This window comes from Lentzea sp. NPDC006480, assembly GCF_040611995.1.
Classification (GTDB): Bacteria; Actinomycetota; Actinomycetes; order Mycobacteriales; family Pseudonocardiaceae; genus Lentzea.
The window spans coordinates 1-47,157 of record NZ_JBEXPJ010000054.1 but is presented as its reverse complement, the minus strand read 5'-3'; the positions used below and the strand labels follow the sequence as shown (position 1 = coordinate 47,157).

At 68.5% G+C, this 47,157-nt stretch carries 53 protein-coding genes, 1 tRNA gene and 1 pseudogene; 21 read left to right on the top strand and 34 right to left on the bottom strand.

Annotated features, from left to right (window positions below; translation table 11 throughout):
* Positions 1–42: 42 nt before the first annotated feature.
* Positions 43–888, bottom strand: a complete 846-nt coding sequence (rsmI, locus tag ABZX92_RS22190; protein ID WP_355562368.1) for a 16S rRNA (cytidine(1402)-2'-O)-methyltransferase — start codon at positions 886–888, stop codon at positions 43–45.
* Between rsmI and ABZX92_RS22185 the strand changes: the two genes are divergently transcribed.
* Positions 889–2,451, top strand: coding sequence for a phospholipid carrier-dependent glycosyltransferase (locus ABZX92_RS22185; protein WP_355562365.1), 1,563 nt, complete (start codon positions 889–891; stop codon positions 2,449–2,451). It begins immediately after the preceding gene.
* Between the two features lie 119 nt (positions 2,452–2,570).
* Positions 2,571–4,688: an acyltransferase family protein gene (locus tag ABZX92_RS22180; RefSeq protein ID WP_355562362.1), complete on the top strand. Its 2,118-nt coding sequence runs from the start codon at positions 2,571–2,573 to the stop codon at positions 4,686–4,688.
* Here the strand turns inward: ABZX92_RS22180 and ABZX92_RS22175 are convergent.
* Together ABZX92_RS22175 and ABZX92_RS22170 are read right to left on the bottom strand one after the other, a co-directional pair.
* A complete protein-coding gene (locus ABZX92_RS22175; RefSeq protein ID WP_355562360.1) occupies positions 4,685–5,344 on the bottom strand; it encodes a hypothetical protein in 660 nt (219 codons plus the stop codon). The genes ABZX92_RS22180 and ABZX92_RS22175 overlap by 4 nt on opposite strands.
* Positions 5,334–5,855, bottom strand: a complete 522-nt coding sequence (locus tag ABZX92_RS22170) for an RNA polymerase sigma factor (protein WP_355562357.1) — start codon at positions 5,853–5,855, stop codon at positions 5,334–5,336. Before ABZX92_RS22170 ends, ABZX92_RS22175 begins: the two co-directional genes overlap by 11 nt.
* A gap of 100 nt (positions 5,856–5,955) precedes the next feature.
* Between ABZX92_RS22170 and ABZX92_RS22165 the strand changes: the two genes are divergently transcribed.
* Positions 5,956–6,510 (top strand): hypothetical protein, encoded by a 555-nt coding sequence (locus ABZX92_RS22165; protein WP_355562354.1) that lies wholly within the window; start codon positions 5,956–5,958, stop codon positions 6,508–6,510.
* Between the two features lie 142 nt (positions 6,511–6,652).
* Here the strand turns inward: ABZX92_RS22165 and ABZX92_RS22160 are convergent, their stop codons facing one another.
* A complete protein-coding gene (locus tag ABZX92_RS22160; protein ID WP_355562351.1) occupies positions 6,653–8,632 on the bottom strand; it encodes a protein kinase in 1,980 nt (659 codons plus the stop codon).
* Between the two features lie 245 nt (positions 8,633–8,877).
* Here ABZX92_RS22160 and ABZX92_RS22155 point away from each other — a divergent pair, with 245 nt between their 5' ends.
* The 3 genes from ABZX92_RS22155 (at position 8,878) to ABZX92_RS22145 (ending at position 12,348) form a co-directional block, all read left to right on the top strand.
* Positions 8,878–9,537 carry a Crp/Fnr family transcriptional regulator gene (locus ABZX92_RS22155; RefSeq protein ID WP_355562349.1) on the top strand — a complete coding sequence of 220 codons (660 nt, stop codon included), beginning with the start codon at positions 8,878–8,880 and terminating at the stop codon, positions 9,535–9,537.
* An 82-nt stretch (positions 9,538–9,619) separates the two neighbouring features.
* Positions 9,620–10,342, top strand: a complete 723-nt coding sequence (locus ABZX92_RS22150) for a hypothetical protein (protein WP_355562346.1) — start codon at positions 9,620–9,622, stop codon at positions 10,340–10,342.
* Positions 10,339–12,348: a hypothetical protein gene (locus ABZX92_RS22145; protein ID WP_355562343.1), complete on the top strand. Its 2,010-nt coding sequence runs from the start codon at positions 10,339–10,341 to the stop codon at positions 12,346–12,348. The genes ABZX92_RS22150 and ABZX92_RS22145 overlap by 4 nt, the downstream gene beginning before the upstream one ends.
* Here ABZX92_RS22145 and ABZX92_RS22140 read toward each other — a convergent pair.
* The 9 genes from ABZX92_RS22140 to ABZX92_RS22100 form a co-directional block, all read right to left on the bottom strand.
* Positions 12,336–12,860 carry a hypothetical protein gene (locus ABZX92_RS22140; protein ID WP_355562340.1) on the bottom strand — a complete coding sequence of 175 codons (525 nt, stop codon included), beginning with the start codon at positions 12,858–12,860 and terminating at the stop codon, positions 12,336–12,338. The genes ABZX92_RS22145 and ABZX92_RS22140 overlap by 13 nt on opposite strands.
* A 72-nt stretch (positions 12,861–12,932) precedes the next feature.
* The gene (locus tag ABZX92_RS22135; RefSeq protein ID WP_355562337.1) at positions 12,933–14,714 is read right to left on the bottom strand and encodes a peroxidase family protein; all 1,782 of its coding nucleotides are present in this window, start codon (positions 14,712–14,714) and stop codon (positions 12,933–12,935) included.
* A gap of 187 nt (positions 14,715–14,901) precedes the next feature.
* Positions 14,902–15,282 carry a cupin domain-containing protein gene (locus ABZX92_RS22130; RefSeq protein WP_355562334.1) on the bottom strand — a complete coding sequence of 127 codons (381 nt, stop codon included), beginning with the start codon at positions 15,280–15,282 and terminating at the stop codon, positions 14,902–14,904.
* A 64-nt stretch (positions 15,283–15,346) separates the two neighbouring features.
* Positions 15,347–16,333: a hypothetical protein gene (locus ABZX92_RS22125; protein ID WP_355562331.1), complete on the bottom strand. Its 987-nt coding sequence runs from the start codon at positions 16,331–16,333 to the stop codon at positions 15,347–15,349.
* Between the two features lie 211 nt (positions 16,334–16,544).
* A tRNA-Ala gene (locus ABZX92_RS22120) sits at positions 16,545–16,617 on the bottom strand.
* Positions 16,618–16,674: 57 nt separating this feature from the next.
* A complete protein-coding gene (glpR, locus tag ABZX92_RS22115) occupies positions 16,675–17,391 on the bottom strand; it encodes a gephyrin-like molybdotransferase receptor GlpR (RefSeq protein ID WP_355562328.1) in 717 nt (238 codons plus the stop codon).
* Between the two features lie 156 nt (positions 17,392–17,547).
* Positions 17,548–18,201 carry a GNAT family protein gene (locus ABZX92_RS22110; protein ID WP_355562325.1) on the bottom strand — a complete coding sequence of 218 codons (654 nt, stop codon included), beginning with the start codon at positions 18,199–18,201 and terminating at the stop codon, positions 17,548–17,550.
* Positions 18,198–19,421, bottom strand: a complete 1,224-nt coding sequence (glp, locus tag ABZX92_RS22105; RefSeq protein ID WP_355562322.1) for a gephyrin-like molybdotransferase Glp — start codon at positions 19,419–19,421, stop codon at positions 18,198–18,200. Before glp ends, ABZX92_RS22110 begins: the two co-directional genes overlap by 4 nt.
* Before the next feature lie 17 nt (positions 19,422–19,438).
* Positions 19,439–20,323 (bottom strand): UTP--glucose-1-phosphate uridylyltransferase, encoded by an 885-nt coding sequence (locus tag ABZX92_RS22100; RefSeq protein ID WP_355562320.1) that lies wholly within the window; start codon positions 20,321–20,323, stop codon positions 19,439–19,441.
* Positions 20,324–20,361: 38 nt separating this feature from the next.
* Between ABZX92_RS22100 and ABZX92_RS22095 the strand changes: the two genes are divergently transcribed.
* From ABZX92_RS22095 to mscL, 4 genes are all read left to right on the top strand, one after another.
* Positions 20,362–20,922: a 5-formyltetrahydrofolate cyclo-ligase gene (locus ABZX92_RS22095; protein WP_355562317.1), complete on the top strand. Its 561-nt coding sequence runs from the start codon at positions 20,362–20,364 to the stop codon at positions 20,920–20,922.
* A 94-nt stretch (positions 20,923–21,016) separates the two neighbouring features.
* Positions 21,017–21,322, top strand: a complete 306-nt coding sequence (locus tag ABZX92_RS22090; protein WP_355562315.1) for an FmdB family zinc ribbon protein — start codon at positions 21,017–21,019, stop codon at positions 21,320–21,322.
* Between the two features lie 71 nt (positions 21,323–21,393).
* Positions 21,394–21,948 (top strand): SAF domain-containing protein, encoded by a 555-nt coding sequence (locus tag ABZX92_RS22085; protein ID WP_355562312.1) that lies wholly within the window; start codon positions 21,394–21,396, stop codon positions 21,946–21,948.
* On the top strand, positions 21,948–22,397 hold the full coding sequence (gene mscL, locus ABZX92_RS22080) for a large-conductance mechanosensitive channel protein MscL (protein WP_355562310.1): 450 nt from the start codon (positions 21,948–21,950) through the stop codon (positions 22,395–22,397). Before ABZX92_RS22085 ends, mscL begins: the two co-directional genes overlap by 1 nt.
* Before the next feature lie 28 nt (positions 22,398–22,425).
* Here mscL and ABZX92_RS22075 read toward each other — a convergent pair whose 3' ends face one another.
* From ABZX92_RS22075 to ABZX92_RS22035, 9 genes are all read right to left on the bottom strand, one after another.
* A complete protein-coding gene (locus tag ABZX92_RS22075; protein ID WP_355562307.1) occupies positions 22,426–23,040 on the bottom strand; it encodes a hypothetical protein in 615 nt (204 codons plus the stop codon).
* A gap of 9 nt (positions 23,041–23,049) precedes the next feature.
* A complete protein-coding gene (locus tag ABZX92_RS22070) occupies positions 23,050–23,232 on the bottom strand; it encodes a hypothetical protein (protein WP_355562377.1) in 183 nt (60 codons plus the stop codon).
* The gene (locus ABZX92_RS22065; RefSeq protein WP_045311897.1) at positions 23,219–23,719 is read right to left on the bottom strand and encodes a molybdenum cofactor biosynthesis protein B; all 501 of its coding nucleotides are present in this window, start codon (positions 23,717–23,719) and stop codon (positions 23,219–23,221) included. The genes ABZX92_RS22070 and ABZX92_RS22065 overlap by 14 nt, the downstream gene beginning before the upstream one ends.
* A 5-nt stretch (positions 23,720–23,724) precedes the next feature.
* Positions 23,725–24,585, bottom strand: coding sequence for a HAMP domain-containing sensor histidine kinase (locus tag ABZX92_RS22060; protein WP_355562374.1), 861 nt, complete (start codon positions 24,583–24,585; stop codon positions 23,725–23,727).
* 41 nt (positions 24,586–24,626) lie between these two features.
* Positions 24,627–25,307 (bottom strand): response regulator transcription factor, encoded by a 681-nt coding sequence (locus tag ABZX92_RS22055; RefSeq protein WP_355562304.1) that lies wholly within the window; start codon positions 25,305–25,307, stop codon positions 24,627–24,629.
* 165 nt (positions 25,308–25,472) lie between these two features.
* On the bottom strand, positions 25,473–27,038 hold the full coding sequence (locus ABZX92_RS22050) for a trypsin-like peptidase domain-containing protein (protein WP_355562301.1): 1,566 nt from the start codon (positions 27,036–27,038) through the stop codon (positions 25,473–25,475).
* 77 nt (positions 27,039–27,115) lie between these two features.
* Positions 27,116–28,198 (bottom strand): galactose-1-phosphate uridylyltransferase, encoded by a 1,083-nt coding sequence (galT, locus tag ABZX92_RS22045; RefSeq protein WP_355562298.1) that lies wholly within the window; start codon positions 28,196–28,198, stop codon positions 27,116–27,118.
* Positions 28,195–28,992: a DeoR/GlpR family DNA-binding transcription regulator gene (locus ABZX92_RS22040; protein ID WP_355562295.1), complete on the bottom strand. Its 798-nt coding sequence runs from the start codon at positions 28,990–28,992 to the stop codon at positions 28,195–28,197. Before ABZX92_RS22040 ends, galT begins: the two co-directional genes overlap by 4 nt.
* Position 28,993: 1 nt before the next feature.
* Complete coding sequence (locus tag ABZX92_RS22035) at positions 28,994–30,976, bottom strand: beta-galactosidase (protein WP_355562293.1); 1,983 nt, start codon at positions 30,974–30,976, stop codon at positions 28,994–28,996.
* A gap of 241 nt (positions 30,977–31,217) precedes the next feature.
* Between ABZX92_RS22035 and ABZX92_RS22030 the strand changes: the two genes are divergently transcribed.
* Genes ABZX92_RS22030 through ABZX92_RS22010 form a run of 5 tightly spaced genes read left to right on the top strand, consistent with a single transcriptional unit; the run spans position 31,218 to position 36,192 of the window.
* Positions 31,218–32,525, top strand: coding sequence for an ABC transporter substrate-binding protein (locus tag ABZX92_RS22030; RefSeq protein ID WP_355562290.1), 1,308 nt, complete (start codon positions 31,218–31,220; stop codon positions 32,523–32,525).
* On the top strand, positions 32,522–33,478 hold the full coding sequence (locus tag ABZX92_RS22025; RefSeq protein WP_355562287.1) for a sugar ABC transporter permease: 957 nt from the start codon (positions 32,522–32,524) through the stop codon (positions 33,476–33,478). The genes ABZX92_RS22030 and ABZX92_RS22025 overlap by 4 nt, the downstream gene beginning before the upstream one ends.
* The gene (locus ABZX92_RS22020; RefSeq protein ID WP_355562284.1) at positions 33,475–34,377 is read left to right on the top strand and encodes a carbohydrate ABC transporter permease; all 903 of its coding nucleotides are present in this window, start codon (positions 33,475–33,477) and stop codon (positions 34,375–34,377) included. The genes ABZX92_RS22025 and ABZX92_RS22020 overlap by 4 nt, the downstream gene beginning before the upstream one ends.
* A gap of 4 nt (positions 34,378–34,381) precedes the next feature.
* Complete coding sequence (locus ABZX92_RS22015; protein WP_355562281.1) at positions 34,382–35,710, top strand: glycoside hydrolase family 36 protein; 1,329 nt, start codon at positions 34,382–34,384, stop codon at positions 35,708–35,710.
* Positions 35,707–36,192 (top strand): GNAT family N-acetyltransferase, encoded by a 486-nt coding sequence (locus ABZX92_RS22010; RefSeq protein ID WP_355562278.1) that lies wholly within the window; start codon positions 35,707–35,709, stop codon positions 36,190–36,192. The genes ABZX92_RS22015 and ABZX92_RS22010 overlap by 4 nt, the downstream gene beginning before the upstream one ends.
* Positions 36,193–36,196: 4 nt before the next feature.
* Here ABZX92_RS22010 and lepB read toward each other — a convergent pair whose 3' ends face one another.
* The 9 genes from lepB to ABZX92_RS21965 all read right to left on the bottom strand — a co-directional run bounded on the left by lepB (position 36,197) and on the right by ABZX92_RS21965 (position 43,983).
* On the bottom strand, positions 36,197–37,054 hold the full coding sequence (gene lepB / locus ABZX92_RS22005) for a signal peptidase I (RefSeq protein WP_355562276.1): 858 nt from the start codon (positions 37,052–37,054) through the stop codon (positions 36,197–36,199).
* Between the two features lie 10 nt (positions 37,055–37,064).
* Positions 37,065–38,456: a HAMP domain-containing sensor histidine kinase gene (locus ABZX92_RS22000; protein WP_355562371.1), complete on the bottom strand. Its 1,392-nt coding sequence runs from the start codon at positions 38,454–38,456 to the stop codon at positions 37,065–37,067.
* Positions 38,456–39,151, bottom strand: coding sequence for a response regulator transcription factor (locus ABZX92_RS21995; RefSeq protein ID WP_355562273.1), 696 nt, complete (start codon positions 39,149–39,151; stop codon positions 38,456–38,458). Before ABZX92_RS21995 ends, ABZX92_RS22000 begins: the two co-directional genes overlap by 1 nt.
* Before the next feature lie 79 nt (positions 39,152–39,230).
* Entirely contained in the window at positions 39,231–39,842 is a 612-nt protein-coding gene (locus ABZX92_RS21990; protein ID WP_355562271.1) for a trimeric intracellular cation channel family protein, read from the bottom strand.
* A 19-nt stretch (positions 39,843–39,861) separates the two neighbouring features.
* Positions 39,862–40,842: a nucleotidyltransferase domain-containing protein gene (locus ABZX92_RS21985; RefSeq protein ID WP_355562268.1), complete on the bottom strand. Its 981-nt coding sequence runs from the start codon at positions 40,840–40,842 to the stop codon at positions 39,862–39,864.
* A 37-nt stretch (positions 40,843–40,879) separates the two neighbouring features.
* Complete coding sequence (locus ABZX92_RS21980; protein WP_355562266.1) at positions 40,880–41,665, bottom strand: class I SAM-dependent methyltransferase; 786 nt, start codon at positions 41,663–41,665, stop codon at positions 40,880–40,882.
* Positions 41,665–42,828, bottom strand: a complete 1,164-nt coding sequence (locus ABZX92_RS21975; protein WP_355562264.1) for a GNAT family N-acetyltransferase — start codon at positions 42,826–42,828, stop codon at positions 41,665–41,667. The genes ABZX92_RS21980 and ABZX92_RS21975 overlap by 1 nt, the downstream gene beginning before the upstream one ends.
* Before the next feature lie 10 nt (positions 42,829–42,838).
* Positions 42,839–43,654 carry a 3-hydroxyacyl-CoA dehydrogenase family protein gene (locus ABZX92_RS21970; protein WP_355562261.1) on the bottom strand — a complete coding sequence of 272 codons (816 nt, stop codon included), beginning with the start codon at positions 43,652–43,654 and terminating at the stop codon, positions 42,839–42,841.
* Positions 43,651–43,983: an EthD family reductase gene (locus ABZX92_RS21965; RefSeq protein WP_355562259.1), complete on the bottom strand. Its 333-nt coding sequence runs from the start codon at positions 43,981–43,983 to the stop codon at positions 43,651–43,653. Before ABZX92_RS21965 ends, ABZX92_RS21970 begins: the two co-directional genes overlap by 4 nt.
* A 74-nt stretch (positions 43,984–44,057) precedes the next feature.
* Between ABZX92_RS21965 and ABZX92_RS21960 the strand changes: the two genes are divergently transcribed.
* On the top strand, positions 44,058–44,702 hold the full coding sequence (locus ABZX92_RS21960; RefSeq protein ID WP_355562256.1) for a histidine phosphatase family protein: 645 nt from the start codon (positions 44,058–44,060) through the stop codon (positions 44,700–44,702).
* On the opposite strand, the gene rpmF is transcribed toward ABZX92_RS21960, so the two are convergent.
* The 3 genes from rpmF to ABZX92_RS21945 are packed head-to-tail and all read right to left on the bottom strand — an operon-like array spanning position 44,699 to position 45,992.
* Positions 44,699–44,860: a 50S ribosomal protein L32 gene (rpmF, locus tag ABZX92_RS21955; RefSeq protein ID WP_355562254.1), complete on the bottom strand. Its 162-nt coding sequence runs from the start codon at positions 44,858–44,860 to the stop codon at positions 44,699–44,701. The genes ABZX92_RS21960 and rpmF overlap by 4 nt on opposite strands.
* Positions 44,860–45,111 carry a type B 50S ribosomal protein L31 gene (locus ABZX92_RS21950; RefSeq protein WP_355562251.1) on the bottom strand — a complete coding sequence of 84 codons (252 nt, stop codon included), beginning with the start codon at positions 45,109–45,111 and terminating at the stop codon, positions 44,860–44,862. The genes rpmF and ABZX92_RS21950 overlap by 1 nt, the downstream gene beginning before the upstream one ends.
* On the bottom strand, positions 45,108–45,992 hold the full coding sequence (locus ABZX92_RS21945) for a GTP-binding protein (protein WP_355562248.1): 885 nt from the start codon (positions 45,990–45,992) through the stop codon (positions 45,108–45,110). The genes ABZX92_RS21950 and ABZX92_RS21945 overlap by 4 nt, the downstream gene beginning before the upstream one ends.
* A 61-nt stretch (positions 45,993–46,053) precedes the next feature.
* Here ABZX92_RS21945 and rpmB point away from each other — a divergent pair, with 61 nt between their 5' ends.
* From rpmB to ABZX92_RS21920, 5 genes and pseudogenes are all read left to right on the top strand, one after another.
* Entirely contained in the window at positions 46,054–46,284 is a 231-nt protein-coding gene (gene rpmB / locus ABZX92_RS21940; protein ID WP_355562246.1) for a 50S ribosomal protein L28, read from the top strand.
* Entirely contained in the window at positions 46,284–46,451 is a 168-nt protein-coding gene (gene rpmG / locus ABZX92_RS21935; protein ID WP_355562243.1) for a 50S ribosomal protein L33, read from the top strand. Before rpmB ends, rpmG begins: the two co-directional genes overlap by 1 nt.
* Positions 46,451–46,744, top strand: a complete 294-nt coding sequence (rpsN, locus tag ABZX92_RS21930; protein ID WP_355562240.1) for a 30S ribosomal protein S14 — start codon at positions 46,451–46,453, stop codon at positions 46,742–46,744. The genes rpmG and rpsN overlap by 1 nt, the downstream gene beginning before the upstream one ends.
* Entirely contained in the window at positions 46,744–46,974 is a 231-nt protein-coding gene (gene rpsR / locus ABZX92_RS21925) for a 30S ribosomal protein S18 (protein ID WP_045311870.1), read from the top strand. The genes rpsN and rpsR overlap by 1 nt, the downstream gene beginning before the upstream one ends.
* Positions 46,971–47,157, top strand: a pseudogene (locus ABZX92_RS21920) (hypothetical protein); the annotation flags it as partial. The gene rpsR and the pseudogene ABZX92_RS21920, both read left to right, overlap by 4 nt.

Genomic DNA, 47,157 nt, shown 5'->3' with positions numbered 1-47,157 from the left:
GAGGGGAACGCGGGGCCCCCGCGTTCCCCTCCAACAGGGCGGTCAGGAGGATTTGATCGCGGCGTCGTAGAGGGTTTTTTTGCTGATGCCGGCCGCCTCCGCCACCTCGGCGGCGGCCGACTTCATCCGCTCCCCGTCGGCGACGCGCTGCCTGACCTCGGCGACCAGGGTCTCCAGGTCGGGCTTGTCCTCGGCGGGGGCCGGGCCGAGCACCACGGTGATCTCGCCGCGTGCGCCTTCCACGGCCCACGCGGCTAGTTCGGCGAGAGTTCCCCGCACGACCTCTTCGTACTTCTTCGTCAGCTCGCGGCACACGGCGGCGGAACGGTCCGGCCCGAGCACCTCGACGGCGTCCGCGAGCGTGTCCGCGAGCCGATGGGGTGCCTCGAAGAAGACGACGGTGCGTTGTTCGGTGGCGAGCGGCGCGAACCAGCGCTTGCGCTCACCGGACTTGCGCGGCGGGAAGCCGTCGAACGCGAACCGGTCGCTGGGCAGGCCGGACACGGCGAGCGCGGTCGTCACGGCGGACGGCCCCGGCAGGCAGGTGACCTTGAGATCCTGCTCGACACACGCGGCGACCAACCGGTAACCGGGATCGGACACGGACGGCATTCCGGCGTCGGTCACGAGCAGCACGGTCTCACCGTTGTGCAGCGACTCCAGCAGCCCGGGCAGCCGCGACGTCTCGACCTGGTCGTAGAAGCTGATCACCCGTCCGGACGGTTTGACCTGCAACGCGGCCGCGAGACTGTGCAGCCGCCGGGTGTCCTCCGCGGCGATCACATCTGCTGTCTCCAGCGCCTCGACCAGGCGTGGTGAAGCGTCGCGGATGTCGCCGAGCGGGGTGGCGGCCAGGACCAGACGGCCTGAACCGGATACAGGACTCACATGCTGCACCCTACGATCGGCGGCGTGACAGTCCTCGTGCAGCCAGGAGAGGCGCCCGTCGTCGTCGAGGAGCCACGCACGGATCGTGCGGCGGCACTCGACCCGCCTCCCTTCGGAGACCGCATGCGCGGGTGGCTCATGACGATCGTCGTGACGCTGATCGGCGCCGTCGTCCGGTTCTGGAACCTCGGGTATCCGACGGACAAGGGCACGCCGATCTTCGACGAGAAGCACTACGTGCCGCAGACGGCACAGGTGCTGCGCAACGGCGGCTACGAGGACAATCCGGGCTACGAGCTGATCGTGCACCCGCCGCTCGCCAAGCAGCTGATGGCGATCGGCCAGGAGCTCTTCGGCTACGACGGCATCGGCTGGCGGTTCGCCTCGGCGCTCGCGGGCGCGATCACGATCTTGATGATCGTCCGCATCGCCCGCCGCCTGACCCGCTCGGACCTGCTGGGCGCGCTGGCCGGCGTGCTGCTCATCGCGGACGGCGTCTCGCACGTCCAGTCGCGGATGGGCATGCTCGACATCTTCCTGGCGCTGTTCGTCGTCGCCGCGTTCGGCTGTCTGGTCGTGGACCGCGAACAGGTCCGTGAACGACTGGCTGTCGCCGTGCGCGAGGGGTTCGTCAACAACTCGGCGTTCGGGCCCTGGCTGGGCTTCCGCTGGTGGCGCTTCGGTGCGGGGGTCTCGCTCGGCCTCGCGTGCGGCGTGAAGTGGTCGGGCATCTGGTACATCGGCGCGTTCGGGCTGCTGACGGTCGTCTGGACCGCCCTGGCGCGCCGGGCCGCCGGTGTCGAGGAGCCGTGGCTGGGCACGATCGCGAAGGACGTGCTGCCGTCGCTGGGCGGCCTCGTCGCGATCCCGGTGCTGGTCTACGTCGCGACGTGGTTCCCGTGGATGGCCAGCGAGACCGGCATCGACCGGCACGTGGTCGGCGGCAAGGTCAAGGACATCTCGTACATCCCGGATGTCCTGCAAGGGCTCTGGTACAACGCCAAGACCGTCTACAACTTCCACGTCGGGCTGGTCACCTCGGCGACCAACCACCACCCGTGGGAGTCGAAGCCGTGGACGTGGCCGATGGGCCTGCGTCCGATGCTCTACTACTACGAGGGCAGCGTGACGGGCTGCGGCGCGGCGTCGTGCGTCGGCGCGATCATGCTGATCGGCACGCCCGCGATGTGGTGGCTCGCGTTCCCGGTGATCGGCTGGGCGCTCTTCCGCACCATCGGCCGGATGGACTGGCGCTACGCCGGCGTCCTCGTCGCGTACATGGCCGGGCTGCTGCCGTGGTTCCTCAACCTCGACCGGCAGATGTACTTCTTCTACACCACCCCGATGGCGCCGTTCCTGGTGCTGCTGATCGTGCTGGCGCTGGGCGAGATCCTGGGTCGTCGTACGGCCGGTTCCGAACGGCGCGGCACCGGTCTGCTCGTGGTGGCGCTGTACGTCGGCATCGTGGTGGCGAACTTCGTGTGGCTGTGGCCGATCTTGAACGGCGTGCCGATCACGCCGGAGATGTGGCAGCAGGAGCTGTGGTTGCCAAGCTGGCGCTGATCTTCAGTGGTGGTGGGTTAGCATTGCTGGTCAGCCACGCCCTGACCTGGTGACCGGTGGAGACTTAGCACGTCACCGCGCGTCCTCACGACGGGCGGACTCCGGGGGGATTCAGTCGCGTGAGCGCCACAGTCGAGATCGGCCGAGAACAGCGCAGATGGAGCGTCGGCAGCGGCAGACCGAAGAAGGTCGGCTTCCGCACCGACGTCCAGGCCCTGCGCGCGATCGCCGTGCTGGCCGTGGTGGTGAACCACTTCTGGCCTGACGGGCTGACCGGCGGCTACGTCGGCGTCGACGTCTTCTTCGTCATCTCGGGTTTCCTGATCACTTCCCACCTCGACCGCGAGATCGTCCGCACCAGCCGGGTGCGGTTCGGCAGGTTCTACGCGCGGCGGGTCAGGCGGCTGCTGCCCGCGGCGTTCCTGGTCCTCGCCGTCAGCGTCGTCCTGGCCTACTTCCTGCTGCCCTACCCGCGCTGGGCGGCCAGCGCCAGGGAGGCCTTCGCCGCTGCCTACTACGTGGAGAACTGGCTGCTCGCCGCGGAGTCGGTGAACTACTCGGCGCAGGGCCAGGCCGCGAGTCTGGTCCAGCACTACTGGTCGCTCTCGGTCGAGGAGCAGTTCTACCTGTTCTGGCCGCTGCTGCTGATCGGCCTGTTCAAACTGGGCGGACGTCGCTGGGTGACGAACGGCGTCGTGGCGCTCGGCGCGCTGTCGCTCGGCCTGAGCGTCTACTACACGACCGTCTCCCCGAGCGCGGCGTATTTCATCACTCCGGTCCGGGTGTGGGAGTTCGCGCTCGGCGCCGGTGTGGCGATGGCCTCCGCACACCTGGTGCTGCCTCGCGTGGCCGCCGAGATCGCGGCGTTGTCAGGGCTGGCGATGATCATCGGAGCGGCGTTCGCGTACGACCGCCACACGCCGTTCCCCGGCTGGCTCGCCCTGATCCCGGCGGTCGGTGCCGGCATGGTCATCATCTCCGGCCTGCGCCCCGGCAAGCAGTGGCACACTCCGCTGACCGCCTCGCGACCGGTGCAGTTCGTGGGCGACATCAGCTACTCGCTCTACCTCTGGCACTGGCCGCTCGTGCTGCTCGCACCGTTCGCGCTGAGCGATCAGCTGGAAGGCGGCACCCTCGGCACGCCTTGGCTCCTGGGCCTGCTCGCATTGTGCCTGGTGCTCGCCTGGGCGACGAAGGTGCTGGTCGAGGACCGCGGCATGTCGTGGGGCCCGCTGGTGCGCAGCACCACACTGACGTTCACCGGCATGGCGGCGGGTCTCGCGGTCGTCGCCGTGCTCGCCACCCAGCTCCAGCTGACTTACGACCGGCATGTCGCGCAGGCGGAGCGGGACCCGGTCGCAGAGCGGAACAACCCGTGCTACGCCGCCAATGCCATGATCGCCACCACCGGCTGCGCCGAGCCGTTCGGCCCGGCCAGACAGCCCGTGATGGGCCCGGCCAACGAGTACTTTCGGAAGGCACCCGAATGCGGGCCGGAGGAGTGGATCACCCTCGGCAAGTACAGGTACAACATGGCGACCTGCGACTTCTCCGGCGGTTCCGCGACCGCGCAGAAGGTGTGGCTGGTGGGCGACTCGCACGCCCAGCACTGGCAGCCGGCGATCTTCGAAGTCGCCCGCGAACGCAAGTGGGTGCTCAAGTTCAGCTACCTCGGCGCGTGCCCGGTCGCGAACGTCCGGGTCACGGAGTTCATCGGCGCGCCCGTCACCGCCGAGCAGGCCGACCAATGTGCCACCTGGAGCACGCAGCTGAGCGACATGATCGCCAACGAGAAACCGGCGCTGGTCGTGACGTCGTTCTTCGCCCGCGAGGAGACCGTCGACGACGGGAGCGGCCGCAGCCAGGCCGAGCAGTACCGCGAGGGCGTGCAACCGCTGTGGCGGAAGTGGACGGACGCGGGTGCCCGCGTGATCGTGCTCGCCGATCCGCCGTACAACACGGCGGACCGCACGGCCGACTGCGTGGCCCTGCACCCGAAGAAACCCGAGGCTTGCGCCGCCGCGCGCGAGCAGGCCAACTCCTTCGACGCGATGGCGGAGGCCGCTCGCACGGCGGACAACCCCGGTGTGTCGCTGATCGACCTGACCGACTACTTCTGCGACCAGAAGAAGTGCTACGCCGTGATCGGGAACGTGGCGGTCTACTACGACTACAACCACCTCAACAGCGAGTTCAGCCGCAGTCTGGCGCCGATGATCGCGAAGGCCATCGGTTAGCTCTCGCTGATCTCCAGGGCTTTCTCCTCGGTCAGGTCGCCTTCGAGTCGCATGGTGACCTGGCCTCGTTGCCAGAGCAGGGTTTTCCCGGTTCCCCGCGGTTCTTCGTCGTGCCACTGGCCGTTGCGGTCGATGTAGAAGAAGACGTGCGGGTACGGGATCCAGATCTTGTCGCCGATCTGCTCGACACCCTCGTTGTAGATCAGCTTGCCGGCGGTCGAGCTGATCGTGCCGTCGAACTGGTCCAGCCTGATGTTCCCGTAGTGCAGCGTGACGAACCGTCCTTCGTGGACGGTGATCCGGTCGGGCGTGCCGAGTTCGGCCGGCAGGTAGATCTCGAACGGCATCTGCTTCCTGGCCTCGTCGAGCGAAACCTCCTGGCTGGGCAACGGGGGTGCGACCGTCGGCGGCGGCTCGGTGCGGAACTCGACGCCGGCGAACTCCAGGAGGTGCTGGACGCCCGCGCGCACGGCCGGGGACACCGCGAACGCGATCGCGAACGCCGTCACGGCCGCGACAAGTGCGGCGAGCCAACGGTTTCGGCGTCTTGGTGTGTTGATGTTCGCGAGGACCTGCGCCGTGACGTTCGGAGGTTCCGGCACGTGGATGTTCTGACTGAGGTCGCGGAGGGCGGCCTCGACGTCGCTATCGCTCATGGGCCACCTCCTCCAGCATCGGGCGCAGCTTGGCCAGCGCGCGGGACAGCCGTGACTTCACGGTTCCCTTGGCCAGGTTGAGGGTCTGCGCTGTCTCGGCCTCGCTCAGGTCCAGCAGGTAGCGGCACGTGACGACCTGGCGGTCGTGCTCGTTCAGGCTCTGCACGGCTTTCAGGAGCTTGGCGCGGGAGTCGTCGACCAGCGTGCCGGGGTCGTCGTGGTCGACGGTCTCCGTGATGGTGGCCATCTTCAGCTCCATCAGGTTGCGGCGCCGTCTGCCGCGATGCAGGTTCTTGGTCTCGTTGGCGACGATCTTCAGCAGCCACGGCTTGAAGTCGGCTTCGGGTCTGAAGGTGCCGAGCTTCCGGTACGCCTTCACGAACGCCTCCTGCACCACGTCGCCGGCGTCCGCACCCGCCCCGAGCAGGTACGCCGTCCGGTGCGCGAGCGCGGTGTACCGGGTGACCAGCTCGCCGTAGGCCGCCTGGTCACCTGCGATCGCCCGTGCCACCGCGTCGTCCGTGATGCCCTTCCTACACCGGGAACCCCTGCTTGGTTCCCGGTGTAACTCCCGCATGAGGATTCTCGCGTTGATGTGCGCATTCCTACTGGTGAGCGCACCTTCTGCGGTTGCGGGCGGCTGGGCGGTCACGTACCTGGACCCGGCGCCGTCGATCCAACCGTCGGTGACCCACACCGTCGGCTACTGGGTGCTGCAGCACGGCACCCATCCGTTTTCCGGCGATCTCGGCAAGACGGGGCTGCGCTTTGCCGCCGGTGCGGACTCCCGGGAGTTCGTGGGCGTCGCGCTGGGCCAGCCCGCGCACTACGCCGTGACGTTTGTGTTGCCCGCGGGCACGTACGAGGTCTTCGGCGTGCAGGGGATGTTCCAGGACCATCCGCTCGGGACGCTGACCGTGCCGGGCGCCTTCCAGATGAAGCCGCCGGACCCGCAGCTGGTGATGCCGGGCTCGACCGAACCGTGGCCGTGGCAGGAGATCGCGCCGCCGCTCACCAAGCCCGCGGTCGCGCCGGCCGCGGCGGTGTCTGCACCTGGATCTGAGCCCTCGCCCGCGCCGGTGTGGCTCGTCGGGCTCGTGGTGGTGGCCGCCGCAGGGTTGTTCGTGTTGCTGCGCAAGAGATTGCGTCCGGTGCCACGGAGGTGAAGTGGAGAGGCGATCGGCGGAAACCGCCTCTCCACTCCTCGCGAGGCATCCCTGCGATGCCGAGGCTTCCGGGTGAACCACGACCTAGGTCGTTGAACGATGAACCACCGTTACGGACCGGTACGACGTTCACCCGGTTCGCCTACATCGGCATGTGCTTCGTGGGCGGCGGGCTCGGCTTGCTGATGACCCGCGTGATCGGGCCTTCCTTGCTCATGCCCTGCTGGTCGAGGAACCCGGACAGCTGTCCACGCACCTGCGCCAGCGTCGGACGGCGGCCCGGTTCCGGGTCCATCGCCGCGAGCAGAAGCCTGGCGTGCGCGCTGTTCTGCGGCAGCTTGGTGATCGGTTCGCCCTGGGCGGCGGCCATCAGCGAGGAGATCGGGTTCTCGCGGGAGCCGCGCGGTGGGTGGCCGGTCAGGGCGTAGGAGACGGTCGCCGCGAGCTGCCAGGAGTCCGAGGCCGGGGACGCCGTCTCGCCGCGCGCCGTTTCCGGGGCGAGGAAGTCCGGGGTGCCGACCATCATGCCGGTGGCGGTGAGGGTGCTGTCGCCCTTGGAACGGGCGATGCCGAAGTCGATCAGGTGCGCCGTGCCCTGGCCGTCGACGATCACGTTGGACGGCTTCACGTCGCGGTGCAGAACGCCTCGGTCGTGGGCGGCGGCCAGCGCGTCGGCCATGTTCAGCCACAGGCGGGCGGCCAGCTTGTCGTCGATCAGGCCGTTCTTCAGGACGGTCTCGGACAGCGAGGCGCCCTCGATGTACTCCATGACCAGGGCGAGGCCGTCCGGGTCCTGGACGATGTCGAACACCCGCACGCAGTTGGGGTGCCGGACCGCGGCCAGCGCGCGGGCCTCGCGGAGCATGCGCGCCTCGGTCTCGTTGTCCGGAGCGTGCGCGAGTTTCACGGCGACGGTGCGGTCGAGCTGCTCGTCGACGGCCAGCCAGACCGTGCCGAACCCGCCGGAGCCGAGCTGGCGGACGCGGCGGAACCTGCCGTTGCCGGGGTTCCAGACCTTGCCCGACTTCTGCACCGGCGCGGGTGCGTCGGCATTCGCGGCTCCAGGACCGAACGGCAGCGGGCCCGGCGTGTCGGCGAGGACGGCGGGCTGGGACGGCTGCGGGGGCTTGGGCTGCGGCAGCACCTCGGCGACGCGGGTCGGCGGGTACTGGCCAGGAGGCGGCTGGACCGGGCGCATCGGCCGGTTCATCGGCGCGGGCTGGTACTTCGGCACCTGCGCCGGCTGGTACGGCGGCGGGTTCTGCCCGTGCTGCGAGGGCTGATGCGGGGGCGGCTGGTGCTGCGCGGCCGTGATCGGCTTGGTCGGCGCCTTCGGCTGGCCCTGCGGCAACTGGTTGTTCTGGGGCTGCGGCGTGCGCGCCACCGGCTGCGGTGGCGGGTTCTGCGAGTTCCGGTCCTGAGACCGGTCGCGGCCGGGGCGGTTCAGCATGGCGGTAGTCAACCCGAAAATCCGCACGACGATTGAGCCGATTACCGCAATCGGCAGAAAGCCCAGCAGCACATGGCCCACCAGGGTCACCGGAAACGCGGACGTCGTCACCAGCAGTACCAGGAACATCGGCCAGAACACCCGGCGCGGCCAGTTCGGCCCGAGCCGGAACGCCGACCCCGACTGCAGCATCACGAACAACAGGCACAGCAACGCCAGCGCCACGGTGATCACGGCGGCGATCATGAACACGACCTGACCGGGCCGCTGCACCACGCCGATGATCGACGGAGCGCCGTCGACCAGATAGCTGCCCTGCGAGAACTGCCCGAAGCAGGTGGCCTCGTCGAGCGAGCCCGACCCGCTGATGGCCCGCCTGGACAGCCCCTGCACGGTGCCGCGCATGATCAGCCACGGCAGCACCAGGCAACTGGAGACGCCGAGCACGGTGAAGATGGCACCCGTCAACGGCCCGTAGGAGTTGCCGACGACCCGGCGCACCGCGATGGACAGCAGCGCCCCGACCGTGGGGAACAACCCGAGAACCGCGCCGAGCGCTGTGGTGGTCCACACCCAGTCACCGGGGCAGACACTCGCGCCCACGAAGCCGTGCAGCCACGTGAGCAAGGACTCCGCGAGCCCCACGACCCACACCACCCCTTCCGCGATCACCCCCAGCCTAGGCGTCCCGACAGCCTACGGTGCGTAATTGGTCTGCGGTTGACGCCACAGCAACCTGTTGCATGATCACTGCGTTGTACCTCCGTCTCAAACGGTTCTGCCAGGGTGTTGGTTCATGAGAATCGCTGCCCTGTCGACCACTACAACGCTCTTGTGTCCGGTCCTGTTGACCGCCGCCACCGTTGATGTCGGCCGGCGGAGTGGAAGCGTCACGTGCGGCGGCGCGGTCCGCACGAATGGATGACTCGTCTGCCGACCGAGGACGTGCCGCCCTGCGGACCGGCAGGAGGCCGCGCTCCTTTCGTCGCGGCGAGCACCTGATCACCGCCGGCACGTCGAGCGACGAGGTCCTGCTGATCGAGTCGGGCCTGGTCAAGGTCGTCCTGCCGACCTCGGACGCCCGCGAACCGATCACCGGCCTCTACGGCCCCGGCGACCTGCTCGGCGAGATCGGCGTGACCACCGGCGCTCCCCGCAGCGCACACGTGATCGCGCTGGTCCCGGGCACGGCGCTGCACATCGCGGGCAGCCACTTCCTGGCGCTGCGTGACGACGACCCGGACATCCGGCGGCTGATCGACGAGACCTGGCGCAAACGGCAGCGCAACGCCGACGAGAACCAGCTCCGGCAGATGCGCAACGGCGCCCCGCGGGTCGCGATGTGCCTGCTGTCATGGGCCCGCGAGTTCGGCGTCCTGGTCGGATCCGGCCTGGAGTTGCGCGGTGTGAGCCAGCAGGACCTCGCGCACGCCGTCGCGATGTCCGTGAAGACCGTCGAGCCGTTGCTGCACGAATTGCGCGAGCACGGCCTGCTCGTCACCGGCAGGCTCTGGTACCGACTGCCCGCACCTGACCGGCTTGGCCATTTCATTGCCACCGCGGGTGGCATGAACTGACCACGAGTTGCCCCTGTTTTCCGGGGGAGCGCGCCTGCCGCAACCACCACACTCGCTGTCTTCCCAGAGATGGAGGCAGCGAGTGAATCCCGTTCCGCAGCACCGCGCGTTGCTCGGCGTCGACGTCATCGGCTCGGCGCAGCTGCCCGGCTACCTGATGAACGCCATCCCCGCCACGGTCGCGACCCTGGTCGAAACCGCACTGACGAAGAGCGGAATCACCGAGGACGACATGCTCTCCCTGGAGTCACCGGGCGACGGCGTGCTCATGGTGCTGCCGAGCAGCCGGCTGGGTGCGGTCCTCGACGCCGCGGTCCTCCTCGACCAGCTCACCACCGACCACAACCGCTGGCAGAAACCGGAAGTGCGCCTGCGCACCGCCGTTCACGTCGGTCCCGTCGGTGAGAACGGCTTCCACCGGGCCCGCGTCGTCCACTCACGGTTGCTGGACGCGCCGGAGTTCAAGGACCTCCTCAGGCGCTGCCACGAGGAAGGCTCCGAGGACACCGCGAACGCCGCGGTGATCGTTTCCTCGGAGGCCCTCGACACGGCGTTCAGCGGGGACCACACGCGGGTGGCGCGGCGCAGCGACTTCGCCTCACTCCCCGTGGCGCACAAGGAGTACCGGCACGAGGCGTGGGTTCGCGTGCCCGGTTTCGACTCGCGCACCCTGGCCGGATTCGCCGACCCCGCGCCTGCTCCGGAACCTGCCGCGCGTTACCAGAACATCGCGCACGGCGAAGTGAACACCCAGATCAGCACCGTCAGCGGCGGCCTCACCATCTACGGAGGTCAGCGGCGATGAGCGACGACCAGCAGCACGACCAGGCGGAGACCTCCGAGCAGAGGTTGTCGCCGAACGAGCCCGCGTACCTGCCGGAGGTCGGCAACATCGCGAACGGCTCGGTGGCTGCGCAGGTCAGCGCGGTGAACGGCAACATGAACGTCTACGCCCAGGTCGCCTCGGAGAAAGCCGGCCTGATCGTTCGCTACGCGGCGCCGCAGGACATCGAGGACGTGCGGAGCGAGTTCGTCCTCCCAGGAGGGTTCGCGACGGCGGCCGGCATTCTGGGACGGGAAAGCGTGGTCGTGCTGTGCGGTGAGGGAACTGGCCGCACGTTCAGCGCCCGCCGGATGCTCGTTCGCGAGCTCGGGATGACGAAGATCGCCGACATGAACCGGTCCCGCTCGCTCGGCAGCATCCGCGAGCACGAGCTGGAGCCGGGCACAGCCCTCGTCCTCGACCTGCGCGGCACCCGCGACCGGCCGTTCACCGACCTGGACTTCACCCAGTGCCTGCGCGTGGTGAAGGACGCCGGCTGCCGGCTCGTGATCCTGCTCGACCACCTCTTCCAGACCCCTGGCAGCGCCTCGAAGCACGCTGTCGCGCTGACCGCACCGCCGGCGGTCGACGTCGCCCTCGCCACATTGCGCCGCCGTGGTCCTTTGGACGGGCGCGTGGAGCTCACGATCAAGGAAGACCTCGCGCCCGCGCTGGAGGGCGCGTCACCGGACAAGGCCGTGCGCGCCGCGGACCTCGCCGTGCAGGTGCACGAGGAAGGGCTCGACGTCGCCGAGGCGATCTCGGAGTTGAAGGAAGAGGTCACCGACGCCGTCGCGCGCTGGTTCGAGGACCTCGACGTCCGTGGGCACGCCTACTCGTTCGCGGTCGCCGTGCTGGAGAACCAGCCGGTCGAGTACGTCTGGCAGCGGGCGCTGGCGTTGGTCCAGAACATCAGGAAGGCCCGCCTGCCGGAGGACGGCAAGTTGCGGCCGCTGTGCGTGCTGATCCAGCCGGAAGACCAGACGCTGCGCGAGATCCGGGCGAAGATCGAGGTGCGCGCCCACCCGAAGCACAAGGACTTCCAGGAGCGGACCATCCGGTTCGAGCGGCACGACTGGGCCCGCGGCGTGTTCATGCACATGTGGCGCCAGTACCCGGCGGCGCAGGAGATCCTGCGCGACTGGATGTGCGAGGAGGCCACGGCCATCAGCTTCCAGGAGGAGAGCGTCAAGGCGGTGTGCGACGTCGTCCGGAACGTCCCGGCGCACGAGCCCCTGGCGATCATCTGGAACCTGGCTTCCCAGCGCCTGTACGGCCGGCGTGCGCTGGCCGCGCGTGCGGTGGAGGTGTTGATGGATGACGACGTCGTGCGTCCGCTCCTCGAGAAGACCATCGAGAGATGGACGAAGTACGGCAACGCGTACGAGGAATGGACGGTCGCGCGGGTCTACTCGTCCGAGTACGGCCGGCGGGACCTGACGGCGTCGCTGGCGAAGCTCACCGAGATCGGCAAGTCCGACAAGTACACGCCGCAGAACGCGGTGGTGTTCGGGGTGCTGTCGATGCTCGCCACCGAGGAGATCCGCGGAATCGCCCTCGACACCGTCGTGTCGTGGACCGGCGCGAAGTACCGCCGCACCGGCCTGCAGCCCATCACGCTCGCGCTGGGGCTGTGGGTGATCGGGTTCTACAAGCACAGCCGGGACTACTTCACCGAGTTCGCCAAGGTGTTCCCGAAGCAGGTCAAGGAGCTGTTCAAGCACGTGCTGGCCGATCCCGAGTACGGCGAGCTGCTGCTGGAGCATCTGGGCCAGTTGGCCGTGCACGCCCGGTGGGACAACGCGAAAGCGGCTGAGCTCGTCCGGCTGACCAGGCTGATCGCACCGGACCTGGCGTGGTGGCGGCGCCGGGGTCCGGTGGAGGCCGTGGGCTTCCAGCACCCCACCAAGCGGTCGGAAATCCACCGGATCTTCCGCACCGCGCGGAAAGTGCAGAAGAAAGCCCGGAAAACAGCTCAGCCGTCGTAGACCTGGTGGTCCGCCTGCACCCGCGAGCCGCCCTCTCCCGCCGACCCGCTCGACGACCTCACCGCCGGATCCGCCGCCACCGGCAGCTCACCCAGGCCCGCGAGGTACTCGACGGTCCACAGGTGGTGCGCGGACGGGTTCGGCTCGTGGAAGGTGTCGCCGAAGCCGTACCTGGCGACGGGGGTTGCCTGGGGGCCGTCCATCTCCACGGTGACCTGTGAGCCGAGCAGGCCCTTCTCGCCGGGAGCGCAGGCCAGTTCCAGGCGGGCGCGGATCCACTGGGGGACGGGGGCCGGGTCGGCTTCGAGCTCGGAGGAGATCGCGGTGCACGAGGTGCCGTGGACGCGGGCCACGAAGGCGGCTCGGAACACGACGAGCTCACCGGCCGTGCAGCCGGTGAGAACGCGCGCTTCTACTGCTGTCTCGGTCGAGGTCACTACGGGACGGGCGGCCGCGCACCTCGCGGTCGGGGCGGCGGTCGAGGCCGCTGCTCCGCCGGAGGTGACGGCCACGAGTAATAACGCGGCGGCCACTGATCTCACGCAGAGGAAGTTATTGGTGGCCGCCGCTTTCCTCACCGAACTTCACCCCACGGATGGGTGAGCGCGGAACACGTTGTACGCCAGGTCAGCGCGGTGGACGTCGGTGTTGGCGGCGATGACGTCGCCGAGGGTGCGGCGGTAGTCGACGCCGTAACGGGTCTTGATCACGCGCAGCGCCGGGTCGTTGCCGTAGAAGAACCTGTCGCCGTCGCGGAGGGCCTCGAACTGCTTCTTCCAGATGGCGTGCTGGAGCTCGCCGAACTCGCTGCCGGGCAGGCGCGGCTCGGCCATCATGCCGACGACCGCGTCGAGCCCGGAAACGTCGCCGTAGACGGCCTTCAACCGAGCCGCCGTGGTCGTGCGCCGGACGCCGGGGCGCACGTAGTCGAGGCTGTCCGGGTCGTTGATCTCGTCGCCCGGCGTCAGCTCGGGGTCGGCCGGGAACGTCTCGGTGGCCTCGCCGGAGATCGCGCGGAACGAGGGCTTCGGCGCGAGTCCGTAGGCACGGCGCAGGTCGTTGTAGGCGGCGATGCCGTGGTCGCGGCCGCGTTCGACGTCGAGCGCGGACACGTCGATCACCGCGGTGAGGCAGCGCGGCACGCAGCCCGGGATGAGGAAGACGATGCTGCGCAACGTGTCCTCGTCCACGACCTCGTCGTTGCGGTTCTCGGACTGCAGGCCGAAGCTCTGCAGCAGCGGGCCGATCTGCACCTCGTCGACCAGGTCCGGGTTGAACGGCAGCAGGCGCGGCAGAATCCCGATCTCGACCTGTGAGCCGGTGATCGTGACACTCATTCCCTTGGCGCGCAACGCATCCAGCTGCTCAGCGGGGTAACGCGAGGCTTGAGTCACGATCTTGAAGTCACCGCGCACCATGCTGTGCGAGCGGTAGCCGACGGTCGCGAACTCGTTGGCGAGGCTGGTCCGCACGTCCGGCCGGTAGCCGCGGTACGGCGCGAGCCGCACGCCCATCGCGGGAAGGAACTCGTTGTACGTGATCCACTGCTGCTCGGCGGTCACGACCTTGCGCGCGATCTGGAACTTCTCCTCGTCGGCCAGGTGCGAGGGCAGCCTGTCGACGATCCTGTTGTGCTCACGGGCGAACAGCGTCTGCACCGCGGTGATCGTGGCGTTCTCGTTGGCCCGCATGTCCCCCGCGACGACACCGGTGCCGGTGTTGATCGCGCCGAACGGCCCGGTCATGACCGGCGCGTCCGTCCCGTCGCCGCCACGTGCCTGGCGTCGCGGCAGCATGTTGCCGGGCAGCAACAGCTTCGCGCCGTCCCGCAGCCAGTTCAGCCGCTCCTGCGTGCCGCCGTAGATCGCCCAGCCGTCGAGGTACGAGCTGACGATGTTCTTCTGCTCGCGCACAGCGCCATCTACAACTCCGCTGCGTCGCATGGGAATCGAGCCGAGGTCGTTGCGCACGTGCTCCATCGGCGCGTCGTTGTCCCACGGGATCGAGGCGTCCGCCGCGGTGTCCTCGCGCAGGCCGAACGTGTGGTCCATGAACTGCGCCCACACCTGCGCCCACTGACTGACATCGCGGTCGGACAGGAAGTCCTGCCGGCCGTCCGCGAAGATCCGGTTGCTGACGTACCGCGCGTTCGGACCGGCCACCGGCTGCCCGACACCGTCCGCATATCTCGTGGGAGCGAGACGGGAGTACGCCTCGCCCACGGTCCCCCAGTCGGGATGGGCGAGGTTGTTGCCGCGCCCGTCGAGACTCTGGATTTCGAACCAACCCGCATCTGCTTGCGCCGCCCCACTTCCGAGCAACGCTCCGATCGCCATCACTGCCACTGACTTACGCAAAAACCGCATGACACTCGATGATGGCGAGAACCAGCTCACCTTTCGTGCGCTGTTTTTCACACGGCGACAGCACCCGGCCAGAGACCGGGCCGGGCGCTCCCAGCCTTCCACGGGTGAACTGGGGTTTCCCCTGGAATTCAGGCCGCTACCCCGAACGGGTTGTCATCGCGACACCTGTCGGGCCCGCGAAAGAAGCTCAGTGGTCGTGGTGATCGTGGTCGTGCTCGGGCGCGAACGGCTGGTAGATGTAGAACATCGTGACGGGCTCGTCACCGGCAACGGTCTCGTGATCGACACCGGGCGGCACGAACGCGTACGAACCCGCACTCGCCTCGACACCGCCGATGCTGACCGTGCCGTCGACGACCCACGTGTGCTGCGTCGCCGACGGGTGGTTGTGGCCGACGTCGCGCGCACCCGGTGCCATCTGGATGAGCCCGACGATGGTGTCGCCGTTGGGAGACTTCCACAGCAACTTGTTCAGCAGCCGTTCGTCGCCGTGCAGCGGGAACGACTTCAACTGGGCAAGGGCCTCGGCGGACAGGACGGTGACCTTGTCCTGCGGCGCGTCGCTCATGGGCACAGCCTTTCGGGAGCCGAACGGGCTTACGGCCGGTATATAGGCGACAAGGCCGCCCCCATTACTTCGCCGTGGCGCCGAAGTTGTTCGTCTCGTGCGTCACGTTGACCGCCGCCGAGTCGCCGAACATCAGGCTCTTGGAGATCTGGATCGTCACGATGAACTTGCCGACGTAGGCCGAGTGCTCCTTGCCGTCGAGGTTCTTCTCGACGTAGGCCTTGATGTCCTTCAGGTCGTCGCTCACCTCGAACGCGGGCTTGACCATGGTCTTGAGCGCCGCCATGTTCTGCTCGGTCGTCTTGCCCTGCCACGCCTTGAGGGTGATGGCGCTCAGCCCGTTGCCCGCGTCGGTCAGCGACGCGGTGCGGGAGATCGACTCGAACTCGCCGCCGAACAGGTTGCAGTCGAGGCTGGTCTGCTGCGTCGAGCCGATGGGCGCCTTGAACTCGCACTTGAAGCCACCGGCCTGCATCTTCGGCAGGGCCTGCTCCTTGGTGGTGTTGAAGCTGATCGGGTTGAGCACGTCCGAAGCCGTTTCGCCGCCCTTGACGACGAGGTGCATCGTGTCCTGCTGCTCCTTCATCGTGCCCCAGGTGAGCGTCTGACCGCTCGCCTGCACCACGGCCACGTCCTGCTCGGGCAGCAACGCCTTGAGCGCCTCGCCCCGCATCTTGCCTTCCTTGTCGGCGCCGTCGATCGCGGCGCGCACGACAGTTCCCTTGCCGTCGGCGAGGAACTTCATCCGGATGCTGGAGCCCGCCTTCTCCTCGCTGGGCGCCGGCACGGACTTCACGCACATGCGCAGGTCCACGTAGTCCATGGCGGCGCGGGAGCAGTCGAAGCCCGCCTTCGACAGCGTCTCCTGGATCTTGTCCGACTGGCCCGCGCTCTCCTTCCAGTCGCCGACGAGGACGTTCTTCGGCGTGTCCGCGGCCGACGACGAGGTCTCGGTCGGCTGGTTCTCGGCGGCGGGCTTGTTCTCCTGACCGGAACCGCCGCAGCCGGCGGCGAGCAGGGCGAGGGTGATCACGGCGAGCGAGATGCGCATGGAACGGCTTTCTGCAGCGGGCGAACAGGTCTGCGACCGTGCCATGTGGACTCGGCGCATCGATGAGAGGGAAATGGACTGGGTCTGGTTCCCTCAGACAACCGACTTCTTCGTTCGCGCGCCTGGCAACCGCGCACACATCACCGGTTCGAGTGGAGTGCGCGAAACGCAAAAGGCGAGTGCTCATTACGAGCACCCGCCTTGCGTTACGTGGAGCTGAGGGGAATCGAACCCCTGACCTTCTCGATGCGAACGAGACGCGCTACCAACTGTGCTACAGCCCCTTGCGGTGTTACGAGAGAACTATAGCAGTCAGCCGAGAGGCGTTTCACCACCCCCCACTACGCCCCGACAGCACCCCGGTACCGCAGCGACTCCAGTCCCTCTAACTCGACGAACACCGGGTCCTCGTCGTCGGAGTCGACCGGAATCGTGCCCGGACGCACCTGGTACTCGAAGCGCGGCAACGGCGGCAGCGCCGGCTTCTCGTCGACGATCTCGACCTGCGTGGTCTCGATCTCCTCGACGGCCGGAGCGGACGCGGGTGCCGGAATCTCGTCGGCCTGCTGCACCTGCGGGCCCGTCGCGCGGCGGCGGCGCACCTGCTGCAGGCGGGCGAGCCGGCGTGCGCGGATCTCCTCTTCGATCCGCACCTGCCGGCGCAGGTAGGTCAGGTAGCCCACGAGCAGGAGGTCGACTCCCGCGTGGCCGTACCAGAGCACCGGGTAGAACACGCCCGCCACGACGCCGGAAGCGATGGCGGCGAACAGCAGGAACGCGACGACTCGGCGCCGGAACGCGTACTTGGCCTGCGCCACCAGGGCGGCGGTCTCGGGGTCGTAGCCACCGCGGCCGCGCCGGAACGGGCGCTCGACGTACTCCTCCTCGTCGAAGTAGTCGTCGTCGATGTCGTGGATGTCGTCGTACTCGGCGTCTGGCATGGCTTCGTACTCCTCCCCCACGCTGCGCGCACTCTCCTGGCGCTTGCGGGCCATCATGGGGACGAGGACCACCAGCCATGCGACGACCAGCGCAACGATGATCAGCGAACTCGGCATTCCCCGTTCACCTCCCCCGGCCCAACGCGTGGTGCTGTCACCACGCTAGTCACAACAGTCACACCTGTGTCGGAGGCTCGCCGAACTCGGTGCGTACCAAAGTGTGGTGTATCACCCACTTTTGGGTGAAGCGATTAGAACAAATGGACGCAAACGTCAGGGAAGACGGGCCTCTCCGCGTGCGACCAAACGGCGCACTAGGCCATCCGGGACCTCTTCGGAGGTGAGCGCGAAGCAGAGGTGGTCGCGCCACTGGCCGGCCACATCCAGATAACGCTTGAAGAGGCCTTCCTCGCGGTAGCCGGATTTCGCGAGCACGCGAAGTGAGGCGGCGTTCTCGGGACGGACCGTTGCTTCGAGCCGGTGCAGACCAGCGTCGCGGAAAGCGTGATCCGTGAGCAACGCCACGGCCGCCGTTGCGACGCCACCGCCCGCCCGATCAGCGGCTACCCAGTAGCCGATCCAGGCCGAGAGCAGCGAGCCGCGCACGATGTTGCCGACGGTGATCTGGCCGGCGACCTCGCCGTTCACCAGGATCATGAACGGCAGCGTGGAGCCTCGCCGGGCCATCGCGCGCAGCGACGACCACTGGGCGGGCCAGGAGAGCGTCGCGTTGCGCTCCTCCCAGCCCTCGGGGGCCGTGGGCTCCCATTGTTCGAGGTAGTCGCGGTCACGGATGCGCTGGCGCGACCACTTCGAGCCGTCGAAGAGCCGGGGACCGCGCAGCTCGACGGTTCCCGCGCGCACCTGGAGAGGCCCCAGCCGGGCGGGCCAGCCGGGGTGCCTGCCGAGATCCGCGAAAACGCTCATCCACGCTGCGCCAGGAAACTGACCAGCACCTCTTCGCCGACCGAGACCTCCGTGACGTCCTCGTCGACCATGATCAGGCAGTTGGCCTCGGCCAGTGACGCGAGCAGGTGCGCGCCGGACGTGCCGAGGGGCTGCACCAGGTACTCGCCGTTGTCCGCGTCGCGCAGCAGCTGGCCGCGCAGGAACCCGCGGCGGCCCTTCGTCGACTGCAGCGGCGACAGCAGCCGGGCGCTCACGGCCCGGCGGTACGGGTTCTTCTTGCCCAGTGCGGCCCTGATCAGCGGCCTGACCAGCACCTCGAACACGACCAGGGCGCTCATCGGGTTCGCCGGCAGCAGGAACGTCGGCACGGCGTCCGGGCCGAGCCGCCCGAAGCCCTGCGCGGAACCGGGGTGCATGGCGATGCGGGTGACGTCCATGTCGCCGAGGTCGGCCAGCGCGGCCTTGACCTCGTCGCCGATCGCGCCGCCCACGCCACCGGCGATGACGACGATCTCGGAGAGCAGCAGCCGGCCTTCGACGACCTCCCGCAGCCGGCGCGGGTCGGCCGACATGATGCCGACCCGGCTGACCTCGGCGCCCGCGTCCCGTGCCGCGGCGGACAGCGCGTACGAGTTGACGTCGTAGACCTGGCCCTGGCCGGGCGTGCGGTCGACGTCGACGAGCTCCTCGCCGAGCGAGATCACGGAGACTCGCGGGCGCGGGTGGACGAGCACCTTGTTGCGGCCGACAGCGGCCAGCAGACCCACCTGAGCAGCGCCGATGGACGCGCCACGACGCACGGCGACGTCGCCGGTCTGCACGTCCTCGCCGGTGCGGCGGACGAACCCGGCGGACGGCACGCTGCGGTTGACCGTCACCTTGGCGTGGTGGCCGTCGGTGTAGCCGATCGGCACGACCGCGTCGGCCAGCGTGGGCAGCGGCGCGCCGGTCGCGACCCGCACGGCCTGGCCGGGCTGCAGGCGGCGCGGCTGCCGGGAGCCGGCCGGGATCTCGCCCACGACCGGCAGCTGCACGGGGCTCGCGTTCGCGCCGGACACGTCGACGCTGCGCACCGCGTAACCGTCCACGGCGGCCTGGTCGAAGCCGGGCAACGCGCGTTCCGCCACGACCTCCTCGGCGCAGAGCAGGCCCTGCGACTCCGAGATCGCCACCCGCACGGGTGCGGGCCGCACCGCGGCCGCGATCACCCGAGCGAGCTGCTCGTCCACTGACCTCATGTGATTGGTCCTAGCGCTCAGGAGTTGTCGAGGCGTTCCCGCAACCACTCGCGCAGATCGGGTCCGTACTCCGGGGTCTTGAGTGCGAAGTCAACCGCAGCCCGCAGGAATCCGGCGGGATTGCCGAGATCGTGTCGCTCGCCGCGGTGGACGACGACGTGCACGGGGTGACCCTCCGCGATCAGCAGCGCGATGGCGTCGGTGAGCTGCAGCTCACCGCCCGCACCAGGGGTGATGCGCTTGAGGGCGTCGAAGATGGCCCGGTCGAGCAGGTAGCGCCCGGCGGCGGCGAACGTCGACGGCGCGTCCTCCGGCTTGGGCTTCTCGACCATGCCGACGACCTGCTTCACGTCGTCGTTGCCGGTGTCGCGGACGTCGAACACGCCGTACGCGGAGATCTGCTCGCGCGGGATGTCGAACGCCAGCAGGACGCTGCCGCCCTTCTCCTCGCGGACCTTCGCCATCTTCTTGAGGGCGTCGGTGGGCAGGATGATGTCGTCCGGCAGCAGCACCGCGACGGCCTCGTCGTCGCCGGTCAGGTTGCCTTCAGCGCAACCGACGGCGTGCCCGAGGCCCAGCGCCTGCTCCTGGATGGCGGTCTCGGCCTTGATCAGCTTCGGGGCGCGCTGGATCTTCTCGACCAGGTCGTTCTTGCCCTTGTCGGTCAGCGACTGCTCGAGCTCGGGGCTCTCGTCGAAGTAGTTCGCGACCGACGCCTTGGTCGGCGAGGTCACGATGACCAGCTTCGTCGCGCCTGCCTCGGCGGCTTCCCTGGCCACGTACTCGATGGCCGGGGTGTCGACCAGCGGCAGCAACTCCTTCGGCACGGCCTTGGTCGTGGGGAGGAAACGGGTGCCCAAGCCGGCCGCGGGCACGATAGCGGTGTGGAAGGCGCTGCTCATGGGCAGCGATGCTAACGACATACCGGGAGTTACCCACCATGACGTCCGATCTTCGTGATCGTAAGGCCACGCTGCGTTCACGACTGCTGGCCGCGCGGCGCGCGGTTTCCGCCGAGGACCGCGCCGTGGAGGCGGCGGCGCTGGCGGCGCACGTGGCCGCGCTCGACGTTCGTCCTGATCAGACGGTGTGCGCGTTCCTGCCGGTCGGATCGGAGCCCGGCGACGCGTCGTGGCTCGACGGGCTGCGCTGCCGGGTGCTGCTACCGATCGTGACGGGGGACGCGCCGCTCGACTGGGCCGTCCACACCGGGGCCCTCGCCCAGGCCGGTCTGGGACTGCTCGAACCGACCGGACCGCGGCTCGGGGCCTCGGCGATCGCTCGAGCGTCGCTGGTGCTGGTGCCCGCGCTGGCGGTGTCGGTGGCCGGGGTGCGGCTCGGGAAGGGCAAGGGGCACTACGACCGGTCGTTGCCGCTGGTCAAAGCCCCGCTGGTGGCTGTCGTGCGGGACGCGGAGGTGCTCGCCGAAGTGCCCGCGGAACCTCACGACGTGCTGATGAACGGCGTGTTGACCCCCTCGGTGGGCCTGCGGTGGCTGTGACTTTGACCTGGGGTGTTTGCGCTCCGGGAAGGGTCTGAGCGAAAATCGTGTTGGCACTCACAAAGGTCGAGTGCCAGATCTAGGAGCGAACCCAGTGCCTACGTACCAGTACGCCTGCACCGCGTGTGAGCACCGGTTCGAGGCTGTGCAGTCGTTCAGCGACGCCTCCCTCACCGAGTGCCCCGAGTGCTCGGGCAAGCTGCGCAAGCTCTTCGGCGCCGTCGGTGTCGTCTTCAAGGGCAGCGGTTTCTACCGCACGGACAGCCGGTCGTCGTCCAAGAGCACGGCGTCGACCACGTCGTCCACGCCCGCGGCGTCGGACACGAAGTCGTCGGAGAAGAAGTCGTCCTCCTCGGACTCGAAGTCTTCGGCGAGCGCGCCGGCGGCAGCCGCGTCCTGAAGATCGCGAGTTGTCCACAACTTGCGACTGAGCCCCTTTGACCTGCCCTCGACGGCCCTACCGTCGAGGGCATGAGTCTTTCCAGCACTCCGTTCGACCGGGTCCGCGTTCTGCTCCGCCGTCGTCCTTCTGTTGCGTGGCGCCGGTTTCTGGCTCTCGGCCTGGTTCTGCTAGCCGGGATCGGAGCCTTCTGGCCCGACGTGGGGCATCCGGCCGTGGTCGCCGCACGTGATCTGCCGGCCGGCGTCGCGCTGTCGGCGTCCGACGTCCGGCTGGTGTCTTTTCCGGCCCCTGTCACGGGTTCCTTCTCCGCCGCGGACCTGGTCGTGGGCAGAACCCTGAGCAGCGCGGCACGTTCCGGCGTCCCGCTGACGGACTTCGATCTCGCGTCAGCTTCCGACGACCTGGTTTCCGTCGCCGTGCGGGTGGCTGACCAGGGCCTGGCCGGTGTGGTGCGGATGGGCGACCGGGTCGACGTGGTGTCGCCGGCGGCCGAAGTGCTGGCGGAGAACGCATCCGTGCGTGAGACACGAGGACAAGTCGTTGTGCTCACGTTGCCGAGACTTAATGCAACTCGCGTGGCCGCGATGTCACTGGATCATTCGCTAGCCGTTACTCTCCGCTGATGCTGAAGGGTTTCAAGGACTTTTTGATGCGCGGAAACGTCGTCGACCTGGCTGTGGCCGTGGTCATCGGCACGGCGTTCACCGCGATCGTCACCGCGTTCACCACGAGCATCATCAAGCCGCTGATCAACACCATGGGCGGCGCCGAGACCAAGGGCCTCGGCTTCTCGATCAGGACCGGAACGCCGGAGCTCACCGAGAAGACGTTCATCGACCTCAGCACGCTGATCAACGCCGTCATCAACTTCGTGATCGTGGCGGCGGTCGTGTACTTCGTGCTGGTGCTGCCGATCAAGAAGATCCAGGAGCGCCGCAAGCGGGGTGAGGAGGCCGGTCCGTCCGAGCCCACCGAGGTCGAGGTGCTCAAGGAGATCCGCGACCTGCTCACGTCTCAGCAGAACCACCAGACCGTGGTGCAGTCGCAGGACGTGCGCGGCCCGAAGATCTGATCGAACGAGCAGGACAGGGCGCGCGTCGCTAGATGACGGCCCCGCGCGCCCTGTCCTGGCTCGGCGGGTGCAGCCGCCACTTCGGGTCCAGGTCGTTCAGGCAGAGCTCGCCGTCCCGAGCCGCCGCGAGAGCGTGGTGCCCGACGCGGTGGCTGGGCGAGATCTGCTCCTGGCCGGTGCCCTCGATCCACCGCACCAGGTAGTTGCTCGTGTGCCGCAGGACCGCGCGCCAGATCGAGCTCGTCAGCGCGATCATCCGCGGATCCATGTCCGGCCACACCACGGCGAGGAACATCCCGCTGGCGAGGACGCCGTCCGTGCACAGGCTTCTGCGCCACTGCACGACTTTGCCCGCCTGCGGAGAGCGCACCGCGAGACCGCTGAACCGGGGCTGCGGCAGTCGCGGATGAATCGCCGGATCCCACAGCAACGCCCGCTGTGAGACGTCCAGCACCGAATCGCGCACCGGTGGCTTGGACGTCGTCTGACCGCGCCACTCCCCGTGCGCGTCGATGATCCGCACACCAGGGCAGGCCTCGAAGATGGCCGCCTGCAGCGCTGCCTCGTCCTCCGGCAGCAGCAGGATCGTTGCTGACTGAGCCTTGCGCTTCGGCTTGGGGTTCGGGGTCCACGCCCTGCGCATGACGGCTCCCTATCCGCCGTGGTGCGGCGGCCGGTTCTCGCGGTACCAAGCTTCGCGGTCGCCCTCGGGGGTTCCACCCCGCTCGTCCGACGTCGTCTCCGGGAGCACGTCGCCGAACACCTCCGCCAACCGGCGACGGCGCTTCAGAGCAGCGTCGTCGTCGGCCGGCTCGGGCGAATCACTCTTCGTCAAGACCACTCAACTGCTCGATGACGTAGGGCACCAACGCCGACAGCGTCGCCATGCCGTCGCGAACGGCGGACCGGGAGCCCGCGAGGTTCACGACCAGCGTGCTGCCGGAGACGCCCACGAGGCCGCGCGAGATGCCCGCGTCGACCGCGCCCGCGGCGAGACCGGAGGCGCGGAGGGCCTCGGCGATGCCGTGGATCGGACGGTCGAGCACGCCCTGCGTGGCGTCGGGGGTGACGTCGCGCGGGGACACGCCGGTTCCACCGACGGTGACCACGAGGTCGACGCCACCGATGACGGCCGTGTTGAGCGCGGCCCGGATGTCGACCACCTCACCCTCGACCGCGACGGTGCCGTCGACGATGAAGCCCGCTTCTTCGAGCAGTTCGGTGACGAGGGGACCGGAGTTGTCGTCCTGCTCGCCGTGCGCCACCCGGTCGTCCACGATCACGACCAAAGCGCGGCCAAGGCGCTGCGCGCTGCGTTCCATACCGATCACCGTAGCGGGAGTCGGACTTCGAAGCGGCAGCCAGGACCGTGGTTCTGGACGCCGATGCGTCCGTCGTGCGCGTCGACCAGGCCCCGCGCGATCGCGAGCCCCAGTCCGGCGCCGGACGGATTGCGTGCCGGAGAACCGCGGAACCCCACGTCGAACACGTGTGGCAGCACGTCAGCGGGTATGCCACCGCACGCGTCGTCCACCCGCACCACCGCTTCGGCACCGTCCACATCGACCTGGACGGCCACCGTGCCGCCCTCCGGTGTGTGGCGGATGGCGTTCGACACAAGGTTGCGCACGACACGCATCAGTTCCGGATCTGACCCGCGCACGACCGGCCACTCGCGAGCGTCCGCGCGCAACTCCACACCCCGAAGCTGAGCCACCGGCCGCGACGCCGCCACCACGTCGCTGACCACATCGGCCAGCGCCACGTCGTGCAGCGCCAGCTTCAACGCTCCCGCGGTGATCCGCGACAGCTCGAACAGGTCGTCCACCAGCTTCGACAGGTGGTCGGCCTCCTGCGCGATCTGCTTCGCGTAGACGGCCACCTCACCCGGCTCGGAGACGACCCCGTCCTCCAGCGCCTCGGTCATCGCCCGGATGCCGGCCAGCGGCGTCCGCAGGTCGTGACTGATCCACGCCACCAGCTGCCGCCGCGCCGCCTCGGCCTCGCGCTCCCACATGGTCCGCCGCGCGATCGCCCGGCCCAGCATGATCGAGAACGGCACCGTGACCACCGCGACCACCGCGCACGCCGTGATCGCGGCGTTGAGCATCGGCGTGAACATGAACCCGCCGACCACGAGCACGCCGCCGATGGTCGCGATCACCGGCACGATCACCATGACGGTCATCACGGTGGTCAGCGACACCCGGCTGAGCCGGTCGAAGATCTTCACAGCGAACTTCTGTCGTACCGGTAGCCCACGCCCCACACGGTGCTGAGCCGCCGCGGCTTCGCGGGATCCTTCTCGATCTTCTCCCGCAACCGTCGCACGTGGACGGTCACGGTCGACTGGTCGCCGAACTGCCAGCCCCACACCCGTTCCAGCAGCTCCGCGCGCCCGAACGCCTTGCCCGCGTTGCCGATGAAGAACGCCAGCAGGTCGAACTCACGGGTCGTCAGCTGCAACGGCATGCCGTCCAGCGTCGCGGTGTGCGCGGCCACGTCCAGTTCGAGGTCACCGTCGCGCACCACCCGCGGCTCGTAGGACCGGCTGGCCCGGCGCAGCACCGACGACACCCGCAACGCCAGCTCACGCGGGCTGAACGGCTTGGTGACGTAGTCGTCCGCGCCGATCTGCAGTCCGGCGATGCGGTCCTCCTCCTCGCCCAGCGCCGTCAGCATCACCACCGGCGTGCTGCCGCGCTGCCGGATCCGCCGGCACACCTCGATCCCGTCGATCCCGGGCAGCATCAGGTCCAGCACGACGATGTCCGGCTCGTGCGCGGCCATCAGCTTCAGCGCCGTCTCCCCGTCGCCGGCGAGCTCTACCTCGTACCCGGCGTGTTCGAGGTAGCGGCGCACCACGTCCCGCACCGTCGTGTCGTCGTCGACGACCAACACCCGTTCCACCACGTCACCACGCTAAGCCACGACAGCCCGCCCGGCTCAGATCCGTAATAAAACGAAAAGAGACCGGCCCTGCGCGCGGGGCAGGTGCGCACAGGGCCGGTCTCCGGGTTGTCACGCACGGCTCTGGCGGGCGGCGGATGCCAGAGCCGTGCGTCTCCCCCCGACCTATCCCACCTCGACACCGTCGAGGGTGGCTTCCACGGTCCTGTTGTCGGACAACGTGATCGTGACCTTGTCGCCGGGCGCCTTGGACCGCACCGCGGCCACCAGCGTGTCCGACTCGTCGATCCGCCGGTCGCCGAACTTGGTGATCACGTCACCGGCCTTCAGCCCGGCCTTCTCAGCCGCGCCACCAGGCGTGATCTCGGAGATCTTGGCGCCCTGCTCGGTCGACTCGACCTTCACGCCGAGCACGGTCTGCTTGGCCTTGCCGGACTTCACGATCTCGTCGACCGTGCGGCGGGCCTGGTCCATCGGGATCGCGAAGCCGATGCCGACGGAACCGGCCTGGCCCTGTCCCTGGCTGGGGCTGTAGATCGCCGAGTTGATGCCGATGACCTGGCCCTGCATGTTCACCAGCGGCCCACCCGAGTTGCCGGGGTTGATCGCCGCGTCGGTCTGGATGGCGTTCAGCACGGTGGCCTGCGAGTTGCGGCTCTCACCGCCGGCCGAGACCGGGCGGTCGAGCGAGGACACGATGCCGGACGTGACGGTGCCGGACAGGTCGAACGGCGAGCCGATCGCCACGACGCCCTGACCGATCTTCATGTCGCCGGAGTTGCCCAACGTGACGACGGGCAGGTTGGAGACACCGTCGGCCTGGATGACGGCGATGTCCGAGCTCGGGTCGCGGCCCAGGATCTTGGCGCTGGCGGACTTGCCGTCCTGGAAGACGACCTGGAGCGTGCCTCCGGTGGCGGCACCTTCGACGACGTGGTTGTTCGTCACGATCTGGCCGTTGCTGGAGATGATGAAGCCCGAGCCCTCGCCGGAGCCGGCCCGCGACTCGAACTTGATCTGCACGACGGACGGCAGCAGCTTGTTCGCGACCTCCTCGACCGAGCCCGCCGGGACGTTGCTGGTCTGCGAGGCCGGGCGCGGCGTGTCGAGCGAGCTGACGGACGACGACTCGTTCGCGAAGGTGTAGCCCAGGTAGCCGCCCAGACCGCCGGAGAGGCCTCCGACGAGCAGCACGAGGGCCGCGACACCCGCCACGACCTTGCCTCGGCCCTTGGGGCGCGCAGGGACGGGCGGAGGCTGATAGCCGGGCGGGAGGTAGTACTGGCCCGCGGTAGGAGGACCGGCGGGCGGTTCAGCACCGAACTGGGCGGTGGTGGACCCCAGGCCGAGGGGGTGACCGGGGGGAAGTTGGCCGGACCCGGATGGAGGTAGCTGCTGGCCGGGTCCGGACCCGCCGAGCTGCGCCTGGCCCGCGTCAGGTGCGTGCACCTGCGGCTGGGCCGAAGAATGGGAAGCGGGCACGTCGCCCAGGCCCGCACCAGGTGAGGAGACCTGCGGCTGGGCCGGAGCGAAGGAGGCGGGCACGTCACCCAAGCCCGCCGGGGTCCCGTGAGCCCCAGCCTGGCCGGATCCCCCCTGCAAAGGATCCGGCTGGCCGGGTTCCGGCTGCGACGGGCCCTGCTCCCGCGCGCCGGAGTCGCTCTGACCGGCGGTCGGCGGCACGGAGTGGGGCTGGTCCGGCTGCTGCGCTGGCTGGTTGCTCTCGGTCATGGCCATAGTCTCTCGGCCCGTCCTGAGAGAACCCTTAGACCAGCCTTGGAGGTCTGTGAGGAGTTCTGCCGAGCGGTTCAGACCGTCCGGAGGCGCTCGGCGATCTGTTCCGGCGTCACGTCGTTGATCCACACGGCTTCACCCGACTCGGAGCCCGCGAGGTACTTCAGCTTGTCCGCGGTCCGCAGCACCGAGAACACCTGCAGGTGCAGCCACAGCTCGTCACGACCGACGTTCACCGGCGCCTGGTGCCACGCCGCGATGTAGGGCAACGGCCGGTTGTACAAGGCATCCAGCCGGTGCAACACCTTCAGGTACAACGACGCGAAGTCGTCACGCTCCACAGTGGACAGACCAGCGAGGTCCGCGACCTGGCGACGCGGCGCCAGCACGACCTCGACGGGCCAGCGCGCGGCGGCCGGCACGAACGCCACCCAGTGCGGAGACTCCTCCACCACACGCGCGCCCGCGCGCAGCTCGGCCTCCAGCACATCACCGAACAACGGACGCCCGTGCGCCGCGTAGTACTCCAACGCGGCTTCCAGCATCCGTTCGGTACGAGGCGTCACGAACGGGTACGCGTAGATCTGCCCGTGCGGGTGCGAGAGCGTCACACCGATCTCTTCACCGCGGTTCTCGAACGGGAAGACCTGCTCGACACCGGGCAACGACGACAGGTACTCGACCCGGTCGGCCCACGCGTCCACCACAGTCCGCACGCGCGACGGCGAGAGCTCGCCGAACGACTTGTTGTGGTCGGAGGTGAAGCACACGACCTCACACCGCCCACGCCCCGGCGCGCGCACGAACAGCGACTCACCATCCACAGTGGACGGGACATCGGGAACGTTCTGCGCCAGCGAGGGAAACCGGTTCTCGAAGACGACGACGTCGTAGTCGGCCTCGGGAATCTCCGTGGGCCGGCCCGGCGTCGACGGGCACAACGGGCACAGGTCCGCCGGCGGCTTGTACGTCCGCGTCTGGCGATGAGCGGCGAGAGCCACCCACTCGCGGGTCAACGGGTCCAGCCGCACTTCGGACATCGGCTGCGTCGCGGGGAGGTCCCGCGTGTCCACCGCGACTCTCGGTGGCGCCTCAGCAGTGTCGTCGAAGTAGATGATCTCCCGGCCGTCCGCCAGCTTCCCCGCGGTACGCCTCACGCCAACTCCTCGCCACTTCCTGGTACATGTGCCAGAACCAACTCACCGACCTGCTCGGTGAGGGCCGCGCGTGCGTCGTCCGGCAGACCTTCGTCGGTCACCAGCACGTGCGCCTCGTCGAGGTCGGCGATCGTGGAAATGCCCACGGTGCCCCACTTCGTGTGGTCCGCGACCACGACCACCCGCCCGGCGGCGTCGACGAGCGCGCGGTCCGTTTCACTCTCGTTGAGGTTCGGGGTGGTGAAGCCGGAGCGCTCGGCCATGCCGTGCACGCCCAGGAACACCACGTCCAGGTGCAGCGACCGCAACGCCTGCACGGCCACGGGACCCACCAGCGCGTCGGACGGCGTGCGCACGCCACCGGTCAGCACCACCGTGCGGTCGGTGCGCCCGCTCTGCTGCAGCACGTCCGCCACGCGGATCGAGTTCGTCACGACGGTCAGGTCCGGGATGTCGTCCAGGAACCGGGCCAGCGTCCACGTCGTCGTGCCCGCGGACAGCCCGATGGCCGTCCCGGGACGCACGAGTCCGGCCGCCAGCGCCGCGATCGCTTCCTTCTCGGGCAGCTGCCGCACCGACTTGGCCTCGAACCCGGGCTCGTCGGTCGAGCGTCCGACGACGGACGTCGCGCCGCCGTAGACCTTCTCCACCAGTCCGCGCGAGGCGAGCACGTCGAGGTCGCGGCGCACGGTCATGTCGGAGACGCCGAGCCGGACGACCAGGTCGCTCACGCGCACCGCGCCAGTCCGCTTGACCTCTTCCAGGATCACCGCTTGCCGTTGACGTGCCAGCACCTCACACCTCTTCCCTGAGGACGACGACGTCCCCGGCTCGCACGGTGAGGCGTCCGGAGACCTGCGCGCCGGACAACACGTCGACACCGGACGCCTCGATCTGCGCGTCGGTGTCGGTGTGGTTGACGGCGAAGAGCCACGATACGTCGCCCTTCCGCCTCACCAGCTCGATCCCGGCAGGCGACACCGTCACGCCCGCACCGGAAAGCGCGTTTTCCACCGTTCGGCGGAGACCGCTCCCATCAAGATCGCACGCCACGTACCACGCGACACCGTTGCCAAATGCGTTTCGTGTCACCGCGGGCACGCCGGGCAACGGCCCGTCGACATAAGAGGCAACGATGTCAGCGGTCCTGACGTGCAGGTGTTCCGTCCACAGCGAGGCTGTTGAGCCGTCGGTCAACGACGCGGCTTCGCCTTGCCGCAGCGGGAAGAACTCCTCCGACCACACGCCCAGCACGTCGCGGAACGCGCCGGGGTAGCCACCCAGTCGAACCCGGAGATGTTCGTCGGCAACTCCGGACAAGTACGTGACCACGACATGACCGCCGCCTGCCACGTAGTCGGCGACCACAGCGGCGTGCGCGTCGGACACCGCGTGGAACGCCGGCACGACGACCATCGAGTACGCCGAGAGGTTCGCACCCGGCGCCACGAAGTCGACCGTCACCCCGGCTTCCCAGAGCGCCTGGTAGTAGCCGAAGACGTGCTTGAAGTAGTCGAAGTCCGCGGTCGGGTTCGCGCTCTGCCCCAACGCCCACTGCGACTGCCAGTCGAAGAGGACCGCGACGGAAGCGTCCACTGTGGATCCGGCAACATCGGGCAACTGCCCGAGCTCGGCACCGACCTGGCACACCTCGCGGTACACCTTCGTGTCGGTTCCGGCGTGCGGCACCATCGCCGAGTGGTAGCGCTCGCTGCCACCGCGCGACTGCCGCCACTGGAAGAACAGGGCTCCGTCCGCGCCTCGGGCGATGTGCTGGAACGAGTGCCGCCGCATCTCACCGGGCAGCTTCGCGATGTTGCGCGGCTGCCAGTTCACCGCGGACGTCGAGTGCTCCATCAGCAACCACGGCTTGCCGCCCGCGAGGCCGCGCACCAGGTCCGCGGACATCGCGAGCTCCACGTGCCGGTCGGGCGACTGGGACTCGGTGTAGTGGTCGTTGGAGACGAAGTCGACCTCGCGCGCCCACTTCCAGTAGTCCAGCGCGCCGAAGGTCCAGTTGACCATGAAGTTGGTGGTGACCGGCACGTCCGGCGTGATCATCTTCAGCACGTCGCGCTCGGCCTTGTAGAGCTCCAGGATCGCGTCGTTCTGGAACCGGTCGTAGTCGAGCACGTGGCCCGGGTTCGAGAACGTCGGCGTCACGCGCGGCGGCAGGATCTGCGACCAGTCCGTGTAGCCCTGGCTCCAGAACGCCGTCGACCACGCATCGTTCAGCTGATCGAGCGTGTACCGCGATGACAACCAGTCACGGAACGAGGCCGCGCACGTGTCGCAGTAGCAGCGCCTCACGTGGCACGCGTACTCGTTGCCGACGTGCCAGGCGGCCAGCGCGGGGTGGTCGCGGTAGTGCGAGGCCATTTCGGCGGCGAGCGCAGTTGCACGGTCGCGGTAGATGGGCGATGACGGGCAGTACGCCTGCCGCGAGCCGTGTGATAACCGCACACCGTCCGCGCGCACGGGCAGCATCTCGGGGTACTCGGTGGTGAGCCACGGCGGGGGCGCGGCGGTGGCCGTCGCGAGGTCGACGCGGATGCCGCCGGCGTGCAGCAGGTCGAGCACCCGGTCGAGCCAGTCGAACCGGTACTCGCCCTTGCTGACCTCGATCTTCGCCCAGCTGAAGATCCCCACGCTGACCAGGTTCACCCCCGCCCCGCGCATGAGTTCGACGTCCTCGGCCCACACGTGCTCGGGCCACTGCTCGGGGTTGTAGTCAGCACCCCAGCCGAGTCCGGGCATGTCAGTTGGCCAAGTCGTCACGGCGGCAAGAGTGGACGACAAACACCCCAACGTCAACACAAGCAAACACAAGTTCACGTTTGGGTCTGTTCGGCGGTTGACCGGTACAAGTACCGGGATCGTGCTAGAAACCGGCTGTGCACGGGTTTAACAGCTGAGTAACGAGACTTGACAGGATGTGTGCCTGGGACCACATTGTGCGCAACTTTGTTGGAGTCCTGTTCGGTTCGCACACGAGCGAGTGTCACCTGTAGGAGCGAAGATGGTCCGGTACGCGTCAGGTTCCTCTCCGTTACCGCAACTCGACAGGCGCACCCTGTTGCGGATCATGCTGGCCGGCGCCGGCGTGGCCGCGACCGGTGGCCTCGCGGCGTGCGGCGGCGGTTCGGGCTCCGGTGGTGACTCGAAGGTCGTCACCTTCGGCAACAACCTCTCCGACCAGGTGCCGAAGGACGCGATCACGGCGGCGGTCAAGGCGTTCGAGAAGAACTCCGGCGGCACGACCGTCACGATCAACACCAAGCAGCACGAGCAGTACCAGGAGCAGATCAACAACTACCTGCAGGGCAAGCCGGACGACGTGCTCGCCTGGTTCGCGGGCTACCGCATGCGGTTCTTCGCCGACCAGGGCCTCACCGGCGACCTGAGCGACCTGTGGGGCAAGGTCGGTGGCAACTACTCCGACGCGCTCAAGCAGGCGTCCACGGGCAGCGACAAGAAGCAGTACTTCATCCCGTTCACGCAGTACCCGTGGGGCATGTTCTACCGCAAGAGCGTTTGGCAGGAAAAGGGATACGCGATCCCGAAGACGCTCGACGAGCTCGTCGCGCTCGCCACGAAGATGAAGACCGACGGCCTGATCCCGATCGCCTTCGCGCAGAAGCAGGGCTGGCCGGGCATGGGCACGTTCGACCAGCTCAACTTCCGCATCAACGGGTACCAGTTCCACGTGGACCTGCTGGCGGGCAAGGAGAACTGGCAGGACAAGAAGGTCAAGGACGTGTTCGACACCTGGAAGCGGCTGCTGCCGTTCCACCAGGAGAACGCGCTCGGCCGCGAGTGGCAGGAAGCCGCGCAGACGTTGCAGCAGAAGAAGTCCGGCATGTACCTGCTGGGTGCGTTCGTGGGGCAGCAGTTCCCGGACGCCGAGAAGGACGACCTGGACTTCTTCCCGTTCCCGGAGATCAACCCGGAGCACGGCACCGACACGGTCGAGGCGCCGATCGACGGTTACATGATGGCGAAGAAGCCCGCCAACAAGGACGGTGCCCTCGCGCTGCTCGAGTACCTGTCGTCGCCGGAACCGCAGCTCGCCTACCTCAAGGCCGACCCGACCGCGGTCGCGACCAACCAGAAGGCGGACACGTCCGGCTACAACTCGCTGCAGAAGAAGTCGGCAGAGGTCATCAAGAACGCCAAGCACATCACGCAGTTCCTCGACCGCGACACCGACCCCGGTTTCGCGAGCGAGGCGGCGACCAACGGCCTCATCGCGTTCATCAAGAACCCCGACGACATCGACACCGTGCTCAAGGGCATGGCCGACCAGGCGAAGAACATCTTCAAGTGACCGCATTGCAGGAGAAGCCGAAGGCGGTGGCCCCCGAGGGGCCGCCGCCTCGTCGGCGTGGAAAGCGTGCCACCGCCCTCGCGGGCACGGACAAACTGGTGCTGGGGCTCATGCTCGGCATCCCCACGGTCGTGCACCTGCTGTTCGTGTGGATCCCGACGCTGGGTTCCATCGCGTTGTCGTTCAGCAGGTGGAACGGCATCGGCGGGTTCGAGGACATCGAGTGGATCGGCGTCGACAACTACGTCGAGATCTTCACCGAGTACCCCCGGTTCTGGCCCGCCGTGCAGCACAACCTGATCTGGCTCGCGTTCCTGCTGATCGTGCCGACGTGCGCCGGTCTGCTGCTGGCCGTGCTGCTGGACCGGGAGATCAAGGGCAGCCGGATCTACCAGAGCGCGCTGTACATGCCGATGGTGCTCTCGCTCGCGCTGATCGGGTTCATCTGGCAGCTGATCTACACGCCCGACGGCGGTCTGCTGAACTCGTTGCTGGGGCTGAGCGACAAGCCCGTCGACTGGATCGGCGACTCGGACATCAACCTCTACGCCGTGCTCGTCGCGGCGGCGTGGCGGCACACCGGCTACATCATGCTGCTGTACTTGGCGGGCCTGAAGTCGGTGGACCCGGCGCTGAAGGAAGCCGCCGCACTGGACGGCGCCTCGGCGACCCAGACGTTCTTCCGCGTCACGTTCCCCGTGATGAAGCCGGTGAACATCGTCGTCGCGGTCGTGACGGTGATCGAGGCGCTGCGCGCGTTCGACATCGTGTACGTCATCAACAAGGGGCGCAACGGACTCGAACTGCTGTCGGTGCTGGTGACCGACAACATCATCGGTGAGGCCTCGCGCATCGGCCGGGGTTCCGCGGTGGCGGTGATCCTGCTGACGATCTCGCTCGGCGTGATCATCCCCTACCTGTACCAGACGTTCAGCAAGGAGAACCGGACGTGACGGCCACGCTGGAACGGCCCTCGGTGCCGGCAGTCAAGAAGCGCACGGTGACCCCCGCGCGGGTCGCGTTGCACACCTTCCTGATCCTGACGTGCCTCATGACGCTGGCGCCCCTGCTGTGGGCGGTCTACGCGTCGCTGCGCACGTACGAGGACACGTCGGTCAACGGGTACTTCTCCGTCGCGAAGTCGCTCACGCTCGAGAACTTCGCGAAGGCGTGGGACGTCGGCAACCTGCCGCACTTCTACTGGAACACGTTCCTGATCACCGTTCCGGCGCTGATCATCACGCTGCTGCTCAGCTCGATGGTGGCGTTCGGCGTGTCCCGGTTCAGCTTCAAGTTCAACCTGCTGCTGCTCATGATCTTCACCGCGGGCAACCTGTTGCCGCAGCAGGTGATCGTGACGCCGCTGTGGCGCCTGTACCGCCTGATCGAGGTGCCGGAGTGGATCAGCGACAGCGGTTCGCTGATCGACTCGCCGGTCGGGGTCGTGCTGATCCACATCGCCTTCCAGTCCGGCTTCTGCACGTTCGTGCTGTCGAACTACATGAAGACGATCCCGTACGAGCTGACCGAGGCCGCCCGGGTGGACGGCGCGTCGGTGTTCCGGCAGTACTGGCAACTGACGCTGCCGCTGTGCCGGCCGGTGCTCGCCGCGCTGGCGACGCTGGAGTTCACCTGGATCTACAACGACTTCCTGTGGGCGTTGGTGCTGATCCAGGACGGCGACAAGATGCCGGTCACCTCGGCGTTGCAGAACCTCAAGGGCACGTTCTTCACCGACAACAACCTCATCGCGGCGGGGTCGCTGCTGGTGGCGTTGCCGACGCTGGTGGTGTTCTTCGTGCTGCAGCGGCAGTTCGTCGGCGGCCTCACCCTCGGCTCCACGAAGGGCTGATTGCATGCGCGTTGTCGCCGAGATCCCTGTGTCAGAGCAGGGTTCGGTGCACGAGCAGGGCTGGCAGTCGTGGTCTCCGTCGACCCGCTACGGGTTGACGGAGCAGCCGCACCGGTGGGTCGACGCGCCGCAGCGGGTCGTCTCGTACCGCTCGGAGAACTCCGCCGGGCGTGACGTGTTCTGGGGCGAGGGTCTCCTGGCCGTCGACCCCGGTGACGGTGCCGCCGTGACCCTGATCGCGGCCGTCTCCCCCACCCGTTCCGTTCCGTCGATTCGAGCGGTCGTACGAGGTTCGGTCGTCGAGGTCGCCGCCGACGGCGATGTCGAGGTGCGAGTTGAGCAGTCCACCGTGGACACGGCGTTCGCGCGCTGGGCGGACTCGGTGGCGGACAAGCTGGAACTGACCGCTCCTCGCCCCGCTCCCACGACGTGGTGCTCGTGGTACCAGTACTTCACCGAGGTCGCCGAGTCCGATGTGGACCGGAACCTTCAGTTGATGGACTCGCTCGACCTGCCGATCGACGTCGTGCAGATCGACGACGGTTATCAGGCCGCGATCGGTGACTGGCTGATCCCGTCCGGCCGTTTCCCGGATGTCGCCGGCATGTTCGCCCGGATCCGCGACCACGGCCGGCGCGCGGGCATCTGGACGGCACCGTTCCTGGTCAGCGAGAACTCCCGGCTCTTCGCGCACCACCCGCAGTGGCTGGTGCGCGACACGTCCGGCGTGCCCGTTTCGGCCGGGCGCAACTGGGACCAGCAGCTCTACGCGTTGGACACCACTCATCCTGGCGCGCGCGAACACCTGCGGACCGTCTTCATCACGTTCGCCGCGTGGGGCATCGACTTCCACAAGATCGACTTCACCTACGCGGCCGCGCTGCCCGGCGTGCGGCACGAGGACGTCACGCCGATCGAGGCCTACCGGATGGGGCTGCTGCTGATCCGCGAGGCGATCGGTGACGCCTACCTGCTGGGCTGCGGGGCGCCGCTGCTGCCGTCGATCGGGCTCGTGGACGCGATGCGGGTCTCGCCCGACATCGCGGCCACCTGGGCGTCCTACAACGGTGACGCGTCGATGCCGGGGCAGTTCGGGGCGACGCTGAACGGGGTGTCACGGGCGTTCCAGCACGGCAGGTTCTGGGTCAACGACCCGGACTGCATCCTCGCGCGGCCCGGCATCGAGAGGCGCGAGGACTGGGCACGGCACGTGTCGCGGTTCGGCGGGCTGCGCGGATCCAGCGACGGGGTCGACCAGCTCGACGACTGGGGCCTGGAAACCACCAGAAGGTTGTTGTCAGAGCCCGTCCCGAGGTATTTCGTGGAGTCGTGACGATCAACCTGCGCCCGTGGCGGGCCGACGACCTGCCCGCGCTGCTCGCGGCACACCGCGACCCGGCTCTGCGCCGCTGGCTGGCCACTTCGCTGACGGACGAAGCCCAAGCGCGGCAGTGGCTCGAAGTGCAGGCCGCCGGCTGGGACTCGGCGACCCGCTTCAGCTTCGCCGTGGTGACCGCCGGAAACGCGGTCGGCCACGTGGTGGTGAAGATGGGCGAGGCGGGCACGGCTGAAGTCGGCTACTGGACGGCGCCCCAGGCCCGAGGCCACGGCATTGCCGCCCGCGCGGTGGAAACCGCGACTGGCTGGGCGTTCCACACGCTGAACCTCACCCGCCTCAGCCTCGTGCACGCCGAGGACAACCAGGCTTCCTGCCGGGTCGCGGAGAAGTGCGGCTACGTCCTGAACGAACACGTGCCGGCCGCACCGCCGGAATTCCCGGTCGGCGCGCACCGGCACGTGCGCAAGAACAGCTGACGGCCTACTTGCCGCCGGTCTGCGGGTTGTAGTCGGAGATCGAACCCCAACGGCTCACCGGGATGACGATCACGCGCGCCTTGCCCACCACGTTGTCGATCGGGATCGCGCCGTCGGCGGGCGTCGGGTCGCCGTGCTTGCGCGAGTCCGACGAGTTGTTGCGGTTGTCGCCCATCACCCACAGCTTGCCCGCGGGCACGGTGACCTTCTCGAACGAGTCCTGCTGACGCGGGCCGCCACCGAAGTTCAGGTACGGCTCGTCCAGCGGCTTGCCGTCGACCAGGACGCGGCCCTGGTCGTCACAGCACTCGACGGTCTGGCCGCCGACCGCGATGACGCGCTTGATGAAGTCGGTACCGCTGGGCTCGGACAGGTTCACCATCGAGCCCATGTCCTGCAGCGTGCCGACGACGAAGCTCGGGGGCTCCTTGCCGCCCGTCCAGTTCGGCGGGCCGCGGAAGACGACGACGTCGCCGGGCTGCGGATCGCGGAACAGGTACGTGATCTTCTCGACCAGCACCTTGTCGTTCACGCAACCCGTGCAGCCGTGCAGGGTCGTCTCCATCGAAGCCGACGGGATGACGAACACGCGCGCGATGAACGCCTGGATGGTGATGGTCAGCACCAGCGCGACGCCGACGATGACCAGGACTTCTTTCCAGAACGGCTGCTTCTTCTTCGCCTTCTTCTTGGAGAACCTCGGCGCCGGGTCCTCCTCCTCGTACGAAGAGGTGGCCGGAGAGGGGGACGAAGACCGCGAACCGGACGTCGAGAACCGCGACGTGGGTTCTGCGGGGCCGTCCCCTGTGGGAGGCGTCGTCTCCCAGGTCGACGAAGAATCGTCGTTCACGCGATGACTCACACGCCCCACCTTACGGACGACCGGGTAGGCGCAACGTGAACAGGGCACCGCCCTCGGGCGCTCTGCCCGCGGTGGCCGTGCCGCCGTGCCGTTGTGCCACCTGCTTGACGATGGCGAGTCCCAGGCCGGAACCCGGCAGGGTCCGCGCCTCGGACGAACGGTAGAAACGCTCGAAAACGTGAGGTAGATCGGCGTCCGCGATACCGGGGCCCGCGTCCGCCACCTCCACCACGGCGCTGCCGTCGCCCACCTGACGCAGGCTCAGCCGCACCGCTGAGCCCGAGGGGCTGAACTTCACCGCGTTGTCGAGGAGGTTCAGCACCGCGCGCTCCAGAGCACTTGAATCACCCAGAAGTGTCCACGGTTGCAGCTGCACGTCGAACGTGACGTTCGAGGCGCGTCGGCGCGCGCGGTCCAGAGACCGTTCTACCACCTCGACGAGGTCGACGGGTTCGTGCACGACCTGAGGCGCGTCCTCACGGGCGAGTTCGACCAGGTCACCGATCAACGTGGTGAGTTCGTCGATCTGCGCGCGCACGTCCGACTGGATTTCCGTTTTGTCCTCTTGGGACAACGTCGGGGAGTTCGGGCGTTCTGACGCCAGCAACAGCTCCAGGTTGGTGCGCATGGAAGTCAGTGGCGTGCGCAGCTCGTGGCCCGCGTCGGCGACCAGTCGTCGTTGGCGTTCCTGCGATTCCGCCACCGCGCCGAGCATCGCGTTGAAGCTGTGCGTCAACCGCGCGAGCTCGTCGTCGCCCGACACCGGTATCGGCGTCAGATCACCTGTGTTCGCCACGCGTTCGGTGGCCTCGGTAAGTCGTTGCACCGGCCGCAAACCCGTGCGCGCCACCGCTGTGCCCGCGATCGCCGCCAGCAGCACCCCGGCGCCACCGATGAGCAGCAGCACCACGCTGAGCTTCGCCAGCGTCGTCCGTTGCGGCACCATCGACTGCGCGATGACGATCGCCTGGCCCGAGTTCTCCGGCCCGTAGTGGACCGCGATCACCCGCGTCTCGCTCTGGTGATCGGTCCAGGTGTAGTCGCCGCGATCGCCCTCCGCGACCTCCCACGCCTCGTCCGTGGTGGGCGGGGGGTTACCGGTCTTGGGGTAGAAGATCTTGCCGGTGTTCGACTGCAGCAGGCCCATCTTCACGTCGCCGGCCGCGAGGAACGCCGCCGGGTAGTTCAGAACCTCGTCCGGCGTCGTGACCTTGAAGCCGGTAGCCACCGTGTTGGCACGCTGGCGCAGGCTTTCGTCGAGCGCGTCGTACACGCTCTTGCGCACGATCATGTACGCGCCGAACGACACCAACGCCACGGCCCCGGCAACGCAGAACGCCGCGAGCCAGGTGACCCGAGCCCGCAGCGACGCCCTCTGCAGCCGTCCCTGGGGTTCGAAGATCACGGAGGGGTCTCCCGCAGGACGTAGCCCACCCCGCGCACCGTGTGGATCAGCCTCGGCTCCCCCTCCGCCTCCGTCTTCCGGCGCAGATACCCGACGTAGACCTCGAGTGCGTTGCCCGAGGTCGGGAAGTCGTATCCCCACACGTCCTCCAGGATGCGGCTGCGAGTCAGCACCTGGCGCGGGTGCGCCAGCAGGAGCTCGAGCAGCGCGAACTCGGTGCGGGTGAGGCTGATGGAGCGCTCGCCCCGGCGGACGTCCCTGGTGGACGGGTCCAGCTCCAGGTCGGCGAACTTGAGGACGGCCGCGGACTGCTGGGCGGCGTCGTCGTCATGGGCGGCACGGCGCAGCAGCGCGCGCAGTCGTGCCAGCAGTTCCTCCAGCGCGAACGGCTTGGGCAGGTAGTCGTCGGCCCCGGCGTCGAGCCCGGACACGCGGTCGCTCACGGCGTCCCGCGCGGTCAGCACGAGGATCGGCAGGTCGTCACCGGTGCTGCGAAGGCGCCGGCACACCTCCAGCCCGTCCAGCCGCGGCATCATCACGTCGAGCACCATGGCATCCGGCCTGGCGGCGGTCACCGACTCCAGGGCCTGCATGCCGTCTCCGGCGGTCTCGACCTGGTAGCCGTTGAACTGGAGCGAGCGGCGGAGTGACTCCCGGACCGCCCGATCGTCATCGACAACGAGGATGCGCATAGGGGCAGTGTTGCTGAGGGATCTGAGAGGCGCCTGAGAAGGTCCCTAACAGCGCGTGTGAGTACGGCGTTAGTTCTTGCTAGCCTTCCAGGCCACGTGCGACCGGCGCGTTCCACTTCCGCCAGAGCGCTATCAGCCTGATGGTGATGATTATTGACGCACCAGTCAGCGCGACCAGGTCTTTCGGCAACCTGGCCCACTCGCCCATCGCGACGACGACTGCCCCGGCGAGAGCTGCCACGGCGTAGATCTCTCTCCTCAGCACCAATGGAATCTCTCGGAGGAGGAGGTCACGCACGGCGCCGCCGCCGATACCGGTGGTCATGCCGATGAGGCACGCGGCGTAGGGCGTGGCGCCGAGAGCCAGCGCGGTGGTGGTGCCGGACGTGACGAACAGACCGAGCCCCACGGCGTCCAACAGCAACACCGTGCGGCGGAGCTTGGCGACCTGCGGGTGGAACCAGAAGACGATCAGGCCCGTGACGCCGGCGACCAGCAGGTACGGCCAGTTCCGCAGGCTCGTCGGCGGGTGCACGCCCAGCAGCACGTCGCGGATGATGCCGCCGCCCAGCGCGGTGGTGAGCGCCAGGACGGTCACGCCGAACACGTCCAGCCGGGCGCGGACGGCGGCCACCGCGCCGGACGCGGCGAAGACCGCGATCCCGATCAGTTCCAGGACGATGAGCAGCACAAACGAAGAGAATACGGGGCTAGCGCGGCATCGCTTCCCGGCGGTAACCGGCCTCCAGCCGACCCCCTGCGGACACCAGCACGTGCTCGACGACCTCGATGAACCACTCGGCACCCTCGCCCCGCGCCAACGCCCGGTAGGCGTCCACGAGCTCGTCTGCCTTCGCCTCTTTGAGGCGCCTGAGCAGCCACTTCCCGTGCCCGAGCCACTTGTTCTGCACGACCAGCGCCAACTCCCCCGCGCAGGTCAGCAGCCGGGCCGCGACGAACAGCCGCTCGTCGTCGTCCCGTGCCCCGATGAGGTCTTCCAGCAGGTCCGTGCAGCCGTAGCGGCGGTCTTCCAGCTCGGTGGCGGTGGGAATCGGCGGGCCGACGTCGAGCAGAGCGCGCGCCTCGGCCCGCATGCGCTGACCGGTGCCGTCGGCGTCGAGCATGAGGAACCCCTCGGCGCACATGTGCAGCAACGGCGGGCGCCGGTCCTGGGCGTCGCGGGCCACGAAGTCCTGGAACGACTCGATCGTGTGACAGAACAGCTCGACCGGCCAGCCGCGGTGCTCCAGCGTCTCCCGGAACGCGTTGGGCAGGTCGTCGACGATCACGACGATGTCCAGGTCGGAGTTCGCCGTGTAGGTGCCGGCCGCGACGCTGCCGCCCAGGAACGCCGCCGTGGCGAGCGGGAAGCGTTCGTCGATCAGGTCACGGGCGACCTGGACGGGATCGCGGTCCCAGTCCAGCGGGTGCCCGGTGACGTAGTAGTCCTGGTCGGGGTCGAGCGGCCCGAGCACCTGCTCGACGCGCGGCCAGATCTCGGGGCCCACCTCGTTGAGGCCGGCGAGCCACGGGTTGTCCTCCGCGTCGAACAACGGCCGGATCTCCAGGAACTGGGCGCGGGAGATCTCCCGCACGCTGACCGGTGGCCCGCTGCGTCGTTTGGCATAGCCCTTCAGGCGCCAACCCATGTTGTCGCCGTAGGCGTGCCTGACCTCGTCGTCCCCCGTCACCCCTTCATTGTTACTTGGTGAACGCGTGCGGACGAACTCAGACGCGCGCCACCGCGAGCAAATAGCCCAGTGACGGCTGGATCGCGAGCGGTGACAGGATCTGGTCGAGGTACTCCCGCGCTTCTTCTCCGTGCGCGGCAACCAGAGCGTCGTAGTGCGCGCGGGCACCGTCCTGCATCCGCGGCACGGTCTTGCGCGTCTCCGTGCTGAGGTCCACCAGTTCCACCACGTGCAAGCCCGCTGCCGCCAACAACTTCGGGTAGCCGGCGAACGTGGGCAGCTCGTCGATGTCGTAGGTGTTCAGCAGCGGCTGCAGCTCGTCGAGCAGGCCCTGCGAGACCGGTTTGCGCTGCACGAAGTCGGACACCACCACCACGCCGGACGGTTTCACCACGCGTGCCAGCTCGCGTAAGACGCTGACGCGATCACCCAAGTGCGGCAAGGTCTCCACGGCCCACGCCGCGTCGAACGTGCCACCGGAGAACGGCATCGCGTGCGGGTCGCCGTGCACGAACCGGACCTGGTCGTCGACGAACAACGCTTCCGCGCGGGCGTTCGCGCGGACGACGTGTTCGGCGCAGGGCGACACGGACACGATGTCCGCGTGCGAGGCCTCGGCCAGCCGGAACGCCGACGTGCCGACCCGCCGGCCCAGGTCCAGCACGCGCCAGCCGTGCCGCGCGCCGAGCTTGTCGATGTGCAGCGCGGTCATGCGTTCGGCGGCGACGCGGTTGGGCGACTCGTCCTCTTCGGAGGTCCAGAGACCGAAGTGCAGGTTGTGGTCCCAGATCGCGCGCATGACCTCGTGGTAGACGTCGGTCATCAGAAGAAGTCCGCCATGCGCGGGACTCCGGACGCGCCGGCGAGCTGGTCGAGCACCGCCGCGTCGGCCGGGTCGCCCTCCAGCAAACCCGCGCGCCGCAACGCATGCGTGTTCTGGAACCCGGTGAACCACGGCCCGAGCGCCCTGGCGTGCAGACGAACCGCGCCGGTGCCGCCGGGCTCGACCCGCACCACGCCGTCCTCGGCGACGACGCGCTGGTTGCCCGCGTGCCACGGCGCGTGCTCGTCGATGATCTCCAGGTCGACCGCGGCGTTGGCCAGGCGCGGCCAGCCACGCGCGGCCACGGCGGCGGGCAGGTCGACGACGCGCAGCATCCAGGTCGACGTGAACACCTCGTACCGCATCGGCGTCGTGCCGAGCAGGTTGAGCGTGGCGGGGTCGGTGATCCGCAGGTCGACGGCTTCGAGCGTGCCCGCCCACGACTTGAGCGACGCCAACAGGTTCAGCTGGGTCTCGACGTCCACGCCGATGAGGTCGTACACCTTGAGGCGGCCCATGTCGCGGTCGTGGCTGGGCTCGCGCTGAGCCGTCAGATACCCGCGCAGGCCGTTCGGGCCGGGCAGCACGCTCACCAGGTCCATCTCGAGCACCTTCGCGAGGTCGACCCTCGGCGGACGACGGTCGGCCATGCCGTCGATCGTCCGCGCCACCTCCAGGTAGCAGTCGCGCAGCGCGGTGAGATCGCTCTCATCAGCCGGGCGCGAAGGTATCGGCTCGGACGGCTCCGGGGCGGAGAGCACCCTGTCCATCGGCACTTCGACCCACTCGAAGAGCCCGGCGCGTTCCCAGCCCCGTTTCCGGTACAGGTTCGGCACGGTCGCGTAGAGCACCGAGATCGGCTGCCCGTGCTCCCGCATGGTGGACAGCGCCTTGTCCAGCAACGCACCCGCGACCCCACGGCCACGCGTGGCGCCGTTGACGGCGACGCCACCGATCCCACCCATCGGGACCGCGGCGCCGCCGTAGAACTGCCCGTACTCGCCGATGCCGAGCACCCCGGCGACCTTGCCGTCCAGTTCCGCGACCAGTCCGTGCCTACCGGGATGCACCAGCCTCTCCGGCCGCGCGTCGTCGTTGAACGCGAGCTTGCGCAGGCGGGAAACCGCGTCGAGGTCGTCCTCGGTGTACTCACGGATGTGCACGGACAACTATCTACCAGGAAAAGAAGCCCTGGCCCGTCTTCTTTCCCAGCTCGTTTCGCGCGACCTTGTCCCGCAACAGCTGCGGCGGGTCGAATCGGGGGCCCAACTGCGCCGCGAGGTGCTCGGCGATCGCCAGCCTGACGTCGAGTCCGACCAGGTCCGTGAGCTCCAGCGGACCCATCGGCCAGCGGTAGCCGAGCTTCATGCCGGTGTCGATGTCGGCCGCTGAGGCAACGCCTTCCTCCAGCATGCGAATCGCTTCCATGCCAACGGCCACCCCCAAACGGGAGGTCGCGAAGCCAGGAGAGTCCCGAACTTCGATGACGGTTTTCCCCATTTCTTCGGCCCACGTTCGCGCTTTGGCCACGTTCGCGGGGTCGACGCCCTCGTGGTGCACGAGCTCGACGAGCTGCTGGACCGGGACGGGGTTGAAGAAGTGCATGCCCAGCACGCGTTCGCCCGGCAGCCCGGCGGCGATCTCGGAGATCGACAACGACGAGGTGTTGGACGCCAGGATCGCCTGCGGGCACTTCTCGGCGGCGAAACCGAGCACCTTCTGCTTGAGCGGCACGTTCTCCGGCACGGCCTCGACGACCAGCGCGGCGTCCTCCGGCAGCTCACCGGTGCTCAGGTTCGCGAACACCGCGTCGGCGTCCGCGAGCTTGCCCTTCTCCTGCGCCTTGTCGAGCGAGCGCTTGACCGTGAGCCTGCCCTGCTCCACGCGTTCGGCGTCGGCCTCCGAGAGCGTGACCTCGTGACCGTGCGCGAGCAGGACGTGCACGATGCCCGCGCCCATCGTGCCGCCGCCGATGACGACGGCCTTCACGCCACTTCCCCGGAGTCGATCACTTCAGCGCTGAACATCGCGACCAGCTCCATGCCGCCGATCTCGGCGAGGTTCGCGCCCGACGAGGCCCACTCGGGCGTCTGCACCGCGGCCTTCATGGACTCGGGAGAGTCGAAGTACATCTCCGCGATCAGGTGGGGCTCGGTCTCACCCAGGAAGCCGGCGAGGAACACCCGCTGCACCTTCGCGACCTCGGCCCGCACCAGGCCGGGCACCGAGTTCACGATCGGCAGGTGCGACTCGAAATACTTCTCGTCGAAGTCCTCGGGGTTCGCGGGCTTCTTGTACAGCGCGATGTACTTGATCATGTGACGCTTTCCTCCTCGACTCGCCCAGCACTGTAACGCCCGAGCAGGGTGCCCGGCTGAGGCACGATGGAAGCGTGCGGATCATCCTGTTGCGCCACGGCCAGAGCCTCGGCAACGTCGACGAGCTCGCCTACTGCCGCATCCCCGACCACGCCCTGCCGCTGACCGAGCAGGGCGAACAGCAGGCACGCGCGGCCGGCGCCACGATCAAGGAGCTGATCGGCGCAGGTCCGGTGGCGGCCTACGTCTCGCCGTACAAACGGACCCGCCGGACGTTCGACCTGCTGGGCGTCGACGCCGAGCGGGTCGTCACCGAGCCTCGTGTGCGCGAACAGGACTGGGGCAACTTCCAGGACCCGGTGCAGCAGGAGGTGCTCAAGCACCAGCGCCACGCGTTCGGGCACTTCTTCTTCCGGCTGCCCAACGGCGAGTCCGGCGCGGACGTCGACGATCGGGTGGCGGCGTTCCTCGACGGCCTGGTGGTCCGGATGCACGAGGACGAGACGCACCCCCGGACCGTGCTGATCGTCTCGCACGGTCTGACGATCAGGTTGCTGTGCCGCAGGCTGTTCGACTGGAGCATCGAGCTGTTCGAGTCGCTGTCCAACGTGGACACCTGCGAGAACCGCGTGCTCGACCACGACGGCACGGGGTGGAAGCTGGACCGCCCCTTCGACCAGTGGCGCGACTCACCGGACGGGACGGTCCAGCATTCCTAGAGGAGTCCCCGCTTGTAAGCGGCGACCAGGCGTCGTGGCACGAGAAGCTCCTTGCCGTCGAGGGTTCTGACGCGCACGAGGTCCGGCGCCGTGGCCTTCCACCGACTGCGCCGGTGCCGGGTGTTGGAACGCGACGTCCTGCGCTTGGGAACGGCCATCAGCGCTCTCGCTTTCCGTAGCGGCGGTTGAACTTCTCGACCCGGCCCGCGGTGTCCATGACCCGCTGCGTGCCCGTCCAGAACGGGTGCGAGTCGGCGGTGATGTCGACGATCAGCAACGGGTAGCTGTTGCCGTCCTCCCACTCGATCGTGCGGCTCGACGTGGCCGTCGAGCGGGTCAGGAACGTCTTGCCCGTCGACGCGTCCTGGAAGACCACCGGGTGGTAGTCGGGGTGGATGCCTGACTTCATATCTCCAGCTTTCGGATCGAGTCCACGAAGGACAGTTCGTCGTCGGTCAGCAGCGCGCTCGCGAACGCCTGCGTGATGTCGTCCGGCTCGCCGACCGTGATCGCCACGATCTGCGTGGTCCGGCCGTCGCGCGGCCCACCTTCACCGACGTGCAGCCCGCCGCCCGCGGATTCCAGGTGCAGCGCCAGATCCGGCTCGTCCGCGACCCACAGCCGGCCGCGCGAACGCACCACCGTGCCGTCGAGCAACGAGTCGAGCGCGTCGTTCAGCCGCGCCGGGTGGAACGGCCGGTCCGCCGTGAAAACCGCCGTCGACACACCGCAGTCGGGCGTGAGCGGGATCATCCGCGGCCGGGAGTTCCTGCGCACCACCACCGCGTCCGGCGTGCACCGGTGCGCTCCAGGAGCCAGCCGGTCGAGCACGGCCGCCGTCCGTTCGTCGGCGTTCCCTTGCAGCACAACCACATCCGCTGCTTCGACCTGTGCCACGACGACCTGGGCGACCGTGCGCTGGTCGCTCACCATCGACGCGTCACCGAGAGCGTCGTCCAGCCAGCTCTCGGCATCGATCACCGTGATCACGCACTCGACGTCGACACCCAGGTTGCGGCGCACGGCGTCCGGTTCGAGCAGCGGGTCCAGGTGCAGCACGACGGTGTGGCCTTCAAAACCCTTGAGCAACTCGCGCAGGTCTTCCCGCACGGTGCACGACACGCAGTTGTGCAGCAGCTCGACGTCGGTGGCGATGCCGTCGACCCACCGCCGCACACACGTCTCCGCGGCAACGTGCCTGACCAGCACCGAACCGGGCCGGTCGCGCCACACCCGCACAGCGACGTCGTGGTCCACCAACCCCGCCACCATGACGACAACGGTTTCCATGTGAGGTACCGTAGTTGAAAACGAATGTCGTTTCAATCTGACTTCTGGGAAGGCCTCACACATGCGCTGCCAGCTGACCGGCCGTGAGCCGGGCTTCGGCAACCGCGTCTCGCACTCGCAACGCAAGACGCGCCGCCGGTGGAACCCGAACGTCCAGCGCAAGCGGTACTGGGTGCCGTCGCTGAACCGGTTCGTGACGCTGACGCTGTCCACCAAGGCGATCAAGACCGTCGACCGGATCGGCATCGAGGCCGCCGTCGCGAAGCTCCGCCAGCTCGGGGAGAAGGTCTGATGGCCAAGAGCACCGACGTCCGCCCGATCATCAAGATGCGGTCGACCGCAGGCACCGGCTACACGTACGTGACCAGGAAGAACCGGCGCAACGACCCGGACCGCCTGGTGCTGCGCAAGTACGACCCGGTGGCGCGCAGGCACGTCGACTTCAAGGAGGAGCGCTGATGGCCAAGAAGTCGAAGATCGCCGCGGACCAGCGCCGCCGCGAGATCGTCGCCCGGTACGCAGGGCGGCGTGCGGAGCTCAAGGAGATGCTGCGCCACCCCGAGACGCGCGAGGAGGCGTTGCGGGGCCTGCAGAAGCTGCCTCGTGACGCGTCACCGACCCGGCTCAGGAACCGCGACGTGGTCGACGGACGGCCGCGCGCCTACAACCGCAAGTTCGGCCTCTCCCGCGTGCGGTTGCGGGAAATGGCCCACAGGGGCGAACTTCCCGGCGTCTCGAAGGCGAGCTGGTGATGCGCGAGCGCAAGCCGTTGAAGCGCAGGCAGAACCTGCTCGCGAAGGAGGGCGTGATCGTCGTCGACTGGAAGGACGTCACGCTGCTGCGGAAGTTCATCTCGGACCGGGGCAAGATCCGGTCCCGCCGTGTGACCGGCCTGACGCCGCAGCAGCAGCGTCAGGTCGCCACGGCCATCAAGAACGCACGGGAGATGGCCCTGCTGCCGTACCCGTCACAAGGGCGATGACGCGCACCGCCGTGCTCCCGTTCGGCGGCTGGTTCGACGAGGTCGCCGACGAGCTGTTCGCCGCGATCAGCGACAAGGGCCTGCCCGCCGACACCGTGCAGCAGGTGACCGTCGACCGCGGCCATCTTCGACTGGGCCTTCTCCATGTCGCGGAGCAGCTGGTCGAGGCCGCGCGCGGACAGC

Coding starts and splice junctions, on each gene's coding strand:
- ABZX92_RS22185 (WP_355562365.1), top strand. CDS start 889: ATGCTGCACCCTACGATCGGCGGCGTGACAGTCCTCGTGCAGCCAGGA.
- ABZX92_RS22175 (WP_355562360.1), bottom strand. CDS start 5,344: ATGAGCGATAGCGACGTCGAGGCCGCCCTCCGCGACCTCAGTCAGAAC.
- ABZX92_RS22155 (WP_355562349.1), top strand. CDS start 8,878: ATGGATGACTCGTCTGCCGACCGAGGACGTGCCGCCCTGCGGACCGGC.
- ABZX92_RS22145 (WP_355562343.1), top strand. CDS start 10,339: ATGAGCGACGACCAGCAGCACGACCAGGCGGAGACCTCCGAGCAGAGG.
- ABZX92_RS22135 (WP_355562337.1), bottom strand. CDS start 14,714: ATGCGGTTTTTGCGTAAGTCAGTGGCAGTGATGGCGATCGGAGCGTTG.
- ABZX92_RS22130 (WP_355562334.1), bottom strand. CDS start 15,282: ATGAGCGACGCGCCGCAGGACAAGGTCACCGTCCTGTCCGCCGAGGCC.
- ABZX92_RS22125 (WP_355562331.1), bottom strand. CDS start 16,333: ATGCGCATCTCGCTCGCCGTGATCACCCTCGCCCTGCTCGCCGCCGGC.
- glpR (WP_355562328.1), bottom strand. CDS start 17,391: ATGCCGAGTTCGCTGATCATCGTTGCGCTGGTCGTCGCATGGCTGGTG.
- ABZX92_RS22110 (WP_355562325.1), bottom strand. CDS start 18,201: ATGAGCGTTTTCGCGGATCTCGGCAGGCACCCCGGCTGGCCCGCCCGG.
- glp (WP_355562322.1), bottom strand. CDS start 19,421: ATGAGGTCAGTGGACGAGCAGCTCGCTCGGGTGATCGCGGCCGCGGTG.
- ABZX92_RS22100 (WP_355562320.1), bottom strand. CDS start 20,323: ATGAGCAGCGCCTTCCACACCGCTATCGTGCCCGCGGCCGGCTTGGGC.
- ABZX92_RS22095 (WP_355562317.1), top strand. CDS start 20,362: ATGACGTCCGATCTTCGTGATCGTAAGGCCACGCTGCGTTCACGACTG.
- ABZX92_RS22085 (WP_355562312.1), top strand. CDS start 21,394: ATGAGTCTTTCCAGCACTCCGTTCGACCGGGTCCGCGTTCTGCTCCGC.
- mscL (WP_355562310.1), top strand. CDS start 21,948: ATGCTGAAGGGTTTCAAGGACTTTTTGATGCGCGGAAACGTCGTCGAC.
- ABZX92_RS22075 (WP_355562307.1), bottom strand. CDS start 23,040: ATGCGCAGGGCGTGGACCCCGAACCCCAAGCCGAAGCGCAAGGCTCAG.
- ABZX92_RS22065 (WP_045311897.1), bottom strand. CDS start 23,719: ATGGAACGCAGCGCGCAGCGCCTTGGCCGCGCTTTGGTCGTGATCGTG.
- ABZX92_RS22060 (WP_355562374.1), bottom strand. CDS start 24,585: ATGACCGTCATGGTGATCGTGCCGGTGATCGCGACCATCGGCGGCGTG.
- ABZX92_RS22050 (WP_355562301.1), bottom strand. CDS start 27,038: ATGACCGAGAGCAACCAGCCAGCGCAGCAGCCGGACCAGCCCCACTCC.
- ABZX92_RS22030 (WP_355562290.1), top strand. CDS start 31,218: ATGGTCCGGTACGCGTCAGGTTCCTCTCCGTTACCGCAACTCGACAGG.
- ABZX92_RS22015 (WP_355562281.1), top strand. CDS start 34,382: ATGCGCGTTGTCGCCGAGATCCCTGTGTCAGAGCAGGGTTCGGTGCAC.
- ABZX92_RS21995 (WP_355562273.1), bottom strand. CDS start 39,151: ATGCGCATCCTCGTTGTCGATGACGATCGGGCGGTCCGGGAGTCACTC.
- ABZX92_RS21980 (WP_355562266.1), bottom strand. CDS start 41,665: ATGACCGACGTCTACCACGAGGTCATGCGCGCGATCTGGGACCACAAC.
- ABZX92_RS21965 (WP_355562259.1), bottom strand. CDS start 43,983: ATGATCAAGTACATCGCGCTGTACAAGAAGCCCGCGAACCCCGAGGAC.
- rpmF (WP_355562254.1), bottom strand. CDS start 44,860: ATGGCCGTTCCCAAGCGCAGGACGTCGCGTTCCAACACCCGGCACCGG.
- ABZX92_RS21950 (WP_355562251.1), bottom strand. CDS start 45,111: ATGAAGTCAGGCATCCACCCCGACTACCACCCGGTGGTCTTCCAGGAC.
- ABZX92_RS21945 (WP_355562248.1), bottom strand. CDS start 45,992: ATGGAAACCGTTGTCGTCATGGTGGCGGGGTTGGTGGACCACGACGTC.
- rpmB (WP_355562246.1), top strand. CDS start 46,054: ATGCGCTGCCAGCTGACCGGCCGTGAGCCGGGCTTCGGCAACCGCGTC.
- rpmG (WP_355562243.1), top strand. CDS start 46,284: ATGGCCAAGAGCACCGACGTCCGCCCGATCATCAAGATGCGGTCGACC.
- rpsN (WP_355562240.1), top strand. CDS start 46,451: ATGGCCAAGAAGTCGAAGATCGCCGCGGACCAGCGCCGCCGCGAGATC.
- rpsR (WP_045311870.1), top strand. CDS start 46,744: ATGCGCGAGCGCAAGCCGTTGAAGCGCAGGCAGAACCTGCTCGCGAAG.